The organism is Acinetobacter sp. YH01010, assembly GCF_013420775.1.
GTDB classification, from domain to species: Bacteria; Pseudomonadota; Gammaproteobacteria; order Pseudomonadales; family Moraxellaceae; genus Acinetobacter; species Acinetobacter amyesii.
The window spans coordinates 1-57,509 of sequence record NZ_VOYF01000002.1; the positions used below are offsets into that span (position 1 = coordinate 1).

The 57,509-nt window shown below is 42.5% G+C and carries 58 protein-coding genes and 1 pseudogene; 32 read left to right on the forward strand and 27 right to left on the reverse strand.

What is annotated here, in order from left to right; translation table 11 throughout:
- The 8 genes and pseudogenes from FTT77_RS01720 to ubiG form a co-directional block, all read right to left on the reverse strand.
- A pseudogene (locus tag FTT77_RS01720) lies at positions 1-164 on the reverse strand (RNA-guided endonuclease TnpB family protein); the annotation flags it as partial.
- 178 nt (positions 165-342) lie between these two features.
- A complete protein-coding gene (locus tag FTT77_RS01725) occupies positions 343-753 on the reverse strand; it encodes an RcnB family protein (protein ID WP_168379728.1) in 411 nt (136 codons plus the stop codon).
- 241 nt (positions 754-994) lie between these two features.
- Positions 995-1,405: an RcnB family protein gene (locus FTT77_RS01730; protein WP_180108887.1), complete on the reverse strand. Its 411-nt coding sequence runs from the start codon at positions 1,403-1,405 to the stop codon at positions 995-997.
- A gap of 310 nt (positions 1,406-1,715) precedes the next feature.
- On the reverse strand, positions 1,716-1,871 hold the full coding sequence (locus FTT77_RS01735) for a hypothetical protein (protein WP_168379727.1): 156 nt from the start codon (positions 1,869-1,871) through the stop codon (positions 1,716-1,718).
- Between the two features lie 232 nt (positions 1,872-2,103).
- Positions 2,104-2,523, reverse strand: a complete 420-nt coding sequence (locus FTT77_RS01740) for a hypothetical protein (RefSeq protein ID WP_180063057.1) — start codon at positions 2,521-2,523, stop codon at positions 2,104-2,106.
- Positions 2,524-2,692: 169 nt separating this feature from the next.
- Entirely contained in the window at positions 2,693-3,442 is a 750-nt protein-coding gene (locus tag FTT77_RS01745; RefSeq protein ID WP_078190639.1) for a YciK family oxidoreductase, read from the reverse strand.
- A 36-nt stretch (positions 3,443-3,478) separates the two neighbouring features.
- Positions 3,479-4,177 (reverse strand): HAD family hydrolase, encoded by a 699-nt coding sequence (locus FTT77_RS01750; protein WP_180108886.1) that lies wholly within the window; start codon positions 4,175-4,177, stop codon positions 3,479-3,481.
- A complete protein-coding gene (gene ubiG, locus FTT77_RS01755; RefSeq protein ID WP_078190637.1) occupies positions 4,177-4,887 on the reverse strand; it encodes a bifunctional 2-polyprenyl-6-hydroxyphenol methylase/3-demethylubiquinol 3-O-methyltransferase UbiG in 711 nt (236 codons plus the stop codon). The genes FTT77_RS01750 and ubiG overlap by 1 nt, the downstream gene beginning before the upstream one ends.
- Positions 4,888-5,069: 182 nt before the next feature.
- Here ubiG and FTT77_RS01760 point away from each other — a divergent pair, with 182 nt between their 5' ends.
- Complete coding sequence (locus FTT77_RS01760; RefSeq protein ID WP_111885097.1) at positions 5,070-5,687, forward strand: thiol:disulfide interchange protein DsbA/DsbL; 618 nt, start codon at positions 5,070-5,072, stop codon at positions 5,685-5,687.
- A 59-nt stretch (positions 5,688-5,746) separates the two neighbouring features.
- On the opposite strand, the gene FTT77_RS01765 is transcribed toward FTT77_RS01760, so the two are convergent.
- A complete protein-coding gene (locus tag FTT77_RS01765; protein WP_180106778.1) occupies positions 5,747-6,424 on the reverse strand; it encodes a TetR family transcriptional regulator in 678 nt (225 codons plus the stop codon).
- 176 nt (positions 6,425-6,600) lie between these two features.
- Here FTT77_RS01765 and rph point away from each other — a divergent pair, with 176 nt between their 5' ends.
- Complete coding sequence (gene rph, locus FTT77_RS01770; RefSeq protein ID WP_078190634.1) at positions 6,601-7,317, forward strand: ribonuclease PH; 717 nt, start codon at positions 6,601-6,603, stop codon at positions 7,315-7,317.
- 150 nt (positions 7,318-7,467) lie between these two features.
- Complete coding sequence (locus tag FTT77_RS01775) at positions 7,468-7,713, forward strand: hypothetical protein (protein WP_180108885.1); 246 nt, start codon at positions 7,468-7,470, stop codon at positions 7,711-7,713.
- Between the two features lie 73 nt (positions 7,714-7,786).
- On the opposite strand, the gene nadC is transcribed toward FTT77_RS01775, so the two are convergent.
- On the reverse strand, positions 7,787-8,632 hold the full coding sequence (gene nadC / locus FTT77_RS01780; RefSeq protein ID WP_180108884.1) for a carboxylating nicotinate-nucleotide diphosphorylase: 846 nt from the start codon (positions 8,630-8,632) through the stop codon (positions 7,787-7,789).
- Positions 8,633-8,831: 199 nt separating this feature from the next.
- On the opposite strand from nadC, the gene ampD reads away from it, so the two are divergent.
- A complete protein-coding gene (gene ampD / locus FTT77_RS01785; protein ID WP_078190631.1) occupies positions 8,832-9,404 on the forward strand; it encodes a 1,6-anhydro-N-acetylmuramyl-L-alanine amidase AmpD in 573 nt (190 codons plus the stop codon).
- Positions 9,405-9,490: 86 nt separating this feature from the next.
- The gene (gene murJ / locus FTT77_RS01790; protein WP_180092649.1) at positions 9,491-11,032 is read left to right on the forward strand and encodes a murein biosynthesis integral membrane protein MurJ; all 1,542 of its coding nucleotides are present in this window, start codon (positions 9,491-9,493) and stop codon (positions 11,030-11,032) included.
- A 163-nt stretch (positions 11,033-11,195) separates the two neighbouring features.
- Here murJ and FTT77_RS01795 read toward each other — a convergent pair whose 3' ends face one another.
- A complete protein-coding gene (locus FTT77_RS01795; RefSeq protein ID WP_005006601.1) occupies positions 11,196-11,354 on the reverse strand; it encodes a DUF1328 domain-containing protein in 159 nt (52 codons plus the stop codon).
- 167 nt (positions 11,355-11,521) lie between these two features.
- Between FTT77_RS01795 and FTT77_RS01800 the strand changes: the two genes are divergently transcribed.
- On the forward strand, positions 11,522-11,974 hold the full coding sequence (locus FTT77_RS01800) for a YcgN family cysteine cluster protein (protein ID WP_168379729.1): 453 nt from the start codon (positions 11,522-11,524) through the stop codon (positions 11,972-11,974).
- A gap of 27 nt (positions 11,975-12,001) precedes the next feature.
- Here FTT77_RS01800 and FTT77_RS01805 read toward each other — a convergent pair whose 3' ends face one another.
- Positions 12,002-12,478 (reverse strand): DUF523 domain-containing protein, encoded by a 477-nt coding sequence (locus FTT77_RS01805; protein ID WP_180108883.1) that lies wholly within the window; start codon positions 12,476-12,478, stop codon positions 12,002-12,004.
- Positions 12,479-12,498: 20 nt separating this feature from the next.
- Positions 12,499-14,295 carry an EAL domain-containing protein gene (locus FTT77_RS01810; RefSeq protein WP_180108882.1) on the reverse strand — a complete coding sequence of 599 codons (1,797 nt, stop codon included), beginning with the start codon at positions 14,293-14,295 and terminating at the stop codon, positions 12,499-12,501.
- A gap of 252 nt (positions 14,296-14,547) precedes the next feature.
- Between FTT77_RS01810 and FTT77_RS01815 the strand changes: the two genes are divergently transcribed.
- Positions 14,548-15,822 (forward strand): replication-associated recombination protein A, encoded by a 1,275-nt coding sequence (locus FTT77_RS01815; RefSeq protein ID WP_078190627.1) that lies wholly within the window; start codon positions 14,548-14,550, stop codon positions 15,820-15,822.
- Positions 15,823-16,157: 335 nt separating this feature from the next.
- Here FTT77_RS01815 and purC read toward each other — a convergent pair whose 3' ends face one another.
- Genes purC through dapA form a run of 3 tightly spaced genes read right to left on the reverse strand, consistent with a single transcriptional unit; the run spans position 16,158 to position 18,434 of the window.
- On the reverse strand, positions 16,158-16,877 hold the full coding sequence (gene purC / locus FTT77_RS01820) for a phosphoribosylaminoimidazolesuccinocarboxamide synthase (RefSeq protein ID WP_078190626.1): 720 nt from the start codon (positions 16,875-16,877) through the stop codon (positions 16,158-16,160).
- Between the two features lie 36 nt (positions 16,878-16,913).
- A complete protein-coding gene (locus FTT77_RS01825) occupies positions 16,914-17,519 on the reverse strand; it encodes a lipoprotein-34 precursor (NlpB) (RefSeq protein ID WP_078193263.1) in 606 nt (201 codons plus the stop codon).
- Positions 17,520-17,534: 15 nt separating this feature from the next.
- Entirely contained in the window at positions 17,535-18,434 is a 900-nt protein-coding gene (dapA, locus tag FTT77_RS01830; protein ID WP_078193262.1) for a 4-hydroxy-tetrahydrodipicolinate synthase, read from the reverse strand.
- A gap of 723 nt (positions 18,435-19,157) precedes the next feature.
- Here dapA and mhpT point away from each other — a divergent pair.
- From mhpT to ppk1, 5 genes are all read left to right on the forward strand, one after another.
- Entirely contained in the window at positions 19,158-20,369 is a 1,212-nt protein-coding gene (mhpT, locus tag FTT77_RS01835; protein WP_180108881.1) for a 3-(3-hydroxy-phenyl)propionate transporter MhpT, read from the forward strand.
- A 151-nt stretch (positions 20,370-20,520) separates the two neighbouring features.
- Positions 20,521-20,910: a hypothetical protein gene (locus FTT77_RS01840; protein ID WP_180108880.1), complete on the forward strand. Its 390-nt coding sequence runs from the start codon at positions 20,521-20,523 to the stop codon at positions 20,908-20,910.
- 70 nt (positions 20,911-20,980) lie between these two features.
- Positions 20,981-21,631: a bifunctional nicotinamidase/pyrazinamidase gene (pncA, locus tag FTT77_RS01845; RefSeq protein WP_078193259.1), complete on the forward strand. Its 651-nt coding sequence runs from the start codon at positions 20,981-20,983 to the stop codon at positions 21,629-21,631.
- 73 nt (positions 21,632-21,704) lie between these two features.
- Positions 21,705-22,673 (forward strand): bile acid:sodium symporter family protein, encoded by a 969-nt coding sequence (locus tag FTT77_RS01850; protein WP_180008617.1) that lies wholly within the window; start codon positions 21,705-21,707, stop codon positions 22,671-22,673.
- A gap of 206 nt (positions 22,674-22,879) precedes the next feature.
- Positions 22,880-24,943 (forward strand): polyphosphate kinase 1, encoded by a 2,064-nt coding sequence (gene ppk1, locus FTT77_RS01855; protein WP_180108879.1) that lies wholly within the window; start codon positions 22,880-22,882, stop codon positions 24,941-24,943.
- A 49-nt stretch (positions 24,944-24,992) separates the two neighbouring features.
- Here ppk1 and FTT77_RS01860 read toward each other — a convergent pair whose 3' ends face one another.
- Complete coding sequence (locus FTT77_RS01860; protein WP_180088685.1) at positions 24,993-26,249, reverse strand: hypothetical protein; 1,257 nt, start codon at positions 26,247-26,249, stop codon at positions 24,993-24,995.
- Positions 26,250-26,326: 77 nt separating this feature from the next.
- Here FTT77_RS01860 and serB point away from each other — a divergent pair, with 77 nt between their 5' ends.
- The 4 genes from serB (at position 26,327) to FTT77_RS01880 (ending at position 29,507) form a co-directional block, all read left to right on the forward strand.
- A complete protein-coding gene (serB, locus tag FTT77_RS01865) occupies positions 26,327-27,547 on the forward strand; it encodes a phosphoserine phosphatase SerB (protein WP_078193257.1) in 1,221 nt (406 codons plus the stop codon).
- Positions 27,548-27,961: 414 nt separating this feature from the next.
- Entirely contained in the window at positions 27,962-28,294 is a 333-nt protein-coding gene (aciT, locus tag FTT77_RS01870; RefSeq protein ID WP_078190616.1) for an AciT family ciprofloxacin tolerance protein, read from the forward strand.
- Positions 28,295-28,450: 156 nt separating this feature from the next.
- Positions 28,451-28,930, forward strand: coding sequence for an SCP2 sterol-binding domain-containing protein (locus FTT77_RS01875; protein ID WP_078190615.1), 480 nt, complete (start codon positions 28,451-28,453; stop codon positions 28,928-28,930).
- A gap of 67 nt (positions 28,931-28,997) precedes the next feature.
- Positions 28,998-29,507, forward strand: coding sequence for a hypothetical protein (locus tag FTT77_RS01880; RefSeq protein WP_180108878.1), 510 nt, complete (start codon positions 28,998-29,000; stop codon positions 29,505-29,507).
- A 61-nt stretch (positions 29,508-29,568) separates the two neighbouring features.
- Here FTT77_RS01880 and dtd read toward each other — a convergent pair whose 3' ends face one another.
- Complete coding sequence (dtd, locus tag FTT77_RS01885; protein WP_180108877.1) at positions 29,569-30,009, reverse strand: D-aminoacyl-tRNA deacylase; 441 nt, start codon at positions 30,007-30,009, stop codon at positions 29,569-29,571.
- Between the two features lie 229 nt (positions 30,010-30,238).
- Between dtd and FTT77_RS01890 the strand changes: the two genes are divergently transcribed.
- From FTT77_RS01890 to asd, 5 genes are all read left to right on the forward strand, one after another.
- Positions 30,239-31,756, forward strand: coding sequence for a catalase (locus FTT77_RS01890; protein ID WP_180108876.1), 1,518 nt, complete (start codon positions 30,239-30,241; stop codon positions 31,754-31,756).
- 181 nt (positions 31,757-31,937) lie between these two features.
- Positions 31,938-32,438, forward strand: coding sequence for an ankyrin repeat domain-containing protein (locus FTT77_RS01895; protein ID WP_078193253.1), 501 nt, complete (start codon positions 31,938-31,940; stop codon positions 32,436-32,438).
- 146 nt (positions 32,439-32,584) lie between these two features.
- Positions 32,585-33,793: a nicotinate phosphoribosyltransferase gene (gene pncB / locus FTT77_RS01900; RefSeq protein WP_180011649.1), complete on the forward strand. Its 1,209-nt coding sequence runs from the start codon at positions 32,585-32,587 to the stop codon at positions 33,791-33,793.
- Positions 33,794-33,946: 153 nt separating this feature from the next.
- Positions 33,947-34,795 (forward strand): sulfurtransferase, encoded by an 849-nt coding sequence (locus tag FTT77_RS01905; RefSeq protein ID WP_180008663.1) that lies wholly within the window; start codon positions 33,947-33,949, stop codon positions 34,793-34,795.
- Positions 34,792-35,643 carry an archaetidylserine decarboxylase gene (asd, locus tag FTT77_RS01910; protein WP_180004355.1) on the forward strand — a complete coding sequence of 284 codons (852 nt, stop codon included), beginning with the start codon at positions 34,792-34,794 and terminating at the stop codon, positions 35,641-35,643. Before FTT77_RS01905 ends, asd begins: the two co-directional genes overlap by 4 nt.
- 146 nt (positions 35,644-35,789) lie before the next feature.
- On the opposite strand, the gene FTT77_RS01915 is transcribed toward asd, so the two are convergent.
- Entirely contained in the window at positions 35,790-36,389 is a 600-nt protein-coding gene (locus FTT77_RS01915; protein WP_180004357.1) for an SPOR domain-containing protein, read from the reverse strand.
- Between the two features lie 302 nt (positions 36,390-36,691).
- Positions 36,692-38,482 carry an arginine--tRNA ligase gene (argS, locus tag FTT77_RS01920; RefSeq protein WP_180108875.1) on the reverse strand — a complete coding sequence of 597 codons (1,791 nt, stop codon included), beginning with the start codon at positions 38,480-38,482 and terminating at the stop codon, positions 36,692-36,694.
- Positions 38,483-38,659: 177 nt separating this feature from the next.
- Between argS and FTT77_RS01925 the strand changes: the two genes are divergently transcribed.
- The gene (locus FTT77_RS01925) at positions 38,660-38,947 is read left to right on the forward strand and encodes a DUF2798 domain-containing protein (RefSeq protein ID WP_372491143.1); all 288 of its coding nucleotides are present in this window, start codon (positions 38,660-38,662) and stop codon (positions 38,945-38,947) included.
- Positions 38,948-39,006: 59 nt separating this feature from the next.
- On the opposite strand, the gene FTT77_RS01930 is transcribed toward FTT77_RS01925, so the two are convergent.
- The 4 genes from FTT77_RS01930 to FTT77_RS01945 form a co-directional block, all read right to left on the reverse strand.
- Positions 39,007-39,600 (reverse strand): hypothetical protein, encoded by a 594-nt coding sequence (locus tag FTT77_RS01930; protein WP_180073348.1) that lies wholly within the window; start codon positions 39,598-39,600, stop codon positions 39,007-39,009.
- A gap of 106 nt (positions 39,601-39,706) precedes the next feature.
- Entirely contained in the window at positions 39,707-41,017 is a 1,311-nt protein-coding gene (locus FTT77_RS01935; RefSeq protein WP_180108897.1) for a DUF445 domain-containing protein, read from the reverse strand.
- Positions 41,018-41,043: 26 nt separating this feature from the next.
- On the reverse strand, positions 41,044-41,601 hold the full coding sequence (locus FTT77_RS01940) for a hypothetical protein (protein WP_180108874.1): 558 nt from the start codon (positions 41,599-41,601) through the stop codon (positions 41,044-41,046).
- Positions 41,602-41,660: 59 nt separating this feature from the next.
- Positions 41,661-42,200 carry a DUF924 family protein gene (locus tag FTT77_RS01945; protein WP_078190604.1) on the reverse strand — a complete coding sequence of 180 codons (540 nt, stop codon included), beginning with the start codon at positions 42,198-42,200 and terminating at the stop codon, positions 41,661-41,663.
- A 210-nt stretch (positions 42,201-42,410) separates the two neighbouring features.
- On the opposite strand from FTT77_RS01945, the gene gshA reads away from it, so the two are divergent.
- Together gshA and FTT77_RS01955 are read left to right on the forward strand one after the other, a co-directional pair.
- Positions 42,411-43,988, forward strand: a complete 1,578-nt coding sequence (gene gshA / locus FTT77_RS01950; RefSeq protein WP_180108873.1) for a glutamate--cysteine ligase — start codon at positions 42,411-42,413, stop codon at positions 43,986-43,988.
- 21 nt (positions 43,989-44,009) lie between these two features.
- Entirely contained in the window at positions 44,010-44,537 is a 528-nt protein-coding gene (locus tag FTT77_RS01955) for a disulfide bond formation protein B (protein WP_078190602.1), read from the forward strand.
- 69 nt (positions 44,538-44,606) lie between these two features.
- Here the strand turns inward: FTT77_RS01955 and FTT77_RS01960 are convergent, their stop codons facing one another.
- The gene (locus tag FTT77_RS01960) at positions 44,607-45,938 is read right to left on the reverse strand and encodes an alpha/beta hydrolase (protein WP_180025879.1); all 1,332 of its coding nucleotides are present in this window, start codon (positions 45,936-45,938) and stop codon (positions 44,607-44,609) included.
- Between the two features lie 243 nt (positions 45,939-46,181).
- Between FTT77_RS01960 and FTT77_RS01965 the strand changes: the two genes are divergently transcribed.
- From FTT77_RS01965 to FTT77_RS02000, 8 genes are all read left to right on the forward strand, one after another.
- A complete protein-coding gene (locus FTT77_RS01965) occupies positions 46,182-46,781 on the forward strand; it encodes a YqiA/YcfP family alpha/beta fold hydrolase (protein ID WP_180108896.1) in 600 nt (199 codons plus the stop codon).
- A 188-nt stretch (positions 46,782-46,969) separates the two neighbouring features.
- Positions 46,970-48,850, forward strand: coding sequence for a DNA topoisomerase IV subunit B (parE, locus tag FTT77_RS01970; RefSeq protein ID WP_180108872.1), 1,881 nt, complete (start codon positions 46,970-46,972; stop codon positions 48,848-48,850).
- Positions 48,851-49,224: 374 nt separating this feature from the next.
- Positions 49,225-50,511, forward strand: a complete 1,287-nt coding sequence (urtA, locus tag FTT77_RS01975) for an urea ABC transporter substrate-binding protein (RefSeq protein ID WP_180049711.1) — start codon at positions 49,225-49,227, stop codon at positions 50,509-50,511.
- Positions 50,512-50,606: 95 nt separating this feature from the next.
- Positions 50,607-52,241, forward strand: coding sequence for an urea ABC transporter permease subunit UrtB (gene urtB / locus FTT77_RS01980; protein ID WP_180108871.1), 1,635 nt, complete (start codon positions 50,607-50,609; stop codon positions 52,239-52,241).
- 4 nt (positions 52,242-52,245) lie between these two features.
- Positions 52,246-53,319 (forward strand): urea ABC transporter permease subunit UrtC, encoded by a 1,074-nt coding sequence (urtC, locus tag FTT77_RS01985; RefSeq protein ID WP_168379684.1) that lies wholly within the window; start codon positions 52,246-52,248, stop codon positions 53,317-53,319.
- Entirely contained in the window at positions 53,316-54,137 is an 822-nt protein-coding gene (gene urtD, locus FTT77_RS01990; protein ID WP_068532837.1) for an urea ABC transporter ATP-binding protein UrtD, read from the forward strand. Before urtC ends, urtD begins: the two co-directional genes overlap by 4 nt.
- A gap of 10 nt (positions 54,138-54,147) precedes the next feature.
- Positions 54,148-54,846, forward strand: coding sequence for an urea ABC transporter ATP-binding subunit UrtE (gene urtE / locus FTT77_RS01995; protein ID WP_068532840.1), 699 nt, complete (start codon positions 54,148-54,150; stop codon positions 54,844-54,846).
- A gap of 353 nt (positions 54,847-55,199) precedes the next feature.
- Positions 55,200-55,682: a DUF1877 family protein gene (locus FTT77_RS02000; protein ID WP_180108870.1), complete on the forward strand. Its 483-nt coding sequence runs from the start codon at positions 55,200-55,202 to the stop codon at positions 55,680-55,682.
- Between the two features lie 17 nt (positions 55,683-55,699).
- Here FTT77_RS02000 and FTT77_RS02005 read toward each other — a convergent pair whose 3' ends face one another.
- Together FTT77_RS02005 and FTT77_RS02010 are read right to left on the reverse strand one after the other, a co-directional pair.
- Positions 55,700-56,200, reverse strand: coding sequence for a GNAT family N-acetyltransferase (locus tag FTT77_RS02005; RefSeq protein ID WP_180059748.1), 501 nt, complete (start codon positions 56,198-56,200; stop codon positions 55,700-55,702).
- 101 nt (positions 56,201-56,301) lie between these two features.
- The gene (locus tag FTT77_RS02010) at positions 56,302-57,063 is read right to left on the reverse strand and encodes an outer membrane protein OmpK (protein ID WP_168379688.1); all 762 of its coding nucleotides are present in this window, start codon (positions 57,061-57,063) and stop codon (positions 56,302-56,304) included.
- Positions 57,064-57,509 lie beyond the last annotated feature (446 nt).

Consider the following 57,509-nt stretch of genomic DNA (forward strand, 5'->3'; position numbering starts at 1 on the left):
TTCGTATATTTGGCAATATCAAAAGCAGAGAGAAATTCACCTTTCCGCTTCAAATGCCTAAACCCTAAATCATTGACATAATTCCAGACGAAGTTCACTTCTGATGCTAGTTGGTCTAACACCTTGCAATGTTTGTCTTTTATACGTAATTTAAGGGTTTTCATGTACTTATATTAACAATCAAAACTCAAGGAAAATAGTCCTTAGTTAAATCAAACGACACTTCAGGTCGTGTCGCTTATATCTCTGACCTGAAGGACAGAGTTTTACGCTCCATTTGATAAAAAAACACCTGAACAGTGTTCAGGTGTTGGGAAAGGGACTTAAGAGATCGTCGAATGATTAGCCATTCTTAATGCGAATGATGCGATCGGTACGATCATTGACTAGCACGTAGTCACCATTGATTTTGTACCATTGTTGATAACGACCGGTGTTCGGTAAGCGGCGCGCTTCACGGTCACTCACTTTGTAGCGGCTTGAATCGAAATAACGAGGAAAGCTTTGACCAACACGCCAATCGCGGCTTGGATTTACACGACGAAAGTCATTACGGTCGTAGCGATTATTGTCATAACGGTTGTTGTTATTCCAATTACTCGGACGGTGATCTTTGTCCCAACGGTTGTCTTGATGTTGGTATGACGGATGGTAACGGCGGTCATCTTGACGATGGTCTGGCGCAGCAATGGCTGCTGTTGTTGCCATCAAAGCCGATACGGAAAGAACTAAACTCGATACGATTTTGTTCATGGGACACCTCTATACATTTCTAATCTGTTTTTCGATGATTCAAAATTAGCGAGAAAGTTCAGAGAAAGCGTGGGGGTAATATAGTTGAATTGTGAAATGTATGGAGGAAATTTGAAGGTGTGCAAATGACCTGAAAGCTAGGCAGCATCAGGCTTTTCGGTTAAATGTTGAAAAACCTCATAAAAAAACCCAGAGTTAATCAGGGCTTTAAAAAATATGGCGAAATTTAATTCAAAATGGCTTACATACCTAAAATTTTCAGAATACTGTTACTATCTGAGTTGACCAATATGTAGTCATTATTGATTTTATACCATTGCTGATTACGCGATGGTTTAGGTAAGTTATGGTCTTTATAATCGACTTTATAACCATTACCACGATAATGCTGTGGCATCACATAGCCCGTTTGCCATTTATGTTGTTGCAAACGTTTGACTCCACGTTGTTCACGCATACGGCGTCGATCTTCAAGATCGTCATCGTCCTGATAACCACGGTAATCACGATCTTTTTTCATTTGACCATATGCATTGCCGCGTGGGCCATCAAAGCCACGTTCATCGTTCTTGAAGTGAGGCGCTGCAGACGTGATGCTGCTTGCTATTAAAGCACTGAAAGAAAGAGCCAAAATTGGCAAAATCTTTTTCATGTTCAACCCTCATGAGTAATTTATCTTCAATATCACTACTGTACGCATTAAATGCAGAGAAACTGTGAAGAAAGATGAATATTTCTTTAAATAAAACGAAGAGATTGCGGATATTATGCGATAAATTTCGCGCTGAGAACAATCTTTCCATATTGAAAGCGATGGTCCGATAATGCGTGCTTTTTATCCTTGCAATGCAGTCTTGATCAAATTTGAGGTCTATTGTAAGCACGATCAAAAACGCCCATCAAGTCTTGATGGGCAAATGGGGTAGAGATACTGGACTGGAAAAGGTGAGTAAATCCGGGTTTTAGTACCACTGCTCATTGAGGCATTGGAGTGAATAAATCGCTTGAGCCACAGATTCAGCTTGCTCGGCATCGTCCATTGCAGAGATCAAATTTTCAGTCAGTTGTAAGTTTTCAATTGAACGAATGGTTTCAATTTTGCGTGTTTGATCAGCCATTTGGGTCTCCTTGCCGTCGGTCTATGTCATGGCAAGCAGTCTATGCTTTTATACTTAATTTGAAAAACCGAATATTATTATAAAAATAATTTAAAAATACGATCAATGGAAAGTTGGGTAATGAAGCTGTCTATTGATCAAAGCTTGTTGAATTTCAAATGCTAATCTAAGGGTTTAAAAAAAGGGCATCAAATGGCCCTTTTTAAACATGAATTTTTCACTTGGAACACACTTAGTATGCGTATTTCAGGTCAGTATAATCCGTTAATGATTTTTGAATATGAGCTTGAATAAATTCATTAATATCTTCAGGTGTCATTGCTGCACCTTGTTTGGTAATCACATGCTCAAACGGTGCTTGATCTTGCGCAATGATGCGATAAACAAAGTTAGTGATCACTTGAAAGCCTGCTTCTTGCTTTTGAATGCAAGTGATATAGAAATAGGCATGCTCAAAGTTTAAGTCAGTATGCGAAAAAATAAATTGTTCAAATAATTTTGCATTTTGACCGACATCTAATCCTTTTAAATCGTCCACGATACTCGGGTCGAATTTCATCCCATATTTTGCTGAAATCGGTTGACCATCGACCAGTAGGTTAACCATGCCATCCTCAGTTGGAGTCACTGTAATATTGCTAAAGTCAGACATGTATCAATCCAATGTTTTTAAAGAATGCCCCAAGTATCGGCAAATTTGCTAAAAACTCAAGTCGACTTTCGCGTGGTCACTGCAAAATCAGTCGGTTAATGATGCGTTGTAAAGATTCAAGACATAAAAAAAGGAAGCGCGATCTTCCTTTTTAAATTGGGTTTTCACCCTATTCATCTTGGGCATCTATGCTGGCACCGGTTAAATGCAAGCTGTCGTCACCCATTAAATATAAATATGCAGGCATGATGCTTTCAGGCGTAGGCAAAGTTTTTGGATCTTCGTCTGGATACGCCTTTGCACGCATGGCAGTACGTGTCGCACCGGGATTAATGCAGTTAAAACGAATATTGGGGTGTTCATTTTCTTTGGCGAACAATGTACTCACGGCTTCAATGGCAATTTTTGAGACCGAGTACGCGCCCCAACGTTCACGGGCTTCACGTCCCACACCCGAACTGGCAAAGACCACTGAGGCATGCTCAGATTTTTGCAGTAATGGCATCAGCTCTTGAGTCAGTACAAAAGGCGCACGAAGGTTCACCGCCATAACATCATCCCAAACATCCACAGGATAATGTTCTAGTTCAGTTCGCTCACCCAAGATCCCTGCATTATGCAAAATGCCGTCTAGGCGACCAAATTGCTTTTCTAAGGTGTCGACCAATAGCTCATAGTCACGAGGAGAGGCACTAGACAGTTGTAGCGGTAAAATCGCCGGTTGGGGGGCACCCAATCCTTCAATTTCATCGTAAATCACTTCTAGTTTATTCAGTGTGCGTCCATGTAAAACCACGGTTGCGCCATGTAAGGCATAACTGAGGGCAGCCGCACGGCCAATACCATCGCCCGCACCTGTAATCAGGATAATGCGATCTTTGAGCAGATCGGGGCGAGGTTGATATTCTGAATATTTCATCCGTACCTCCTCGTTTTATTGTGTTGTGTTCTATCGTTATAAAGTCGCTGTGTTGAGCGTTTTCGGTTTGATGACCAAATCATGAATGACTTCATGCAATTCAGCAACAGTCTTCACTATACAATCTGCATGCCAAGCTGTTAAGTCATCTTTGTGTTGTAAAGGTAAATAGCCATAAGCCGCAAGAATTGTGTACATCTGCGCATTACGACCGGCATCGATATCACGTGGATGATCACCGACATAGATACAGTCTTGAGCATCTAGATGAATGTGCTTGGCGGCTAAATACATCGGCTCTGGGTCTGGCTTGGTTTTACTGACATCATCTGGGCAAACCAATACCGAGCAGCGCTCAATCAAATTCAGCGCTTTGAGCAACGCTTCACTGAGTGAGCGCGGTTTATTGGTGACGATACCCCACGGAATTTGATGCTGTTCCAGTTCATCGAGTAGCGGATACATGCCTTCAAAAAGGTCTGTATCGACGGCAATATCCGCACCATAAAGCGCTAAAAAACGTTGACGATGTGCCAGAAAAATAGGGTCTTCCACATCTAACTCAGGATAGACCAGTTTGACCATGGCACGCGCGCCTTCAGATACCTGTACACGAATGTCGTCAGCACTGACCACCGCAATGCCTTTGTCACGGCACATGTCTTGAATAATACGAATAAAATCAGCCGCGGTATCAATCAGTGTACCGTCAAGATCAAAGAGTACAGCTTTCATTAGGCTTCTTTCACCGTATGAACCATGTAGTTCACATCCACATTCGGTGCGAGCCAATAGCGTTTGGTAATCGGGTTATAATGTAAACCTGTCATATCTTTGAGTTTTAACTCGGCTTGACGAATATCATGAGCTAATTCTGAAGGTTTAATAAACTTCGAATAATCATGAGTGCCTTTCGCCAACATGCGTAAAACATATTCCGCACCAATAATCGCAAACAAATAGGCTTTAGGATTACGGTTAATGGTCGAGAAGAACACATGACCACCCGGTTTTACCAGCTTTTGACAGGCTAAAATGATCGAAGCTGGATCGGGTACGTGTTCGAGCATTTCCATACAGGTGACGACGTCATATTGACCTGCTTGCTCTTCTGCCAATTGCTCTACAGGTACTTGGCGATATTCAATATTTTGTACATTTTCTTGTTCGGCATGTAAGCGTGCAACATTCAACGGCGCTTCGCCCATGTCGATACCCAATACTTGCGCACCGCGACGTGCCATGCTTTCAGCTAAAATACCGCCGCCACAGCCCACATCTAATACTTTCTTGCCAGTGATACCATTTGAATGCTCATCAATCCAGTTCAAACGCAGGGGATTAATCATGTGCAAAGGGCGGAACTCAGAATGCTGATCCCACCATATGGCTGCGAAAGCTTCAAATTTGGCAATTTCTTGTGGATCAACATTCAATTGCGACATCGGTTGCACCTCAATCAAGTCTTTATATTTTAGAAAAAAGTTTATGGGAGTTAGTGTAGCGCGTCCTGAAAAAAAAGCGATAAAAGCCTTAAAAAAGTTCACAGAATGAAAACGAAATCGACAGATTTGATTTATAGTGTTGCCATAAACTAATCATAATGATTTTGAGGACGATAAGTTCAATGAAAAAATTCCTTTTAGGCACGATTACAACAGCTATTTTGGCTTTTTCTGGCAGTGCGATGGCAGCGCAATTTGTCGCGGGGACTGATTACACAGTTATTCCAAAACCGATTAAAGTCGAACGTCCGGGTAAAATCGAAGTCCGTGAGTTCTTTTGGTATGGCTGCCCACATTGTTTTACATTAGAACCGCATATGCAAACGTGGTTAAAGCAATTGCCTAAAGATGTACGTTTTGTCCGTACACCTGCAGCAATGAATCCACTTTGGGAACAAGGCGCGCGTGCTTACTATGCATCGGAAGCACTGGGTGTTCGTCAAAAAGCACATTTACAATTGTTCCATGACATTCATGTGGGTCAAAAAAATATCTTAGAACAAGGCGCATTTGCTAAGTTCTACACCCGTTATGGTGTTCCTGAAGCGAAATTTAACAGCACATTTAAATCATTTGCTGTGTCTTCAAAAATTGCTCAAGCGAAAAGCTTAGCGGCTCAATATCAATTGAGCGGCGTGCCTGCGATTACCGTCAATGGTAAATACATCGTACAAGGTGAAGATGCACGTACCGTTGAAATCGTGAAATTCCTTGTTGATAAAGAACGTAAAGCGAAATAACAGTGTTTTGAAAAAGCCGCACTCGATGCGGCTTTTTTTATGCAGGCATATTTTGCGTTTTAGGTCGATAAATTTTGTGGATCAGCGATTTGAGCCAAAGATCGATCCCAATGCAAAATGCCACGAAATAAGAGCTGAACTTGGGTCTGAGCTTGGCGGCGAAATTGTTGCAGCGCATCAGTACGTTGTGGAAGTTCAACATGTCGATGTATGTCAATCCACTGCATTGCCCAACTTAAGGCCAATTCAAACAAAATTTGTCCCAATACTTTGAGGTCTTGTTCGGATTGAATATGTTGAGTCGCTTCAACTTGAGCCAGTGCATGGGCCAAATCGGTACTGAGAAAATTAAACTCACGAGTAATGGCTTGTCTTAAGAATGCTGAACCACCCCAACGTTCAGCAATAAGAAACATCCATGCCTCAGGAAATTGCTCAACGGCATGAAATAAATAATCCAGACTTTGGCGTGTGCGTGCATCTGGCGCTTGAAAGCATTGCTGACTCAGTTGATTGAGGACATTCCGAAGGTGCAGGGCCATTTGGTCGACTAGTTCCAAACCGAGCTCATCCATGTCCTGAAAATGGCGATAAAACGCAGCAGGAACCAAGCCGACATGACGGGAAATTTCGCGTAAGCTCAGACTGCTAAAAGAACGGCCTGTGGTACTTAATGCAAGAGCTGCATCAAGGATAGCTTTACGACTTTGTTGCTTACGTTCTTCCCGTATCGACATGCAATTCGTCCTGAATATTGCGTGGCTTCAGTCTAACAAATTTCCTGATGACGTACGACGGGCCTATCAAAACTTGGATGAATGGATTTTGTAAATGCACACGAATGCGTCCCGAATCTGGCTGTACCTTCTGTTATAATGTGCCGCAATCAATTTTGTCAGATTAAGGACTCATTATGCGTATCGACCAACGAGCATTAGATCAATTACGTGAAGTAAAAATTACCCGTAACTACACACGTTATGCGGAAGGTTCTGTATTGGTTGAATTTGGTCATACAAAAGTTCTTTGTACTGCAAGTGTTGACAACTCAGTACCGCGTTTCCTTAAAGGAAAAGGTCAGGGTTGGGTGACTGCTGAATATGGCATGTTACCTCGTTCAACACATACACGTACTGACCGTGAAGCGGCGCGTGGTAAACAAAGCGGTCGTACTCAAGAAATTCAACGTCTGATTGGTCGTAGCTTACGCGCGATGGTGGATTTGAAAAAATTGGGTGAAAATACCATCAGTATCGACTGTGATGTGATTCAGGCAGATGGCGGTACACGTACAGCATCAATTACAGGTGCAGCAGTTGCCTTGGTCGATGCAATGAATGTCTTGCTTGAAAATAAAAAAATTAAACAAGATCCATTAAAAGGTTTAGTTGCTGCGATTTCTGTAGGGATGTATCAAGACGAAGCATTACTTGATCTTTGCTATGAAGAAGATTCAAGCTGCCAAACAGACATGAACGTAGTGATGACACAAGCTGGTGAGTTCATTGAACTTCAAGGTACAGCAGAAGACAAACCATTTACACGTACACAGTGTAATGAAATGCTTGAATTGGCTGAAAAAGGCATTCAAGAATTGATCAAAAAACAACAAGAAGCTTTAGGCTGGTAAGTTGTTTGATTCAGTTCAAACTGAATAAAGAACGCATCTTCGGATGCGTTTTTTTATGCGTTGAATATAGAAAATCCAACACGAATCGGCTATTCAGTAGCGTGTCTTTGACTCAAATTAATAGGATCAGGATGCTTTGAAGGACTAAATATGAAAAATTGGATGATGTATTTTTCTTTGTTCATCGTATTGTTGATCAGTGGTTGTGATTTTTTTGGAAATCAGGATCAAGAGCGTGAAGGTGGTCGTTTTTCTGAACAAAGTGAAAACTCAAAAGATCAGGACGATGATCAAGATGAGCGCGAGCAGCATGAAGACGATGCGGCGCATGAAAAGGACTCCGAGCATGAAGATGAAGCTCGACGAAGTTCAAAACAACAGCAAGATGATGATTAAGTCATGCTAGATCTTAAGCATCAAAAAGGGTGCTACAGCACCCTTTATTTATGTTTAGAGTAAGTCTAGAGTGTTAGGCATTAAAGCGCATCGATAAATCAATCGCTGTGACATCTTTGGTGAGTACACCCATCGAAATATAATCGACCCCTGTCGTTGCCACTTCACGTAAGTTTGCAATGGTGATATTGCCTGAGGCTTCAAGTTTGCAGCGACCATTCACGTGTTTGACAGCATCAATCATTTGTTGCTGACTAAAGTTATCCAACATCACAATATCCGCACCTGCTTCCAATGCTTGGTTGAGTTCATCCCAAGTTTCGACTTCAACTTCCACAGGTTTGCCCGGTGCAATCTGGTGTGCTTTGGCAATCGCTTGTTGGATGCTACCTGCTGCCATGATGTGATTTTCTTTAATTAAAAACGCATCAAATAAACCTAAGCGATGGTTTTGACCACCTCCGACAGCAACTGCATATTTTTGTGCAATACGTAGGCCTGGTAAGGTTTTACGGGTATCGAGTAAACGAGTATTCAAACCTTCAAGCTGCTGGACATAGGCAGCAGTTTTAGTCGCTACTGCAGATAATGTTTGTATAAAATTTAAGGCTGGACGCTCAACCGTGAGTAAACTACGCGCAGAACCTGCGAGTTTTAAAAAGGCTTCGCCTGCGGCAACACGGTCACCATCATGTTTCAACCAAGTGACTTGGACAGCGGCATCGTAAGCCTGAATGAGTGCATTGACCCAAGGCTGACCCGCCAAGATCATATCTTCACGGCTGATAATTGTTGCAGTGGCTTGTTCATCTTCTGGAGTTAACAGGGCTGTAATATCGCCTTCGCCAATATCTTCTTGTAGTGCGTGTTGAATATTGATTTGGATTGATTGTTCAAGCAAAGATTGCGATATGCTCATAAGAAGTTCCGTATCTTTTTTAACCCAGGAAAATGTGCGCGTTATATTAGCATTGTTCCTGAAAAATGAGCGATTTTTAACTACTTTCACAGACTTGAATTGAGATTTCAATGTGAAAGTTTTAGCATTAAAACTTTCAAGTAGGGCTCGGCGTTTTGATCTGCAGCATTGCAGGCCGGCTTAGACACAGGATTCTTTTATGTCACAAGCAACAACATTTCAGGTGCAGGATGGGCAATTGCTAGGTGCGCGTCAAATTCCATCACCGAATTTTAACCAGCGTCCTGAAGATACCGAAATTCAGCTTGTCGTCATTCATAATATTAGTTTGCCACCTTCTCAGTTCGGCGGTGGTTATATCGAACAATTTTTCCAAAATCAGTTGGATTGGTCGAAACATCCTTATTTTCAAACTATTGAAGGGATGCAAGTATCGACACATTTATTGATCCTGCGTACAGGCGAAGTCCTACAGTTCGTCAATTTTAATGATCGGGCTTGGCATGCAGGTCGCTCAACCTATTTAGCACAAAAAGAATGTAATGATTATTCGATTGGCATTGAACTCGAAGGAAGTGATGATTTACCTTTTGAGGCTGCACAATATGCCGTGCTGACCGAGGTCGTGGCGTGTTTACAACAGGCTTATCCTAAAATTCAACAACATATTGCAGGGCATTCAGATATTGCACCGGGACGTAAAACTGATCCAGGTCCATTTTTTGAGTGGAACGCTTTTCGTCAGCAGCTGCATCATTTTAAAAACAAATAAACAATACATACTGCGTTTAATAAACCAATGAAATTCCTTGACGAGTTTCATTACAATAGGCGCACTTTCAAAAGTGAGAAATACCGATGGCGCTTTGGCGTTCGACAGTCATTGTCAGTGCAATGACTATGTTGTCCCGTGTATTGGGACTGGTACGGGATATTGTCCTGTTAAATGTATTTGGTGCAGGTAAAGACTTCGATACCTTCGTGGTTGCCTTTCGTATTCCTAACTTTTTTAGGCGCTTATTCGCAGAAGGGGCATTTTCACAAGCCTTTATTCCTGTATTGACTGAATATAAAACCAGTCGAACCCATGCCGAAGTCCAGATTCTGATTAGCCGTGTTTTTGGCTGTTTAGGTCTGGTGATGACCAGCTTGACGTTCATCGCGATGGTGGCGGCACCCGCGATTATTTATATCTATGCACCGGGTTTCCATGGTGATGCAGACAAGTTTGCGTTAGCTACCGATATGTTCCGCCTAACGATTCCTTACTTATTGTTTATGTCCTTAACGGCATTTGCCAGCAGTATTTTGAATAGTTATGGCTCATTCAGTACACCTGCGTTCGCTCCAGTGTTACTCAATGTCGCGATGATTGCCGGTGCGCTGTGGTTAACCCCTTATATGGCTGAGCCAATTATGGCTTTGGGTTGGTCTGTTGTCGCGGCAGGATTCTTGCAATTGGCGATTCAGATTCCAGAGCTGTGGCGTAAAAAATTACTGATTCCACCGAAAGTTGACTTCAAACACGAAGGTGTCGATCGCATCATGAAGTTGATGCTGCCAGCACTGTTTGGTGTCTCAGTGACGCAGATCAACTTACTGTTGAACACCATTTGGGCGTCTTTTATGCAAGACGGTTCAGTATCATGGCTATATAGTGCTGAACGTATGACCGAGCTACCTTTAGGTTTGATTGGGGTAGCTATTGGTACCGTGATTTTACCGTCATTGTCTGCACGCCACGCTGAACAAGATCAGGACAAATTCCGCCGTATGATTGATTGGGCAGCTAAGGTCATTATCTTGGTGGGTGTGCCTGCCAGTATTGCGCTTTTCATGCTCTCTACACCTATTATTCAGGCCTTATTTGAACGTGGTCAATTTAGCTTTGAAGATACACAGATGACCGCATTGGCATTGCAATGTATGAGTGCCGGTGTGATTTCATTCATGCTTATTAAAGTGTTTGCACCAGGGTTTTATGCGCAACAAGATACCAAAACTCCAGTACGTGTAGGTTTAATGGCGGTCGCAGCCAATGCCATTCTTAACGTGGTGTTTATTGGATTCTTTAAACTGATTGATTGGCATGCTGAGCATATGGCCTTGGCATTGGCATCCTCTGGTTCCGCATTAGTGAATGCAGGGATGCTGTATTTTTATTTACATAAGCGCAATATTTTCCGTTTTGGGGCGCATTGGAAAAAATTGGTGATTCAGTTTGCGATTGCCAATGCTGTGATGATTGCTGCACTGTGGTATGGCTTAACATGGTACAACGGTGATGTATCTGCGTGGATGCGTGTCGCGGAAGTGATCATCTTATGTGTGATTGGTGTTGCTGCTTATGGTATCGCCTTAATTGCAACAGGCTTTAGACCACGTCACTTAAAACCTTAAAGCTAAAACCTACAGCGTAATGCGTTTGACGTTGATGTAAAAAAATAAGAGCCCATAGGCTCTTATTTTTTTGATTAAGACTCAAGATGATAAAAACATACGTTTCTGAATCATGAGTCTGAGGGGAGTAATTTGTAGTTTAAAACGACATTCAATCAGTCGCCTAAACTTTTCCTCGAGAGAGGAAACCAACAATTGCGAGAATGACTGCAATAACCAAAAGAATAACAGCAAAGTCTTTGGATAAGCCTGCAACACCACCAAAACCTAGCAGACTCGCAATCAATGCAATTACAGCGAAAATAATAGCCCAGCGGAACATAGTTTTATCTCCATGTGATTTTTTATTCTGTCTCATCAGTATAGGAGTCACAGAAAGCATGCTATGTATTCTTTTGTTTATTTAATGTTCAATATTCGGTAACTTAAACAAGGAATTTATGTGCGGGTTCAGTTAATATGCCTGCCACCTTCGTTGCGAGCGAGAAGATGACCGATACTCTACGCCCACATTTTTGGAAAAAGCATGCTTTGACTGAACTCACTCATTTGGAGTGGGAGTCCCTCTGTGATGGTTGCGGGCTGTGTTGTTTAATCAAGCTTGAAGATGAAGATACGCAAGAGGTGGCATACACCAAAGTGGCATGCAAACTTTTAGATTGTGAAACTGCCAGTTGTTCCGATTATCCAAATCGCAAATCACACGTTGCAGACTGCATACAGCTGACACCTGAACAAATTCACCAATTTCATTGGCTACCGCCGAGCTGTGCTTATCGTAGAATTTCTGAAGGTAAAGATTTACCGCGTTGGCATCATCTAGTGACGGGAAGTCGTGACAGTATTTTGAAGGCACGAAAGTCTGCCGCAGGGCGTTGCATCAGTGAAGAAGACGTCAACCCTGATGATATTGAAGATTATATTGTGCGTTGGGTACGCTAAAGGACATAGATACGCTCTATCTTGGGGCTAGAGTTGATCTTGTATCATGGCCAGAAAGTCTTGTTCTGACAGAACCTGAAAACCATGCTGTTTGAGGAGTGCTGTGGTTACTCCATAGCCTTCAATTTTTGTACGCGTAAAGGTGCCATCATAAATATAATGACTGCCGCACGACGGGCTACGATCCTTCAAGACCACCACATCAACCTTATGCAATTGGGCCAATTCCAACATGCGGTGGGCACCCGCGATAAATTCAGCACTGACATCTGTCCCCAAAACATCTTTGACTTGGGCTGTGCCATTGAGCACATCACTGGCTTGACCATTTTGAATTTCTGCAGGAAAACGTGGACAGCTAAGGCCACCCATCATTTCAGGGCAGGCGGTAATGACTTGGTGGGTCTGCATGAGTTGGCAAATCGCAGCTTGTGTATTTGATTTGGCATCATAGCGAACCGGTTGGCCTGCCAGACAGGCACTGACTAAATACTTCAGTGTCATCGTGTCTTGCTCCACAAGTTTTAGTGACTCAAAAGTTCCATCGCATGGTCATAACTGAGCGGACGATAAAAGTAAAAACCTTGTCCAGTATGACAATTACATTCTTTTAAGGTATCGACCTGTTCCGGTTTCTCTATACCTTCGACTAATATATTCAGGGAAACACTCGCACCAATTTGTGTAATCGCTTTGACAATGGCAAGTGCTGAACAGTCGGTATGCATGCGTTCCACAAAATTACGGTCGATTTTAATACAGTCGACAGGGTAGTTACTTAGACGTGTTAATGATGAATGACCTGTACCAAAATCATCTAAAGAAATGTGGATGCCATGGTCTTTCAATAAATTGAGGGCGCGAATCACATAATTTGAGCCACGTTCTGACAGGCTTTGCTCGGTAATTTCGACCTCAATAATATCTGGTGATATACCAAACTGCTTTAAGCGATTCAGTAGTTTTTCCGCATAATCATCACGTAAAAATTCGACAGGTGCAGCATTTATTGAAATCGGTAGCGGTTGCAGTCCAAGTTCAATCCATTTTTGAATATCTTGAAAGATTTTAATTTGCATTGTTTCACTAATGCGTGAAGCCAATTCATAATCTTGAAATGCAGCAAAAATTTGAGAAGGTAATTGTAATTGTTGGTCTTTATCGTACCAACGCAGCAAAGCTTCAAAGCCGACCACTTGACTGTCAGAAAGGCGAACTTTGGGTTGATAAAACGGAATAATTTGATTGGACTTAATCAGGCTGCGGGCTAGCGTTAATTGGCGAGTGGTGTTTTCAAGAATTTTAAACATGGTGTGGTTGAACATTCGCACCCCACCACGACCACTGCCTTTTAAATCATTCAGTGCAATATCTGCGCATTTAAGTAAATTCGAGGAATTTTGTGCATCGCGTGGGTAGATCGCACAGCCAATACTCATACCTATATTGATGCTTTGTCCATTATAGAAAATCGGCATATCCATTTGCTGACAGGCGATGCTGGCAATATCTGTTAATTGTTGTTGCGATTTTAAGTTCGGAATAGAAATGGCAAATTCATCGCCACCTAAGCGTGAAACCACGATATTTGCATCAAAACAGTGCTGAAAACGCTGTCCAAGGGTATGCAGTAAATGGTCTCCAGCACTATGCCCTAAGGTGTCATTAATATGCTTAAAATAATCCAGATCGATCAATAACAAACCCAGTTGTTGCTGATGTTCTCGTGCCACTCTTAAGTGACTTTTAAAGACTCGACTAAACGCACGGCGGTTTAATAAACCTGTTAAATCATCTCGTTCAATGATGCGTTGAAGTTTATTTTCTGCCAGTCGCTGTATCGTAATATCACGTGATACACAGAGGATTTCTTTGACTTGGCCATATTCGTTGAATACTGGGCTGAGCATATTATCCCAATAAGCCAAGGGTTCATCTGCTACTTGGCTCATGCCAACAAAGCGAGATATTTTACCTTCTTTGGCTTCGGCAAAAGCATTCAAACACGCGTCACGGACTTCTTCAGGCAGTAATTTATGCCAAGACATACCAAACTCAGTTTCAGTTAGAGGTACGCCCAGAGCTAAACATCCCGCGCGGTTCATATGCAGAACATGACCGTCTAGACTTAATAATTTTATACAGTCGACACTAGCATCTAACATTTGATTACGACTATTCAGTTTTTCTCGTAATTCAGCGCATTGATTATGTTGTAATTGTATATTCTTGGCTTGGGGCATTTTTTGAAATAAATTTATAGGTAGATCAATGCCTTGTTGAACTTGAACGATTCGCTTTTGCTTTGTTGATTGCTTCATACAATCTGTCCAATTGGGTCAGGCAAGTCTAAAATGGGATATCTTGCCGATGATACTTTAATTTGATCGATAAGGGATAAGATCTCTTGTTACATTATAGTTAACATTCGCCTAAGGATTTTTACATGCAAGATACTTAAATAATGACATCAAACCAGCCTCTTAAATTGAATATCGAATAAAGCAAAGATTCTGCCAAGGCAGTGTTAGAATAGAAAAAACGTCCCCAATTGCCGGAAACGAAATAATAAGATGTCAGACAGCCAAATTCCTCTTCCTGAACGCATGCGTCCTCATGATTTATCGCAAATTATTGGACAAGATCACCTTTTGGGTGAAGATGCACCGTTACGCCAGATGATTGACCAAGGGCATTTGCCATCGATTATTTTTTGGGGACCTCCGGGTGTAGGTAAAACCACAATTGCATTGTTGTTAGCGCAGGCCGTTGACCGACCATTTATTAGTTTATCTGCGCTCAATACTGGGGTGAAAGAGTTACGTGAAATCATCGCCGATGGTGGAGATTTATTGACACCTGTGGTGTTTATTGATGAAATTCATCGTTTTAATAAGTCACAACAAGATGCCTTACTGAATGCGGTTGAAAAGGGCAAAATTACTCTGATTGGTGCAACCACAGAAAACCCTTCATTTGAAGTTAATAATGCCTTATTGTCCCGTTGTCAGGTCTATACCTTAAATGCTCTGGATAATGACGCAATTCAGCGCTTATTGGATCAAGCCATTCAGCAAGATTCGTTTTTAAAAGAGCGTTATATTCAAATCGAAGAATATGAAGCTTTATTTCAATTTGCCGCAGGTGATGCTCGTAAAGCATTAAATCTTTTAGATTTAATCGCCAGTACGTTTGAGCCAGACTTAGAAAATATCATTAGCAATGCGGTGGTGGTCAAAGTGGCGCAGCAAAATATTGCACGCTATGACAAATCGGGCGAACAGCATTACGATTTAGTTTCGGCTTTTATTAAGTCGATTCGAGGCAGTGATCCAGATGCAGCTTTGTATTGGATGGCTCGAATGCTCAAAGGTGGTGAAGATCCTGTCTTTATTGCTCGTCGTATGTTGATTGCGGCATCAGAAGATATTGGCAACTCAAATCCAAATGCCTTGCTGTTGGCAGGAGAATGCTTCCGATCTGTGCAGGCAATTGGTATGCCTGAATGTCGAATCATTTTGGGGCAATGTGCGGTGTACTTGGCAACCAGTGCAAAAAGTAACAGCACTTATTTGGCCATAAACAAAGCTTTAGATTTGGCAGAAAAAACCTCGAATCTACCCGTGCCATTGCATTTGAGAAATGCACCAACCAAATTGATGAAAGAGCAAGGCTATGGCGTGGACTATTTATATCCACATAATTATCCTGAACATTTTGTCATGCAAGACTATATGCCGCCTGAACTGAAAGGCACTAAGCTGTATGAGTCTGCACGCAATAAACGTGAAGTCGAAGGTGAGCGTTTGCAGCAACGCCGTTGGATGCAACAACAACAGCAACAATGATTTGAATGATCATAATGAAAAGGCGCTTCGGTGCCTTTTTTTATGTCTAATTCACGCAAAAAAAAGCCCAACTCAAGGCGAGCTGGGCTGAAAAAATAGGATGCCTTTGGGGAGATACATCCTAGAGGGTAGATGGAAAATCTGGTCGGCATACACACTGGAAACTTATAGATCCTAATGCTGCCTGATATGTGGCTATCTTAGTGTGAACTTGGCTAAATGTGAAACAGAGGATTTTTATGGTTAACATTTGTTTTTTCGATCATGGATTAATCGAGTAATATTTTATTAAAAAACCGAGCTAAAGAGCTCGGTTTTTTAAATCGATGAACGAATTAGATATCAGAAAGGTCGATACCTAAACGTGCAGCAACTTCTTCATAAGCTTCAACTACACCGCCTAAACCTTGACGGAAACGGTCTTTGTCGAGTTTTTTCTTAGTGTCTTTGTCCCATAGACGGCAGCCGTCTGGAGAGAATTCGTCACCTAGTACGATACGGTCGTGGAACACGCCAAATTCAAGTTTAAAGTCAACAAGCAGCATGTTGCCTGCATCGAATAGACCTTTAAGTACTTCGTTTACTTTATAAGTCAACTCTTTCATTTGAGCGAGTTGTTCTGCAGTCGCCCAACCTAATGCAATCGCTTGTGATTCATTCACCATTGGGTCGCCTAACGCATCGTCTTTGAAGAACAATTCGAAAGTTGGCGGAGTAAGTTCTTTACCTTCTTCAACGCCTAAACGACGGCAAAGTGAACCTGCTGCATAGTTACGAATTACGCACTCTACAGGAACCATGGTTAATTTTTTCACTAAAACTTCAGTTGGAGAAAGAAGTTTTTCGAAATGAGTTTCGATACCAGCCGCAGCCAATTTTTCCATGATAAAGGCGTTAAAACGGTTGTTCACCTTACCTTTGCGATCCAGTTGTTCAATTTTTTCACCGTTGAATGCAGAAGCATCGTCACGGAAAACTAGGATGAGGTGGTCAGAACTATCTGTTTCATAAACAGATTTCGCTTTACCAGTATAGAGCAAGGTTTGTTTTAACATGAGGGAACCTTTTTCGAGAAAAAATGCCTAGTACGACTAGGCTGGCCAATTTTGGTAAATCTGAGCTAACAGATCTGCAGCTTTTTCTTTGTCTGCAAAACTGTTATCGGCATTGAACACAGCGATGTTATTGCTTGAACCTACAGAAGAAAGTCTTAAGACATAGGTCTGCTGATCGACCTTGACGGTTACTTCGTAACGGTTTTTGCTCTGACCAACAATGGTATGGTTAAGGCTGCTGAGGGTAGCAAGTGTGTATTGCCAAATTGTAGCAGAATTTCCTTCAACTTTGATCAGTGGATTTTGATTTCCATCCACCAATAGTTGAGGGCGGCTAATATTTGTACTGTCTGTTGAGGAATCTGCAACGACATTATTTTTTTCCGCGGCTGGACGCGGAAGGGCATAGCGATTGCCGCGCTTATTTTCAAGCTTTGGTGCATGCTCAATTGCTAGCGGGTCAACTGATGGAGCAGGATACAAAGGCGTTGCAGGACGAACCATTGACCCTTCAGGGTATTTCAGCGGTTCAACATCTGTGGTTTGTTTATAGTCCAGTGTGCCATTATTAAAGGCAAGTGAACTACAACCGGCTAATGTAAATACTGAAAGTGCCAGGCTAAGTCCTAAACGTAATTGCATGATGTTTGCTCTTCTTTATTTGATAACGCCCGCAGTGATGAGTGCTTCACGAAGCGGAGTACGATATTGTTCTGCAAGGGGTGTTAATGGTAAGCGAATGCCTGTTTCAATCAGGTTCATCTCATGAAGTGCCCATTTCACAGGAATTGGGTTCGATTCGCAAAATAAAATTTGATGTAAATTTGCAACAGTATTGTTTTGTTGCTCGGCTTGAACTGCGTCACCCGCCAAAGCGCTTGCACACACTTCGCTCATCTCTTTTGGCGCCACGTTCGCAGTAACCGAAATGTTGCCTTTAGCACCTAAACCCATTAACTGATAAGCCGTTGCATCATCACCTGAGTACACCACCATATCTTTGCCTTTAAGGCCTTCAATGAGTTCTTGACCACGAGGAACATCGCCAGTGGCGTCTTTAATGCCCACGATTTGTGGAATATCAGCAAGACGGATCACGGTGTCGTTGTGCATGTCTACACCGGTGCGGCCAGGTACATTGTATAAAATTTGAGGTAAATCAACAGCTTCAGCAATCGCTTTGTAGTGTTGATACAGGCCTTCTTGGGTAGGTTTGTTATAGTATGGTGTAACTAATAATGCCGCATCTGCACCTAATTCTTTGGCTTCTTTGGTGAGTTCAATTGCTTCGTGGGTTGAGTTTGCACCTGTGCCGGCAATAATTGGAATGCGTTTGTTCGCCACACGGATGATTTCTTTGATCACCTGAGTGTGTTCGGCCATGCTCAAGGTAGAAGCTTCACCTGTAGTCCCTACAGCAACAATACTATTAGTGCCTTGCTTTATATGCCACTCAACCAGCTTCTCGAGGCTCTTCCAATCTACGCTGCCATCTTCAAACATTGGGGTGACGATTGCGACAATTGAACCTTGAATGGTCTGAGCTTGCTGAGTCATTTTGAAAAGCTATCCTATTTGTCCATCCGACAAGATGAAATATTGATTTCTGGATGGTTTCGAATTTTGATTTGTAGCATGTTCATTGGGCTATACCCAAATTGAATAATGCTTACGCAAATTATGACTGATCAAACGCATAAGAACAATATGCTTTGGTCAAAGCCATAAAATTCTTTATACAAATCAAACTTAAAACAATCAAGTGTAAAATAGCGGTTTTTTTGCAGCCTGAAAATTGTTCAGCAAGGGCTGAATCTTGAAAATGTGTTATTCAATCGAGAGGGTTGGCATGGTTGATGGGATTGATTAAATCATCAGCAAAAGGTTGATCTATCTGTATTCCGTGCTTTTTAATCAGAATTTAAGATTAAATAACAATGACTAAAGATTTAAAAACTATATCAATTCGCTCGGGTTTTATTACAAATGATTGTTAAAAACTTGGGTAATAATCTTTTTTATATCTAATAGAAATAGACATGTTTTTATGAGTGTTTAAAAAGATCGCTTGATTTGACTGTTCATTGCACGATTCATATTTTTTTATTTTAAATTTTTAATTGTTTTTACGACTTTGTGACTTAAAGCACAAAAACTATTACACCATGCACGTAATCCAATTTTGGACGAAAGGCTTCAACTTATTGGTAGTTATATCCTTTATAAGGCTCAGCGATGATGCGACTTAATTTGAACGCTGATGACAACAAGGATTCTCCAATGGAAAAGTCAGATAATAAGCATGCTATTGTCACGGTAGCAATCTGCTTCCTTATTGCCGTAATCGAAGGTCTGGATATTCAGGCTGCAGGTATTGCAGCAGCAGGGATTCGTGAATATTTCGGGCTGGATAGCTCGCAGCTAGGGGTGTTTTTTAGTGCCGGTATTTTAGGATTATTACCTGGTGCTTTGGTGGGTGGTCGGATTGCAGACCGAATGGGCCGTAAAAAAGTATTAATTTGGTCTACAGGGATGTTCGCCATCTTTACCTTATGTACGGTATGGGTAAATAGCTTCCATAGCTTACTCGCTGTACGTTTTCTTGCAGGTGCAGGTTTAGGGGCAGCAATGCCAATTTTGATTACCTTGGCATCTGAAGCGGTAACACCACAAAATCGTGGTCGTGCAGTCGGTTTGATGTACTGTGGTATGCCTGTGGGTGCGGCAATTTTGTCATTGGTTGCAATGACAGACTTCGGTGCAAACTGGAAAAATATTTTCTATTTAGGCGGTTTATTACCGATTGTTGTGATTCCATTGATGATTTTGTTCTTGCCTGAATCGCGTGAATTCTTGAAAGCCAAAGATCAAGCGGTTCAAGCGACTGCCAATGGCGAAGTGCAACAAGGTGCTTTCAAAAACCTATTCAACACAGAAAACCGTTTACGTACCTTCTCAATTTGGGTGAGCTACTTCTTCACCTTGATGGTGGTGTACATCATGTTGAGCTGGTTACCATCGTTGTTCACCGAACTCGGTTTCACTCGTAAAGATGGTGCAACTGCGCAGTTCTACTTCATGGTGAGTGCAACCATTGGTACGATCATTTTAGGTATGTTGACTGATCGTTGGAAGAAAGCTTATGTGATCATTTTGATGTACGGCGGTATTTTGGCAGGTCTATTTGCGCTGAATGGTGCAGGTTCATTGACTCAAATGTACATGGCGTCAGCTTTAGTCGGTGCATTCGTGATTGGTTGCCAAGGTGTATTGTATGCCTTCGGTGGTATCGTGTATCCGACACAGTTACGTGGTACGGGTGTTGGTGTAGCTTCAGCCGTTGGTCGTGTCGGTGCAATGTTAGGCCCTGCAATTGCGGGTCAGTTATTGGCAGCAGGTTTTGGTGCGGCAGGGGTGATTACCGCGGCAATTCCATGTATCGCAATCTCTGCAATATTTATGTTGTTATTGGTACGTCGTATTCCATCATAAGGAACATGCCATATCAAAAAAAGCCCGCATATTGCGGGCTTTTTTATGGCGACAATAGAAGTCGCACTAATGCTTTAAGCCAAGATAAATAAACGTATTTGATGTAAAAATACAGCAGAATGAAAAAATAAAAAATCAACGTAGAGGGGCTATGTCAGCAAGAAAACTGGTCGCAATTTTTAAAGTTGATCAACGTGAATTCAGTTTGTATCTACATCAATACGAATTTATCTTGGAACTCAAACCTGTATTTCAAAGAAATCGCCATCAGCCGAGACAAAATGCGTGGTTGGCCTTTGCCGATGAACCTACCCTAGAAGATGTTGCTGAAAATATTAATGCATTTGAGGTCATGCAACAGACACGCAGCCATTTATTAAAATATATCTTTAAACATCAACCGCGATATTTTTATTTTCATGCTTCGACTCGGCGAAAAGCCCGTATTTACCCACGATTTGCACAGCGGCTGGTTGAGCATTTGCCCAAGTATCGGTATTGTCAGGAAGGACAGTCATTTTATTTTTATGCACAGGACTGAATACTAAGGCTTTTAAAATATGAGCGAATCAGTAGAGTCGCCGAAAATGCATGACAACGGATGGAGAGATATGCAAAAAAATACAGCGCTGATTGTGGTCGATGTACAAAATGGTTTTACCCCAGGAGGTCAGTTGGCTGTTGCCAATGCCGATCAAATTATTCCAGGGATTAATCAACTGGGGCAATACTTTACGAATATTGTGCTGACTCAAGATTGGCATCCAGCCGACCATATCTCTTTTGCTGAAAATCATCCTGAGCATGTACCTTATGACAGCATAGAGCTGAATTATGGAACGCAAGTATTGTGGCCGACGCATTGTGTACAAGGCACACAGGATGCCGAATTGCATCCTGATTTAAATTTACCAACGGCGCAGCTAATTATCCGTAAAGGTTTTCATCAGCATATCGACAGCTACTCTGCTTTTATGGAAGCAGATCAGAAAACCTCAACAGGTTTGGCGGGCTATTTGCGCGAACGCGGTATTGATACAGTCTTTGTGGTGGGCATTGCCACGGATTTTTGTGTTGCATGGACGGCAATGGATGCACGTAAGCTTGGTTTTGAAACTTTTGTGATTGCTGATTTGACCAAAGGGATCGATTTACAGGGTTCTTTACAGCATGCATGGCAAGACATGTTGGCGAATGGGGTGAAGCGTATTTACCTGAAAGATATTGTGCAGCAGCATGCACAGGCATTATCTTTGGCATGACCCAGTGGGCTCAGTTGAGAAAAGGCACAAGGGTGTGCCTTTTTTTGTCCCTGTTTTTAAATGGAAGATGCCTATGTCGGCTTTCTTAAAATTCACTCAATTTGTGCAGAAAACATTTGCGATTTGGGTGGTGCTGTTTGCAGCGCTCGCCATGTTTTTTCCCGATGTATTTGTTTGGTTAAAAGCATATATCCCATGGATGCTAGGCATCATTATGTTGGGTATGGGCATGACCATGACACTGCAAGATTTTAAAAGTGTATTGCAAAGTCCTAAAGCTGTGATGATCGGGGTTTTGGCACAGTTTATTGTGATGCCGGGATTGGCTTTTTTCTTGTGTAAATTATTACAACTGCCGACAGAAATCGCGATCGGGGTCATTCTTGTTGGTTGCTGCCCGGGTGGAACGGCCTCTAATGTCATCACCTATATGGCAAAAGGCAATACCGCATTATCTGTTGCCTGTACCTCTGTTTCGACATTACTCGCACCGGTTTTAACCCCTGCGATTTTCTATTTGTTAGCAAGCCAATGGATTGAAATTAATGCGGCATCGATGTTGGTTTCAATTTTACAAGTGGTTTTATTTCCGATCATTGTGGGGTTAATGATTCGAACTGTCTTTAAGCATCGAGTGGATGCTTATATACAGGTCATGCCATTGGTTTCTGTTGTGGCAATTGTGGCGATTGTGGCGGCCATCATTGCGGGTAGCCGAACACAGATTTTGCAATCAGGTTTACTGATTCTTGGGGTAGTGGCCTTACATAATGGCTTGGGCTATCTATTGGGTTTTTGGGCCAGCCGACTATTTAAATTGCCCTATGCAGACTGTAAAGCAGTGTCAATTGAAGTCGGGATGCAAAACTCAGGTCTGGGTGTGGCATTGGCGGCGACCCATTTTGCCGCTTCACCTCTGACCGCTGTGCCGAGTGCGATTTTTAGTTTGTGGCACAATATTTCGGGTCCCGCACTGGCAACCTATTGGGCAGCACGGACGAGTGAGCCCAAAGCATTGGAACAAGACAAGCCTGTGCAATAAACAAAAAAACAATTCAGTAAAATAGAGGGCAATGTCCCTCTTTTTTGATGTCGAAAATAAATTTTACGATTTGATGAACAGGGCTTTAGGGAATTGCATGCTTTTTTAATTGATTAATGCTATTTGTAACATAAGTGTCATATCCGCTGCCTAACATGCCGGCAAACACTTTAGATATAGACTGTTTCAAACAGCATTGAGAGGGTATGCAACATTTTCAGCATTCATCAGAGACCTATTATAATCGTGAATTGTCACTTTTAGATTTTAATCGGCGGGTCTTGGCTCAGGCACTCGATTCAAGTTTACCTTTACTTGAACGCTTGAATTTTCTCATCATTTTTTCACGCAATTTAGATGAATTCTTTGAAATTCGTATTGCGGGGCTGATGAAACAACGAGATTTGAATGCGATTGCACGGACGCCAGATGCCATTCCGACTGAAGTGGTCTTAGATGAACTTTCCCAAGTGATTCATGACACGGTTGCAGAGCAATACCAGACCCTCAATCAGGCTGTATTGCCTGCGTTACAAAGTGAAGGTATTCGCTTTATTCAATTTAAAGATATTTTAGAAAAACATCGGGCGTGGATTAGCCATTATTTTAGTAAAGAAGTTCAACCAGTTTTAACACCGATTAGCTTAGATCCATCGCATCCGTTTCCACGCTTGGTTAATAAAAGCCTCAACTTTATTGTGAGCCTAGAAGGCAAAGATGCCTTTGGTCGTGCCATTGAAATGGCGATCGTGCCTGCGCCACGTTCTTTGCCGCGTTTAATCAAAATGCCCGCTGAGGTTGAAGGCAGTTCAGAGACACAAATTTTCCTGACCGCCATTATTCAGCAACATATCAATGATTTATTTCCGGGGATGAAAGCGACAGGCTGTTATGCCTTTCGAGTGACACGCAATGCAGATTTGGTTCTGGCTGAAGATGTAGATGACTTGGCGGTGGCATTAAAAGATGAATTGTCTTCACGCCGTTTTGGTCGGGCAGTTCGCTTAGAAATTGAAGATGATTGTCCACAAAGCATTATTGATTACTTGTTAGATGAATTTGATTTGAGTGAGCAGGAGCTCTATCGCATTGAAGGCCCGATCAATTTATCACGTCTCAGTACTAGTTTTAATCGACCTGAACTGAAATATCCGGTCTATACACCGATTATTCCTAAAGTTTTTCGTAAACAAACCGCGATTTTTGATGTATTAAAAACACAAGATGTGTTGTTACATCATCCGTTTGACTCCTTTCAACCGGTCATCAACTTATTACGTGAAGCTGCAAAAGACCCTCAGGTATTAGCCATTAAGCAAACGCTCTATCGTAGTGGGCCAGATTCGGACATCGTACAAGTTTTGGCGGAGGCGGCACGCAACGGCAAGGAAGTAACCGCCGTCATCGAACTTCGGGCGCGGTTTGATGAAGAATCCAATATTACCGTGGCCAATATATTGCAAGAAGCGGGCGCTGTCGTGGTGTATGGCATTGTGGGCTATAAAACCCATGCCAAGATGATTTTGATTGTACGCCGTGAAAATAATCAGTTGTTACGCTACGCCCATTTGGGAACAGGTAATTACCACGCAGGCAATGCGCGGATGTATACCGATTATGGCCTGATGACGACGCATTCCGATATTTGCGAAGATGTGCATCGTATGTTTCAGGAACTGACCGGCATGGGCAAGATGGCGAAGCTGAAAGCCTTACTGCATGCACCATTTACCCTGCATACTGAATTACTGAAACTGATTGAACAGGAAATTGTTGCCGCACAAGCGGGAAAATACGCAAGAATTATTGTGAAGGTCAATGCACTCACGGAACCGCAACTGATTGCTGCTTTGTATCGTGCATCGCAAGCAGGGGTACGTGTAGATTTAATTATCCGTTCGATTTGTTGTTTGATTCCTCAGGTTAAAGGGATGTCTGAGAATATTCATGTGAGATCCATCGTTGGGCGCTTCTTAGAGCATACCCGAGTGTATTATTTTGAGCATGCAGGCGAAAAACGATTGTACTGTGCCAGTGCCGATTGGATGGGACGTAACTTATTTTCACGGGTCGAAACCTGTTTTCCAATTTTAGAAAGCCGTCTGAAAAAACGCATTATGAAAGATGGTTTACTTAACTATTTGGACGATAATCAAAATGCATGGGAAATGCAGTCGAATGGGCAATGGGAGAAAGTCGCGGTTGTAGCAGGTACCGAACCGCATAACGCGCAAAAATATTTGATTGCACAGAAAATTTCGACCGTTTAAGACAAAAAAATCCCGACTCAAGTCGGGATTTTTGATTGCGCTAAAACCTTTACGAGGCTTTTGACTGTTTGGATTTTAAAATTTCAGTTCTGAAGTTTTGAGCCAATTCAGCGGCATCACTGTCCATTCCATTGAGCATAAATGCATGACGAGTGAGCACATTGGTCGGATTTGGCAAACTGAACAATTGGAAATGATCTGAAATCTCTTTGAGCAAAGTTGTCGGCACATGAATGGCACTTTCTTTAGCAACCAATTGTTGGACTAAACGTTCAGCCGCTTGTACAGAAGACAATTGCATGGCTTCGACAGAGCTTGAAATCGCGCTACGGGTTTGTAAAACGAAACGTTTTTCTTCACGGTAGCGTTTATATAAAACATCTGAAAGCAATTGGAATACTGAGCTGATCATGGTGAGGCAACGCAGCGCATCTGGAGTGTCAGCGGTCATGCTGATGGTTGCGCCATGTTCATCAAACTTATGTACCGTACTGATGTCAGAACTGTTCAATTTATAATGTTGAACACAGAGTTCTGTGGTTTTATTTAAGAAAATTTGGCAGAGATTAAAATACGGCACAGACACGGTTTTGTTGACGCTATCGAGCAGCTGTTTCGGATCATAAAATTGAATATTTAATGCCAAGCTGTTGCTGTCGAGAACCACTGGTTTCATGTCTTTATGCTGTTTTGCTTTTGCTTGCGTATTTTGCTGCGCTTGAGCAATCGCCACAGCGGCATTATGTTTTTCTTGTTCTAAAGCCTGCGCTAGCGTTTGAATTTCATGTTTTAGACGTGATTCATTGTTGATTCGCGCTAAATATTCAGTACGACTTGGACGCGCAATAGCGCGATACGCCAACCATAACAAGCCATGTAAGAATAATGAAAATAGAATCGCAGCCCATTGGGTACGTAAGATTTCACCAATACTTGGTTTAATTAAGGTGATTTCAACCGTTCCAACTTTCTTTTCGTTTTGCAGCGCATCTCGAACAAAGATTTCACCGTCACGGGTTTTGGTCAAACCGCCTGTGGCCAAAACTTGATTATTGGCATTTAAAATGCGGATGGAAGCCACGCTCGGGTTGGTTGCATAGCGGTCAGCAAGTAAGGCTAATGATACGGTATTGGCCGGCTCAAGCTCAGATAGGCTGTCTGTAACCAATTGACTGGTCATCAGTTGTCCCTGACTGGCACGGTTTTCGTTCAGTTGGTGGGTTGTTGCCAATACCAATAAAAAGGTATGCAAAGCAAAACAAACTACTAATAGGCTAGCAAATAGCCCTTGTCTAGGCGCATTCAACGTAAACTTCCAAGGCAATTCTATTCAATTTAGATTATGATTCTTACATTAGTTGTAGCTCAGACCCGAGTCAATTCATGCGAGAAATCATTCTTATATCACTTTTAGGACCTGACCAACCTAATCAATTTACACGATTAATGCAGGTTTTGTCCGCACATTCCTTACAGATTTTAGATGTCGGACAAGCAGTCATCCACAATCAGCTGACTTTAGGTATTGTTGTTTCGTCGGAAGACCAGACTGCGACAGCATTAGCCATGAAGGAGATGTTGATTTTAGCACATGATATTGGCTTAACTGTGCGCTTTAAACCAATCTCTACAACAGAATATCAACAATGGGTAAATGAGGGAGGCCGCACACGCTATATCGTTACGGCACTTGCGCCAGAATTACAGGCATCTCATTTACAGGCAGTTACAAATATTGTGTCGAGCCAAGGCTTCAATATTGAAACTGTGACTCGTTTATCTGGCCGTCCAGAGTTAGATGGATCGAGCGAAGGTCCGCGCCGTGCCTGCGTTCAATTTGGTTTAAAAGGCCAAATGTTGGATGCCACTGCGATGCGTGCAGCATGTTTACGTCTATCTACCGAACTAGGGGTAGATGTTGCCGTTCAAGAGGACAATGCTTACCGTCGTAATCGTCGTTTGGTCTGCTTTGATATGGACTCGACGCTGATTGAGCAAGAAGTGATTGACGAATTGGCGATTGAAGCGGGTGTCGGGGCTCAAGTGGCTGAAATCACTGAACGTGCTATGCAAGGCGAGCTCGATTTCCAACAAAGTTTCCGTGCACGTGTGGCACTGCTCAAAGGTATGGATGCTTCGGTATTGCCTAAAATTGCAGAACGTCTGACTGTTACAGAAGGTGCGGAACGTCTGATTTCAACGCTTAAATCATTGGGTTATCGCACGGCTATTTTGTCAGGTGGTTTTCAGTATTTTGCCGAATATCTACAAGCAAAACTGGGTATCGATGAAGTCCATGCCAATGTACTGGACGTACAAGATGGCGCGGTAACAGGTGAAGTGAAAGGCCATATTGTGGATGGTGCTCGCAAAGCCTTCTTGTTGACTCAAATCGCTGAAGAAATGGGGATTTCATTAGAACAAGCCATTGCTGTGGGTGATGGTGCGAATGACTTGCCAATGTTGTCTTTAGCCGGCTTAGGCGTTGCTTTCCGTGCGAAACCTTTGGTTCGTCAAAATGCCAATCAAGCCATTTCAAGCGTGGGTCTAGATGGTGTTCTTTACCTGCTTGGTGTGCATGATAAAGATTTAAATCGTGCTTAAAACCATTTAAGGCACAGTCAAAAACGTAGCCAAAAGGCTGCGTTTTTTTATGCCAAGAATTCAGCTCATCCGATGAACGGTAGAAGAAAATTGTCGATAAAAACAACGATTAACAGCATTCGAAAAATTAATTTTTTTAGCCTAAAACCAGCTGTTTTTTTTGTAATGACACTCGAAACGAGATGCCATCATTGTTCTAGAAATTCTTTAAAAAGAAAAAATGTAATGACAAAATAATGTTGCGACAAGGTGTGTCGCATGGACAAAAAACGAGACTTTTTTTATGCAAAAAACTCAGCATAATGCTTGCAAGAGATTGAGATCGACCAAATCTATTTACTGAAGATACAGTAGTGAGACGGCTCAGCATCCTGTAAGACAAGAGATGTCAGCTGTCAAATGACGGAGGTTTTTATGTTAACAGCGAATTTAGCAACAATCGTTGGCCTGAGCTTGGTATCGGCGGCTGTGATTGCTGTTTTCTTCTCGCCTTATCGTCGCTGGTTAAGTTTTATGCTGGCGGGGATGCTGGTGTGGGGACTCATTGAAGTGATTCGATTTGGCACACAAACCATGTTTGAATTATCAGTGACCTATAGTTATTTAACGGCATTAATGGCCGCAATGGTGGTATTCACTTTAGTATTGTTACGTGAAGACCGCCGTGCAGAGCGTGCGATGGCAAAGCGCCAATGTATAGAGCACACGCCTGTATATGATGAAGAACAGCAATGTTCGAGCCGATAAGTGTCAGAACAAAATTTCAATGAAAATGCGCCTGAGGGCGCATTTTTTTATGAACGCATTAGTCCGATTTGAGATACAAAGCCTTACTTCTCAAAAGCCAAGTTATGGTAGGATGAAGCCAGTCAATTTTCCAACAATTACAATAGGCTTTAAGTCATGAAACTATCATCAATTCCTGTCGTAAAACTACCTTTAGTTGATGTCAGTACGGATCCACTTGATTTACTCGTGGCAGGTTTAGCGCTTCGTATGAAACAGCTTGCACGTACTAGCCCTAAATTCATTGAATTGGTTCATGAACGTCAATTCCGCATTCAAATCGGTACAGATTTGGGTGTTGCACGTCAAATTATTGTAAATAATGGACAGATTGATACTGTTTCAGGCGATGCGGAAAAAGCAGACTTTATTTTGCAATTTGCGGACAGCGAACAGGGCGTGAAAACCCTAATGAAAGGTGACCCAACAGCATTTATGACGGGTATGCAAAATGGCAGTATTAAAATGGAAGGTGATTTTGGTCTACTGGTCTGGTTTAACCAAGTGGCGAAGTTAATTCCACCTAAACTTCCAAAACCGGTTAAAGAAAAAATCAAAATCGCACGTGCGTTTATTAAAGAAAAAACCGGTAAATAATTTTAATTTTCGTTGAAAATTAACGTTTTTTTGGTAAAAATACCCCCACTTTTTAGGGGGTATTTTTATGAAAAAATTAATTACGTCGGGTTTAATTGCTGCATCATTAACAATGACAGGTTGTGCAAGTATCATTTCGGGGTCAACTCAAACTTTAACGTTTAAGTCAGTGCCAGATGAAGCATCGATTTCGATTACAAATAAAGCTGGAGAAAAAGTACATACTGGCATCACACCTGCAACTGTAACTTTAAAACGCGGTACAGGATATTTTAAACCAGCAGCTTATGAAGTAACGTTCAAAAAAGATGGTTTTCAAACAAAAACTGTGCAGGTAACAGGGACAGTAAATGGTTGGTATGTAGCCAATATTATTTTTGGTGGATTAATTGGTTTATTAATTGTTGATCCAGCTACTGGTGCAATGTATACATTGAATCCCGCTGATGTAAATGCTGTTTTAGACGCAAATCAAACAACAACGTCAAAGAAAAATGATCAGTCATTAACAGTCATGCTTGTGAAAAATATCCCTGTGGAAGTAATGCAACGTGCAAAACTGATTACAACCATTTAAGACCGTATTATTCTAGCTTGTGAAAAGCCCTCAAAAGAGGGCTTTTTTAATGCTTCAGTGGTTATTCAACTTCTAAATTAAAGGTCACTGGACCGTCATTAACCAAATGCACTTTCATGTCGGCAGCAAAGATGCCTGTTTGTACATGGTCATATTGGCGCTTGGCGTAATCGACCAGCTGTTCATACAGCGCTTTGGCATCGCTTGGCGGCATGGCAGGGCCAAAATCAGGGCGCAGGCCTTTTTGCGTTTGTGCCATCAGAGTAAATTGAGACACCAAGAGGATACCGCCGCCAGCTTGACTGACATTCCAGCCCATCTTGCCTTGTTCATCATCAAAAAAACGGTATTTCAAGATCTTATCGATCAGTTTTTTGCCCTTTTCTAAATCGTCAGCTTTACCAAGTCCTAAAAACACTAAAATACCGTGATTGATTTCACCCGTGATCTCACCATCGACCACCACTTTGGCTTCCAAAACACGTTGTAACAAGGCCCGCATAAATTCTTCCGAGTAGAAAATTGAACATAGGGCAGGGATTGTAGCAAAGACAGCATTCTTTCGAAGCGATGTTTAGAAAATTTTGGGCTCAAACATTTGAAAATTAACTGTATATTTTTTATAAATCTAACAATACGATTGAATTTATAAAAATAATCTGTTTTATCTATTTATTGAATGCCAGTATCTTTGCGTGGCAGGAAAGGTATTTAACAGAGAGATTAAGACGATGTTTAAGCGTTCTTTATTGGTTGCAATGTTAGCAACAGCAACAGCGGCGACTCAAGCAGCGCCATTAACTAAAGACAATGGTGCACCAGTAGGCGATAACCAAAACTCGATTACTGCGGGTCCAAATGGTTCAGTTCTACTTCAAGACGTACAATTGGTTCAAAAATTACAACGTTTTGGTCGTGAGCGTATTCCTGAGCGTGTGGTACATGCCCGTGGTACAGGTGCGTATGGTGAATTCGTTGCAACTAAAGATTTATCTGATCTCACCATTGCTTCATTGTTCAAAGCAGGTACTAAGACTCCAGTTTTCTTACGTTTCTCGACTGTAATTCACGGTAAACATTCTCCAGAAACTCTACGTGACCCGCACGGTTTCGCGATCAAGTTCTATACGCAAGAAGGCAACTGGGATTTAGTGGGTAACCAAACTCCAGTCTTCTTCATTCGTGATGCAATTAAATTCCCTGACTTCATTCACGCAATGAAGCCAAGCCCAATTGACAACGTTCAAGACGCAAACCGCGTATTTGACTTCTTGTCTAGCCAACCATGGGCAACCAATATGTTGACTTATGTGTATGGTAACCAAGGCGTGCCTACCAGCTACCGCGAACAAGACGGCTTTGGTGTACATGCGTACAAGCTTTATAACGACAAAGGCGAATACAAATACGTTAAATTCAACTTCCGCTCTAAACAAGGCGTGAAAGGTCTGAACGTTAAAGAAGCTGCTGAGCAACAAGGTAAAGATTTTAATCACTTGACTAACGATCTTTATAACAACATCAACGCTGGTAAATTCCCGAAATGGGATCTTTACATCCAAGTGTTAGATCCTAAAGATCTCAACAGCTTCGATTTCGATCCATTAGATCCAACTAAAATCTGGCCAACGAACTTAGTTCCAGAAACTAAAGTGGGTACGTTGACACTGAACCGTATGCCGAAAAACTTCTTCCAGGAAACGGAACAAGTGGCATTGGCTCCGGGCAACTTAGTACCAGGTATCGAGCCATCAGAAGACCGTCTGCTGCAAGGCCGTATCTTCTCTTACTCAGATACTCAAATGTACCGTTTGGGTGCGAATCACCAGCAAATTCCAGTCAACCGTCCATTGGTTAACGTGAACAACAACAACCAGGATGGTTCTATGAATGTTGGCGGCACTTCATCGAACGTGAACTACGAGCCAAGCCGTATTGAGCCAAAACCAGCGACTGCGAAAGCGCGTGCGGTTGAAACGCCGCTTTCTGGCACAGTTCAGCAAAAAGGCGTGAAAGAGCAAAACTTCAAGCAGGCGGGTGAGCTTTACCGTTCATACTCTGCGAAAGAGAAAGAAAACTTGATCATGAACTTGGCGGCTGACCTTGGCAACGTGAAAGATTCAGAAACCAAGCACATCATGCTGTCTTACTTCTACAAAGCAGACGCTGACTACGGTACGCGTATGACTAAAGCAGTAAACGGTAACCTTGCAACTGTAAAAGCTAAAGCAGCACAACTGAAAGACTAATTTCGATCAGTCTGAAGGATTGGTAACTAGGGTCTAGAACGTTACCTCAAAAAAGTCCTATGAAGCTCCATACCTTTCCTGCACCCTATGGGGAGTTTCATAGGCACTCCTTAAATATTCATTTTTATGAAATGAATCATTTCTAATTCAATTCTACATTCGTTTTCTGTTGGAGTTCATCATGAAAGTTATGCAGCATTTGACTTTAGCCAGTCTTCTTGCGTTTGGTTCCGCATTCGCAAACGTGGCAATCGCGGAAGATATCTCCCCCGCTAAAGCAACTGCAAGCGATCAGATGACCTCACAACAGGAATTGATCGCAATCTTCTTTGCAGCAGCCAAAACTGGCAATGAAGAAGTCATCAATGAATTTCTTAAGCACGGTTTTCCGGTCGATGTGCGCAATGCTTCGGGTTTTACACCACTGATGATGGCGACCTATTATGGTCATCAAAATATTGTGACTCGTTTGCTAGAACAAGGTGCAGACCGCTGCGCACGTGACAATAAAGGCAACACCGCATTGATGGGTGCCATGTTTAAATTAGAATGGGCGATTGCAAAGCAATTACGCCAAGTGGATTGCGATGCAAATGCCAAAAAAATGGGGCAAAAGACTGCAGAACAGTTTGCGCGTGAATTTGGTCAAGAAGAAAAATATCGACAGTTACTCAAAAAATAGTGAGCTTGATCGCGCTCAGCTTCAGCAAAAAAATTGAAAAAAGTCGATGAATCGCGGTGATTTATAAGTTATTCCACTAAATCAATCGGCTTTTTATCAATAAAGTATGCTTTAATGCAAAGAGTTGATAAAAACTGAAAGTCTTTATGTCTCCAATCATCCAATCCTTATTAGACACAGATCTGTATAAATTCACCATGCTTCAGGTGGTGTTACACAAATTTCCGCAAACCCATAGTGTGTATCACTTTCGTTGCCGTAACTTGGATGATACAGCCTATCCACTGGTTGAAATTTTGGATGATTTAAACATGCAGCTCGACATGCTTTGTCAGTTGAAGTTTAAAGAAGATGAATTGCAGTATTTACGCAGTTTACGTTTTATTAAAAGCGATTTTGTTGATTATCTTGAATTATTTCAGCTTAAACGCCGTTTTATTAAAGCGGGTATTGATGATGAAGGTCGACTGGACATTTGGGTAGAAGGCCCAATGGTTCAAGCGATGATGTTTGAAATCTTTGTTTTAGCCATCGTCAATGAATTATATTTCCAACGTATTCGTACACCAGAAGTTTTAGCCGAAGGTGAGCGCCGTTTGCAACATAAGATTGCCTTGCTGAAGCAGTATGAAGCACGGCAAAATCCAAATGATCCACCATTCTTGGTCTCTGATTTTGGCACGCGTCGTCGTTATAGTTATGCATGGCAAAAGCATGTAATTGAAGAATTAAATCAGGCTTCACCGTATATTTTCCGCGGTACAAGTAATGTTCTGATTGCCAAAGACTTGAACATTACTCCAATTGGTACAATGGCGCATGAGTTCCTACAAGCATTCCAAGCGCTTGATGTTCGTCTACGTAACTTCCAGAAGTCTGCGCTAGAAACATGGGTACAGGAATACCGCGGTGACTTAGGAATAGCCTTAACGGACGTTGTCGGTATGGATGCGTTCCTACGTGACTTCGATTTGTACTTTGCCAAACTATTCGACGGTTTACGTCATGACAGTGGCGACCCGTATGAATGGGGCGATAAAGCCTATGCACATTACAAAAAGCTTAAAATTGACAGTAAAACCAAAATGCTGACTTTCAGTGATGGCTTGAACATTGAAAAAGCTTGGGATTTACACAATTACTTTAAAGACCGTTTCCAAGTGAGTTTTGGTATTGGCACCAACTTGACCAATGATATGGGACAAACTGCACTGAATATCGTGCTGAAGTTGGTTGAATGTAATGGTCAATCTGTGGCAAAAATTTCAGATAGTCCGGGTAAAACCATGACGGATAATGATACTTTCTTAGCGTATCTACGTCAGGTGTTTGACATCTCTGAAGTTAGCGCTTAAACACAGCATTAGATAAAAATAAAAAAGCCGAATCAATGATTCGGCTTTTTTATATCTAAAATATTGCTAAAGGAATGCAAAAATTCAGAATAATAGTGAAAATGACTTATGCTAAGATCGAATTTAATCGCACAAAATACAACACGAACAACGATGACAGCATCTACACTGAATTTTGGTCTGCTGATTGAAGCGGAAGAATTGGTTCCACATCTTGGTAATGAAAAACTACGGATCGTCGATTTGAGTCGTCGTTCGGTTTATGACCAATTGCATATTCCACATGCACTGCATGTGCAGCCGAAACTGTTAGTGCGCCAAGAAGAACAAGCGATGGGGCTTTTACCTGACCAAGCCGGTTTAGAACAGCTCATCAGCTATCTGAATATCAGTCCAGAACATCATGTAGTAGTGTATGACGATGAAGGTGGGGCATGGGCTGGTCGACTGATTTGGAACTTACATTGCCTCGGTTTTGAAAATACCAGTCTCCTCAATGGTGGCATCCATGCTTGGCTTGGGGCAGGCTTACCGACCTCGTCTGAAATTGAGCAATTTGAACCCGTGAGCCCATTGGTTGAAGTAAGTGCAGAGGCGCGTGCTCAGTATCAAACAGATTATGATGAGCTATTGGCTCGTGTGCAGCAGGAGCAAATCCAAGTATGGGACTGCCGTACCGAAGATGAATATACAGGCCTACGTTTGGCTGCGCGACGCGGCGGTCACATTCCGGGGGCACGACATTTCGAATGGAGTACTGCCCTTAACCGGGAAAATCATTTAAAATTGCATCCTTTAGAACGCACACAACAACGCTTAGAACAATTGGGATTCAATTTAAACGAACCTGTGGTGGTATATTGTCAGTCCCATCATCGGTCGGGCCTAGCTTATATACTGGGACGTTTACTCGGTTGGAATATTCGAGCTTATGATGGTGCGTGGAGCGAGTGGGGCAACCGACTCGATAGTCCTGTGATCACCGGAGAGTTGCCGTCTTGAGCCTTACATCTCAGTTAAAAAAACAAATTTTTATTCAAGCTCAGCGTGTTGTTCCGCAGCACAAATTATCGCGTATCGTCGGTAAATTGGCTGCAAGTGAAAACCCTGTGGTGAAAAATGCCGTGATTACCGCATTTAAAGCGCAGTATGGCATCGACATGTCGATTGCTGAGCAAAGCAATGCCTTAAAATTTAAATCATTCAATGAATTTTTCACTCGCTCTTTAAAAGAGGGTGTGCGTGAAATTGATAGCAATGCCAATAGTGTTGTTTCACCCGCAGATGGTGCAATTTCTCAACTGGGTAAAATTGAAAATGGTGACGTATTTCAGGCCAAAGGGCAGAAGTTCACCGTTGAAAACCTGATTGCCGATCCACAATTGGCAGAGCCGTTTAAAAATGGGCAGTTTGCTACGGTTTATTTGTCACCAAAAGATTACCACCGTGTACATATGCCATTTGCAGGGACATTGACAGAAACTTTGTATGTACCGGGTGAATTATTCTCTGTAAACCAAACCACTGCTGAAAATATTCCGGGTTTATTCGCTCGTAATGAACGCATGGTCTGCTTATTTGATACAGAAGTTGGTCGTATGGCGGTCGTACTGGTAGGCGCAATGATCGTGGCAGGTATTGAAACCGTGGCTACAGGTAAAGTTAAACCGACAGGGCGTTTGGAACTGAATCAACACGATTTATTCTTAGAAAAAGGTGCAGAATTGGGCCGTTTCTATTTAGGTTCAACAGCGGTTGTGTTGTTTGAAGAAAACAAAATGCAATGGGATGCGACCTTTAAAGCCAACTCGACTGTGGTGATGGGCGAAGCTTTAGGGCATACCATTTAATGAATTCCCTGTCCCTTTAGGAGAGGGTTAGGGAGAGGTTTTTGAGCTAAGCTGATGTATTCAAAAAAGAATCCCTTCTAATCTCCCTTTATTAAAGGAATGAATAAAAAAAAGCGCCATCAGGCGCTTTTTTTTAATTTCAAAATTTAGCGTTTTACGACAATCGAGTCGATACTGCTATGACGTAAAGTTTGCTGTGCAATCACAGCAGCTTCTTGTGAATCATAGGGGCCAGACACAACGCGATACCAAACTTTGCCGTTTTCATTACTTTGAATCACATCGGCAGATAAACCGTTCAAAATAATTTCAGCACGTCGTGCATCGGCTTGATCAGGATCATCATAACTGCGCACTTGCAGAATATAACTTGCAGCAACAGGCGCAGTTTCTGTGGTTTCTAGTCCAAGCTCTGTGGTTTCAACTGGCTTTTGTTCTGGTGCATCAACAATCACCACCGTTTCTTTATTTTCGGTTTCTGGAACAGCTTGTTCAGGAATTGGCGTCACTTGTTGCTGAGGCAATAGGTCGTAGAAACGATAGTCTTTATTGGTTTCTTCTTGGTAGTGTTCAGAGGTAATTTGACCTTTTGGCTTCACAGGCTCCCAAGGTTTCCAAAGCATGAGCGCAACTAAGAAACTCAACACGATTAAAATGATGACAAGTGTACCTAGCCATGCTGGAATCAATGGTTTTTTAGGCTTATTTGGCCGATCAGATACACCGCGCTGCGTTTTTCCAAACACGTGGAAACCTCATTTAATTTTAATTGTCACGAACCACTTTGGGGCAGCCCAAAGTAGCAAGTCTTGATTGTTATATATTACATGAGTGTCATCAGGAATTTGTTTAATTTTCACAATTTCAGCACAGCCAAGATGACACGGACATATTGCTGAATATAAACGAAATACAGGCTCATTTCGAGCCTGTATTGAAAAGGATTCTTTTTAGCACAATGCAATTGATGACGCTTAAACCCATGCGCTGTGTTTGTGCATGGGCGATGCCGATGAATTTCTATTGTGCTCGCAACATAAAGGGTTGCTTACATGCTTTCAGGCGCACTCACACCCAATAATTCAAGACCATTGCGTAAAACTTGCTGTACGTTTACAGACAGTAATAAGCGAGCTTGAGTCAGTTCTGCATCATCACCCAAGACTTTATTTTCGTTGTACCAACCATGGAACAACGCCGCCAACTCTTTCAAGTAGTTACCCACTTGGTGTGGTTCATAGCTGTTTGCTGCACGAACCACAATTTCAGGGTAAGCCGCAAGTTTAGCAAGAACTTCAGTTTCAGCTTCTAACTCAAGTTTAGCTGCAAATTGACGTGCAGCTTCAGCAGAGAATTGAACGTCTGTCGCAGCAGCTTTTTCGAGCATACGGCAGATACGTGCGTGTGCGTATTGGATGTAGTACACCGCATTGTCTTTACTTTGAGACACAGCAAGGTCTAAGTCGAAGTCAATGTGTTGTTCTGATTTACGCATGACATAGTAGAAACGAGCAGCATCGTTGCCCACTTCTTTACGTAAGTCGCGTAAAGTCACGAATTGACCTGAACGAGATGACATTTGAACCATCTCGCCGCCACGCCATAGGCTCACAAATTGAACCAAAAGCACCGTCAATTTTTTAGAATCATAGCCAAGCGCATCAATCGCTGCTTTCACACGTGCAATATAACCGTGGTGGTCTGAACCCCAAATATCAATGATATCGGTATAGCCGCGTTGTTGTTTATTTAAGTGATAAGCAATGTCGGATGCGAAGTATGTAGTTTGACCATTACGACGTTTCACAACACGGTCTTTTTCATCACCAAAATCAGTTGATTTGAACCAGATGTTGCCATCTTTTTCGTATAAGAAACCACGTTGATCGAGCATTTGTAATGCTTCATCAATTTTTTCAGTCAAGGTTGCTTCGCTGAACCATTGATTGAAAGTCACGCCAAATTCACCGAGGTCATCTTTAATGTCATCAAGAATGGCTTTCAGCGCAGCTTGATGGAACACACGGTAACCCGCAGCCAAATGGTTTTGTGAATTATGAATTAGGCCATCAATGTGTTTTTCTTTATCGCCTGAAACAACGACTTTATTGCCTTCGCTATCGAGTTCAGCGGCATATTGCACATCTTCTGGAACATCTTTGTAGATGTCGGCAACAGGGCGTACATAAGCATCGCCATCTTTGTCGATAATGCTTTGTGCGATTTCTTTAACGTAGTCGCCTTGATATGCATTTTTAGGGAAGACCAGTTGTTGACCGGTCAATTCTAAATAACGCAAGTAAGTCGATGTCGCCAAGATATCCATTTGACGGCCAGCATCGTTGACATAGTATTCACGGTCAACTTTAGCACCTGTTGCTTCAAGAAGATTGGCAACGGTCATACCGTAAGCTGCGCCACGACCATGACCAACGTGTAGGCTAGACGTTGGGTTGGCTGAAACGAATTCCACTTGAACACGTTTTTCAGCATTGGCCTGTGTGCGACCGAACTGATCTTTCTGAGCTTGAATTTGGTCTAAGACAGCAAAACGTTGGTCAGCATTTAAAAAGAAGTTAATAAAGCCAGGACCTGCAATTTCTGCTTTGCTGATATCTGCGACTTCTGGAAGATTTGCCAGAATTTTTTCGGCTAAATCACGCGGCTTCATACCTGCAGCTTTAGAGGCAATCATGGCAATGTTTGACGCAAAGTCACCGTGGCTTCGGTCTTTGGTTCGGGTCAAATTGCTAGTATTGTTCCAGTCATTTGGGAGTACACCTTCAGCTTGAAGGGATTGCACTGCATGATCGAGCGCTGCTTGTATTGCCGTATTCATAATCAGTCGAAAAATAAATGTCGCAGAAAAACGGTAAATATAGCAAATTTCAGGCTCTTTAGGTGAACCCATTTGTTGCGAATAAAAAATATTCGATAAAAGTGAAGCATTGCTTATATCGAAGTAAAACGATATAAGTGGTTTAGCGATTCAGGATCACTGCTTGAGTATATGGACATGTCACAACCCACCCCTAAAATTTTTGGCAATGTGCCGAAGTTAGCTGCACGCTGGGCGCTGATTATCGTGCCGTTTATTTTGTCTTGTCTCATGAGCGGCATTATTTCGTTTATTAATATGCTCAGAAATTTAGGTTGGTTTGAGGGTTTTCTTACCCTATGGCTGCATAATTGGATGATTTCTTGGGCAATTGCTTTTCCCATTGTGCTGATTTTATTGCCGTTTGTTCGAAAATTTACAGGCCTGTTGGTCGATATGTCAGGGCCACAGCCACCTGCAAAATAAGCCTGCATGTAAGTCACAGCTGAGTCAAAAGGTGACTTACTGCATTTTGCCTTGAATATTTATAAGCTATCGCGACAACTTACGGCTTTAGAGAGTAACTCGGCTTTGTTGTTTTGGAAGGTATAGAGTTTTGAGGAATTAAACACTTTAATGACTTTGGCCTGAGCGACAGCGGTTTTAAAGCTTTGGAACTTTTGCTGATGGGCTGTCTCAAACGGATTTCCAAAGTTTTTATTGTCGAGCAGAATTTGAATTTGCCCCACATTTGTATCATGTGCTTTTAGGATCTCTTGGCCATCCGCGTTGCTTATACTGAAAGTTGGGCGCTGAGTGCTGATTTTGCAATTTAATTTGAAGCTCAAAGTGAAATTATCTGCCGATTTATTTTTGAGGGTAGATGTGCCTTGTTGATCATTTTCAATATAGATCCACTGATTTTTCGGCATATTGGTCAGTAGGGTTTCTAACTGTTGTTGGGTACTTTTGCTGATATCGACTGTGCCTTTTTTATCGATTTCAGGGGCTTTTTCTTTACCGAGCATGCCCATCACTTTGTCGCTGACTGTGCTACTGGTTTTGGAAATGGTCTGGCAAGCGCTTAAGCTACTAATAATCAGAATGAAAGGTAGGGTATAGATGGCAGGTAAGTGCATAGATTTTATTGTTCTATTAAATTTTCGGATCGGCAAAGTTTAACGGTTCTACGCATAAAGCTCAAACCTGCGGCCAATCTCCTTTGAGGAGGACTGCTGCAGGCGGCTAAAGCAGCCATTCTACACAGGCACGAATAATCCCTAGTGCGAGGCCAATAAAGCCACCGACCACGACACCATTGACTCGAATCATATGCAAGTCGCCACCGACTTCGTTTTCGATCTTATCGATCATTTCACGTGAGTCCCATTCATGTATACGTTCACTGATAAACCGAATAACTTTTTCGCTATATTGATCGGAGAGATTGATGGCAATATCACTCATTTTTTCATTCAGCAATTGGCGTACAGCGACATTAGAGACAATATTTTCGCCCACTTGTTGAATGGCGACACGTAGGTTTTGTGCAATCCCAGAGTCGGGTTTTTCTAAATCAGAACGAATCGCGTCGCATAAAATCACCACTGCGCCACTGATAAAATTCAACATTTGTGGACTATCGAGCATGGCGTCTTTGGTGCTATTCAGGCGTTGGCTGGCAACACTCTGATTGTCCGCCAGTTGCTGCATAAGCTGCTGTGCCATGTCTTCGATTTTACGGCGCCACGGATGTTCATGGTCGGCAAGCATGGACTCGACACGACTGACCAGTGAATCAATGGTGCGCTGTTGTACATCAATACCAATCCAACTCGCACCTTTGGCGAGCTTCCAAACTCCAAGTTCTTTAAACAATTGACGTGATAAATCACGGGTTTGTTCAGGGTGTTGTAGCATCCAATCATGGGCTAAATCCAGTCCACGTTGCAGGACATCTTGATGGAAGTCATTTTCTAAAACTGCCCGTAGCATTTCACTGGCAAGATGGTTGACTTGCGTATTGCGTACCCATTGCACGCTGTTATTTTGGATAAATCGTCCAATTTGTTCCTGACCGACAAATTCGAAAATTTTCGGTACCGTTTGCTGAATGACTTGGGTCACTTGAGCATTATTGTGCGGATTGGCCAACCATTTCCCGACGGCAAGAGAGAGATCCGTCTCCGCTAAGCTTTTTTCAACCACTTGTGGTGAAAGAAAATTCTCCTGAACAAAGCGGCCCATTGACTCGGCAATGCGTGCTTTATTACGAGGAATAATTTCTGTGTGGTCACGTAAAAATTTAGGAATCGGAATCCGACCAAAGGGATTGCGAAATAAAACGGTTATCGCATACCAGTCTGCCAAACCACCAACCACTCCAGCTTCTGCTGAAAGCATCAAAATATGAATGAGCCAGACGTATTCGGGCAGCAATTTAGCTGCGATCATCAATGCAATCCACGCCAGCACAGCCACCACCAAAGCAATGGTGGCAAAGCGTTTACTGCGTTGCAGACTGGGTGAAACAGCGGGCTGTTCAATTGGGTTCATCAATGATCGGGTCTCTATGGGTTGACTTATTTGGTGGCAGGCTCAGCAGCTACAGGCAAAGGATTTCCTTGGCTGTCTAAACCATATTTAGCCCCGAGTGACTGCAAAATCAAGCGAGCATCAAAGGCATCCTGAGGGGCTTTGGCACGATCTTTATAGCAAGTAATACTGTAGGAAACTTGAGTTGGATCGAGTGTGACCACCTGTGGAACGTCATAAAACGGGCCTGGCCAAAAGCCGGGATGGCGACGGTAATAGCCATATGGATAAGGCATAGGGTCTGGGTAAATCACTGCTTGGCGCGGCGGTTTTTGACTCCGGTTACTCGGGTCATCCATGACTTTAAAATATTGAAAGCCATTGTGTAGGGTGGTTTGAGCAGCTTTAACCAAGGTGATTTCTTCGGCAGTGCCATAGCTCATATTGGGTCTAGCTTGGAAGCTAATCCGATAGCTTTGAGCATTTAATGGCGTTGCAGTATAACGACCCAATTGTTCGAAGGTTAAAGGCTTCGATGGGGTGCTTGCACAGCCGGTGAAGCCCAGTGCTGCGGTCATGGCTGCTGCGATAATGAGTTTGTTCATGCGCATACTCCTGTTCAGTCGGTTCTTGGCAAGGGGAGATACTGGCCAAAAGCCGTCAATTAAAAGCTAGAATTGGGCTGGGTTAAAAATTCCAATTCCTCTGCTGTAGATGTTCTGCCCAATACCGCATTGCGATGCGGGTAACGTCCAAATCGATCGATAATCACTTTATGCTTTTTTTCAAATTCTAAGTTGATCGGATTGCCCAGTTGCTCAAATAATTTTAACGCGCTTTGATGGATTTTTGTCGATTCGCTATGCATAAAGGGCATATATAAAAATGAGCGCTGTTCAGGGCTTAATTGTAGATCTAAACCCTGCGCGATGGCTTCTTGTGCAAGCGCCAAAGCCAGTGCATCTTGGGCAAAAGCCAAGCCAGAGTCACGGAATAAATTTCGCGAAAACTGATCTAAAACAATAATTTCAGCCAAGCGACCTTCGGCTGTGGTGCGCCATTGCCACAGTTCTGCTTGACTGGCCGCTTGATGGATGTCTTTAAACTTTTTTTCGATTAAAACATCAAAATTATTGCTTTTAGCGAACCAATTAGGCTGATTTTCTGGGTTAAACCAAAATTCGAGAATATCTTGATAATTCATAAGTTTTAAGCATTATTAGCATATATTTGTTTATAAAATCACAAATTTCAAATGTCATATAGAGTAAGTTTGTGATAAAAAATTGCCAAAATAAAATCACGGTTTGTCTCAAAACTATACAGTGGGTCATTTGCCCACTTCAAATCGCGTTATACTGATATAAACTGATGATTTTATTTTAGTAGTTTCTTCCATTTAAGCGAGATAGCAATGAGTCAACCCGAATCGACCTCTCAAGACATTTTACCGACTTGGGTAGATTCTTCGCTGATTAAAGGAATGTTGCGCGGTATTGAGCGTGAAAGCTTGCGTATGCAAAGCAACGGTTTCTTGTCTCAGGCCGACCATCCCCAAGCTTTGGGTGCGGCTTTGACTCATCCGCATATCACGACAGACTATTCTGAAGCTTTAATGGAATTTATCACGCCGCCAAAAGAAACCATTACAGAGGCGTTGAACTATCTGGAAGATATACATGCTGTTGCGCATACGCATTTAGAACATGGTGAAAAACTTTGGCCGTTGTCGATGCCATGCATGTTGGATAAAGACGAAGACAGTATTCGTTTAGCGCAATATGGCAGCTCGAATATTGGGCGCTTTAAAACCTTGTACCGTCGTGGTTTAGGGGTGCGTTATGGTCGCCGGATGCAGACCATTTCAGGGGTGCATTATAATTTATCCTTCCCAGATCATTTCTTTGAAGCACTTCAACAGCATGAAACTGACGACGCCCTCAAGGCATTGAGCTTACAGGATTATCGCAGTCATCGTTATTTCGGCCTGATCCGTAATTTTATTCGTTTAACGCCATTGGTGATGTTTTTGGTTGGGGCGAGTCCGTCGGTGTGTAAATGTTTTATGACTGGACGTGAACATCAGCTGTTACCGCTCTTAAAAGGCACGCTATTTTTACCCTATGCAACGGCGCTGCGTATGGGAAATTTTGGCTATCAAAATTCAGCACAAAAACAGTTAGGGATTCACTACAACGACATTCAGGCGTATTTGGAAGGTTTGCAAAAAGCGGTGCATACCCCGTATGCCGCATTTAGTCATTTAGGTTTAAATGATGAACAGGGTGAACCGATTCAAATTAATGACCACGTGTTGCAAATTGAAAATGAATACTACAGTTTGGTTCGTCCGAAACAAGTGCCACAGGATGGTGAAACACCATCTGAAGCCCTGCAAAATCGTGGTGTGGGTTATGTGGAATTACGCGCAGTAGACGTCAATCCTTATAGCCCAATTGGGATCAATGAAGACACGGCAGGCTTGCTCGAAGTGGTGGCTTTATACTGTTTATTGCAAGACAGCCCAGCATTGTTAGATGCCGAACAAAATGAAATTGAGAAAAATCAGGCGGAAGTAGTAAACCGTGGTCGTGCGCCAAACGCAGTGATTTTACAGCAAGGTCAGGCGATTCCAATTGAAACATGGTGTCGTACACATGTTGCAGCGATGCAACCGTTGGCTGAATTGCTGGATGATTCTTACAACACAGATATTTACACTCAGGCAATGGCTGTGATGCAATCACGCATCGATGAAGTCGATGAAACATTGTCGGCACGTATGATTAGCGATACTTTAGAACAAGGTGGAACTTGGGGCTTTGGTAGCTTTATGGCCTTACAACATGCTGAAGTGTATGAGCAGCATGTCTTGAGCCCTGAAACTGCAGCATATTTTGCACAAGCTGCTGAGCAGTCTTTAGAAAAACAGGCTCAACTTGAGCAAGATTGCACCTTGAGTTTTGAAGAATATTTGAAAAACTTTAGATAAAAAATTTTAAGAGGATTTACCATGAAATGGAGTTTCCGCTTCGTGAGTGGTTTGTTGTTTTTAGCCAGCGTGATCGGTATGTCTTTTGCGCTGTTTTTAGAACATGTACAAGGCTTAGAACCTTGTCCGTTATGCGTATTCCAACGTATTGGTTTGATTGGACTCGGCATCATTTCATTGATTGCATTGATTCACAATCCAGCATCGAATTGGGGTAAACGCATTTACGCATTGTTGGGGACACTATCAATTCTATGGTCTGCTGGGGTGGCTGCGCGTCATATTTGGCTGCAAAACTTACCGCCAGACAAAGTACCTAGCTGTGGCCCAGGACTGGATTATTGGGTAGAAACGCTGCCTTTAAAATCGGTCTTTGAGCAAGTACTGACCGGCTCTGGTGAATGTGCCAAAGTGGATTGGACCTTCTTGGGACAATCCTTACCGGTTTGGTCATTGGTGTTTTTTGCAGTCTTAACTTTGCTTAGTCTTTGGCAGTTATTGCGTAAATACCCAAGCAAACCAGTGCCACGTTTACGTGATAAATTTTAATTCTATGATGTAAAAAAAAGCCCTCAGTTGAGGGCTTTTTTTACGCATACACATGGTAGAAATTTTACTTTAGGTTAGGGCAATGCCTTCCATACTTTCCAAGTCCATCATAAATTCATAGATATGATCACAAGCTTTATCGTCATTGTTTGGATAGAACCAATGCACGATTTGCTCGGCCACTTGAGGGTGATGCTGAATTTCAAAATGGTTCAGGCCATAAAAAATCGCTTTATGTGAATCTGGCACTTTAAGCTGATAACGTGCATTTGGGTGTTCCCCTAAGGCACTTTTCACGCTGACCAAGTAATCTCCAATCACATGTCGCGTTTTATTGCGACGATGTTCATATTCAATGGTCCCTGCCACGAGGTAGGTATTGATATGTGATGGAATCGGGGCAGGTTTACGGTTGTCGTCCATGAGTCCAATGCGGACATCATTATGTTCCCAATCGTCATCACGCACGCTGCCATAGCGCAAATCTAAAATGCCGTTACTGCGAATATTCACCACGTGACCTACGATTTTGACCAAGGGGAAACGCCCCAATTGATCTTGCAAATGAAATCCGACACGTTCAAGTACCGCACCATGATGTGGTGAGCCCAAGCAGACTAGATTTTCAACTTGATGAATCCATTGATACATATTTTGTTTGCCATAAAAAATGGCACTACGGGACACTAAGCCCCCCATACTATGACCAATTAAGTCGATACTGGTAATACCTGGGTTGCGACGAACCAAATCTTCTAATGTATTGGCAAGGCTGCGGCCATTGGTCGAAATACGACGACCCGTGTTGTAATTTAAATACAGCATGGTGTTGTGGTCACGTTGTGACAGTAATTTTTCACCAATGCCGCCATATTTGGCTGTCGACCATGACAGATGATTCATGCAGAGCCCATGAATCAACAGGGTAATACGACCGGTTAATTCGCCTTTTTGTACCGCACCATAATGGTCGTAAACCACCATTGGTAAGGCCATCGGGTTGTGATATTTCAGTAAATAGTCGCCCAAGACCCCATTCAGCGCGCCCACTAAAAAATGTAAAGACGGCGTGAGCGGTTTGTCGTGTAAGCGTGGGAATTTTTCAATAATGCTACGCAGCGTTGGTGCGAGTAAATAATTGCCATAATTGAAAAAGGTGTTGTAAGAAAATTCGTAAATCCGTGCAATGGTCGGCTGCTTATGAAAGGCTTTCGAGCCTTGTTCGCTCATTCCAAAAATACTGATTAAAATTTCACGTTGAATGTTTTTGATCAAGTCATGCACGACATCACTAAAACGCATTGTCACGAGTTGTGCCAAACCTTCCAGCACATCTGCTTGACTGGGTGGTGTGCGGTCCCATTTACAATAGGTTTCATGCAATGGTGTTAAGCTAGGCATAATGTTCCTATCCTTACATTCAATGCTATCCCTCGATTGTATTTATTACTGGAATAGCCTGAAGTTTCATTGTTTATTTTATAAAATTCTCACGAACAGCTTTTACAATACCGATAACAGACCTGTCGGTGAATGCCTTTTGTCTGACAATTTTACTAAAAATTCAAATTTAGAAAATGTGACGCAGTTAGCACTTATATGCCACTTTTAAAGCAATTTAAAGATCAATTTGGAATCAAAATGATGAATATTGTGTATTTGCATGGTTTTCAAAGTAACTCAAATTCAGTGAAAGGACAGATATTGCGGCGCTATTGTGCAAACTTAATTGGTGTGCACGTACATTTGCCAGATTTGAATATGCCACCGCTACAGGTAATGCAGCAGATGTCAGAGCTGATAGAAGGTTTGGATGATGTGGTTTTGGTGGGGAGTAGTTTAGGTGGTTTTTATGCGACGCAGTTGATGGCACGGCATCACATTCCTGCGGTGCTCATCAATCCTGCGGTCTATCCATGGCAATTATTTCGTGATTTATTTGGCGAGACGGCATTGCCTTATCAGGTGACTGAAACGTGGTGCTTGGATGATGCACAGCTCAATCAAATGCAGGCTTTGGCTGTATCTAAGATTGAAAATGCAGATCAACTGTTGGTCTTGCTCCAACAAGGTGATGAAACCTTGGATTATCGAGATGCTGCTGATTTTTATAGTGCGGCTCAAGCCGGTATGGCTATGCTGATCACTGAGGTGGGAGGAACACATGGCATGGATGATTTTGCAGAAAAAATACCGATGCTCTTGCAGTTTTTGTCCGATGCTGTCAAAAATATGCCTAAATAAAATGATCCAATCCAAATGCTGAAAAGCTAGATCCAACATACAAAAAATGGGCAGTTACGACATCATTTGACGTTTAAATTGTTTAAGAAAATGGCGGCTGATCGCAAGAGATATGCATTTTAATAAAAAAGCATATACTGTAGCGCTTGAAGAAATGTTTTAACCAAAAAAGCAGGGAATTTTGCAACGTGACGCAATATACGGCTCAATCACTTGAAGTTTTATCTGGCCTAGATCCGGTACGTCGTCGTCCGGGGATGTATACAGACACTACACGACCAAACCATTTGGCGCAGGAAGTGATAGATAACGCCGTCGATGAAGCGCTTGCAGGACATGCCAATAAAATTACCGTGACAGTGTATAAAGATGGCTCATTGTCAGTTGAAGATAATGGTCGTGGGATGCCAGTTGACATCCATCCTGAGTATGGTCAAAGCGGGATTGAAATCATTCTGACCAAACTACATGCCGGCGGTAAATTCAGCACAGACAATTATCAATTTTCAGGTGGTCTGCATGGTGTGGGGATTTCTGTCGTCAACGCATTGTCCAACCGTGTTGAGGTGGAAGTTCAACGTCATGGCAACCTGTATAAAATGGCCTTTGAACACGGTGAGCCAGTTGCGCCACTGGAAGTTTTAGAAGGTAAATGTGCCAAACGTGCGACTGGAACAACCGTGCATTTTTGGCCTGAAGCGAAATATTTTGACTCGCCTAAATTTGCGCTGAAAGCCTTAAAACACAACTTAAAAGCCAAGGCTGTTTTGGCGGCAGGCTTGCAGATTATTTATATCGATCAAATCAACAACGAAAAGATCGAATGGCAATTTGAAAATGGTCTGGTTGACTATTTGATGGATGAACTGCAAGACCGTGACATCGTTCCTGCCCCTGCATTTGTGGCGACCGGTGAGGCAGAGCGTGCCAGCGCTGAGTTTGCGATTTGTTGGAATGTGGAAGGTGGTGAGTCCATTCAAGAGTCGTATGTCAACCTCATCCCGACTGCGCAAGGCGGTACCCATGTCAATGGTTTACGTTCGGGTGTGACAGATGCGATTCGTGAATTCTGTGAATTACGGAATTTATTGCCACGGAATATGAAGCTATCTGCCGAAGATGTCTGGGATGGCGTCAACTTTATTCTGTCTTTGAAATTCCAAGAGCCACAATTCTCAGGTCAGACCAAAGAACGACTTTCAAGCCGTGAAGCCTCTGGTGTGGTGTTAAATATTGCCAAAGATGCTTTTGCACTGTGGCTGAATCAAAACTCCGATATTGCTATGCAACTGGCTGAAATGGTGATTGCTAAGGCTGGTCGCCGTTTAAAAGCTGCGAAAAAAGTTGAACGTAAAAGGATCGTTTCCGGCCCAGCTTTGCCGGGTAAACTGGCTGACTGTGTGGGCCATACCCTCGAAGAATCAGAACTGTTTATTGTGGAAGGGGATTCTGCAGGTGGTTCTGCCAAACAAGCACGTGATAAGAACTTCCAAGCGATCATGCCAATCCGTGGTAAGATTTTAAATACTTGGGAAGTGTCTTCAGACGAAGTTTTGGCATCGCAAGAAGTACATGATATTGCGATTGCGATTGGTGTAGATCCGGGCAGTGATGACTTGTCAGAACTACGTTATGGCAAGATTTGTATCTTGGCCGATGCCGACTCAGATGGTTTGCACATTGCAACGTTACTCTGTGCATTGTTCGTCAAACATTTCCATACTTTGGTTGAGGAAGGACATCTGTTTGTGGCGATGCCACCGCTGTTCCGTATAGATGACAATAAAGATGTGCACTATGCCTTGGATGAAGATGAACTAGAAAGCATCTTAAAGAAATGTAAAACCAAAAATCCTCAAATCACACGATTTAAAGGATTGGGCGAGATGAACGCGAGTCAGCTGCGTGAAACGACTATGGATCCCGATACACGTCGTTTAGTGCAACTGGACTTGGATGACGTACAGTTTACTTCATGTTTACTCGACAAATTATTGGCGAAGAAGCGCTCTTCAGACCGTAAATATTGGTTGGAACAGAAGGGTAATTTGGCCGATTTAGCGGTTTAAAATTGCAACAAGGAAAAAACCACGCAAGTGGTTTTTTTTTGCTTCAAATTTAGGAAAAGCTGCATGATTTGTGTGCCAAAACACCGTGTTTTTTGAAAAACGTCGCAAAATTGTTCAATTATAGGTCAAATGTTGGATACAAGTTTGTATGCATCTTTGCGGTGATTTTACGATTTTTGAATCGACCCATAAAAAATTAAAAGCAAATTTTATGATTGTAACTATGTGAAAAATAACATTTAAAAATAAATAAAAGCACTCAATCAAAATAAAAAATAAGGCTTGGCACAGTTATTGAATTGCTCTGTTGTGATGAAAGACAACAAATGCATTTTAAAAATGTGAATTACAAGCTTAGGTTGGGAGTGTGAATAATGTTTCAACGCAATGTATTTGCTAAAAGTATTTTAGCGGCAACGATGACTGGGGCGATTGCTTTAACGGGCTGTTCAAAACCTGCAGAAGAAAAAACAGAAAGCGCTACATCAGAACCAAAAGCCGCTGCAGCAAGTGGCGATACTATTAAAGTCGGGATCTTACATTCGCTGTCAGGCACGATGGCGATCTCAGAAACTTCTCTAAAAGATACGGCCTTGATGGCGATTAATGAAATTAATGCCAATGGCGGGGTATTGGGCAAAAAACTAGAACCTGTGGTGGTGGATCCGGCATCGGACTGGCCACTATTTGCGGAAAAAACCCGTCAGTTGATTACCCAAGACAAAGTAGCCGTGATTTTTGGTTGCTGGACGTCGGTATCTCGTAAGTCGGTTTTACCCGTGGTTGAAGAATTAAATGGCTTATTGTTCTACCCTGTTCAGTATGAAGGTCAGGAACAGTCTAAAAATATTTTCTACACAGGTGCAGCACCGAATCAGCAAGCGATTCCTGCTGTTGAATATCTGATGAGTGAAGAGGGTGGTAAGGCAGAACGCTTTGTACTATTGGGCACAGACTATGTTTACCCACGTACCACCAACAAAATCTTACGTGCATTTTTGAAGTCGAAAGGCATTGCCGATGCAGACATCATGGAAGAATACACGCCATTTGGTCATAGCAACTATCAAACCATTGTGGGCAATGTGAAGAAGTTTGCGGCAGGGAAAAAGACTGCTGTGATCTCGACCATTAACGGCGATTCAAATGTGCCGTTCTATCGTGAATTGGGCAACCAAGGCATCAAAGCTGCGGATATTCCAGTGATGGCGTTCTCTGTGGGTGAAGAGGAGTTACGCGGTATCGACACCAAACCGCTGGTAGGACACTTGGCGTCATGGAACTACTTCATGTCGGTGAAAAATCCAGTGAATACTGAATTCACCAATAAAATGAAGCAGTATGCCGTGGAATACAAACTGCCAAATGCCGATAAATTTGTGACCAATGACCCGATGGAGGCTACCTATGTCGGCATCAATATGTGGAAACAAGCGGTAGAAAAAGCTGGAAGCACAGATGTCAATAAAGTGCGTGAAGCTATGGCCGGCCAAGAATTTAAAGCGCCATCGGGCTATACCTTGCAAATGGATGCGTCGAACCATCATTTGCATAAACCAGTCATGATTGGTCAGATCCGTGCCGATGGTCAGTTTGATGTGGTACACAAAACCGCAAAAACCATTGCTGCAGAGCCATGGAGCCCGTACATCCCGAAATAATTCAATCCAAATGCCTACTGCCATTGTGTAGTGGGCATGTTTTGATGTGATCCCTAGATGGGGTTGTTCTATTACTCAATAGGGATGCTTATAAGATGAAAAAATTACGCAATTTCCCGATCCTTTTTCTATTCCTGAGCCAATTATTCTGTCTGCAAATCGTGCATGCAGAAACTGCAGCGAATGTCGTGCCTACGGTGCAATCTGTGCAGCAAGGTGACGCCATTCAGCAATTTGTTCGCGGTAGTTTTACCGAGCGCCGCAGTTTACTGAATCAATGGCCGGGCGATATTGAATCCTTAGATCAGTTGGCCGCATTGGTCGAAAAAGACCAGTTATATAGTGGTCAAAGCGGTCAAACCTATATTTTAGAAACTGACGAAAAATTATTGAGCTATCCTGATTTGCAAACCGTGACGGATTGGCCTGCCGATTTATCTCAAGTCACCTTGGTGAATACCCTTCGTAAAGCCTTAACGTTTGCGCAAGCGAAAGAAAAGCTGCAATCGGATGATTTAAACCAACGTTTGGATGCAATTGATATTTTAGAAAATAACTTGGCTGAGTTGGATGTTAAAAATATTAATCAATTGTATTTAAATGAAAAAAATAACAAAGTTAAAGCCCGTTTAGCGCAGCTCAAAGCACGCTTGGATTATCAAAACCCTGATGTTTTACAAAAAATACAGGCGGCCAAAGTGCTGCAAGATTCTAACCGTCCCGATGTGTTGGCGATGGTGGAACAGGAATTACAACAAGCCAACCTGCATCCTGAGTTAAAAGCCGCACTGACAGAAGCCAAGAGCAATATTAAAACTCGTATTCAGGCCAGTGAATGGACTGGACATGTCTTTTCAGGTCTCAGCACGGCCAGTATTTTACTACTGGCGGCGTTGGGCTTAGCCATTACGTATGGTCTGCTAGGCGTGATTAACATGGCGCATGGTGAACTGATCATGATCGGGGCCTATACCACTTATGTGGTGCAAAGCCTGTTTAAGAGTTATCTCAGTAGCTATGTCGATTGGTACTTGATTGCCGCGATTCCTGCTGCATTTATTGTAAGTGCTTTGATCGGCATGTTGATTGAACGTACTGTTATTCGTCCCTTGTATGGCCGTCAATTGGAAACACTATTAGCCACCTTTGGTATGAGCTTAATTTTAATGCAAGTGGTGCGCATGGTTTTTGGTGCGCAGAACGTTGAGGTGTCGAATATTTCATGGCTGTCAGGGGGCATTGCTGTGACACCGAGCCTGATGCTGCCTTATAACCGTATTGCCATTATTGGCTTTACCATTGCGGTACTCCTGTTGCTGGTTTACTTGCTGAATAAAACCCGCTTTGGTTTATTTGTTCGTGCCGTGACGCAAAACCGTCAAATGGCACAGGCCGTTGGTATACGTTCTAGCCGCATTGACATGATGGCTTTTGGTTTAGGTTCAGGGCTTGCAGGTCTTGCAGGCTGTGCCTTAGCACAAGTCGGCAATGTCGGTCCTGACCTAGGACAAAACTATATTGTCGATGCGTTCTTGGTGGTTGTGGTTGGCGGTGTTGGCCAAGTATGGGGCGCAGTACTGGCGGCCTTAGGTCTAGGTGTCAGTGGCACAGTGCTGGAAATCGGCATGGGTGCGGTCTTAGCGAAAATTATTCTACTGGTTCTTGTGATTTTGTTTATTCAAAAACGTCCACAAGGTTTGTTTGCCATCAAAGGCCGTTTTGTGGAGTAAGCGCATGAAAATCACTTCATTATTATCGGATAAACCCTATAGCGGTATGGCGATTGCCGTGTGCTTTGCCATTTTGCTGATTTTGCCTTGGCTACATGTATTGCCAGCCGATTCAGCACTGCATTTATCAGCGTATTGGGTCACGCTCATTGGCAAGATTATGTGTCTCGCCTTGGTGGCATTGGCCTTAGATTTGGTTTGGGGCTATGCCGGCATTTTAAGCTTGGGGCATGGTTTGTACTTTGCCTTGGGCGGCTATGCCTTCGGCATGTATCTCATGCGTGAAGCGGCAGGCGATGGCTTACCCGACTTTATGCGCTTTTTGAGTTGGACCGAGCTACCGTGGTACTGGATGGGTACTGAACATATCGTGTGGGCATTGGCTTTGGTGGTTTTGGTCCCAGGACTGATTGCCTTCATTTTTGGCTTCTTTGCCTTCCGCTCAAAAATTAAAGGCGTGTATTTTTCAATTATTACCCAAGCCATGACCTTTGCTGCGGCGCTACTGTTTTTCCGCAATGAAACCGGCTTTGGCGGTAACAACGGCTTTACCGGTTTTAAAACCATTTTGGGTATGGATATTACCTCTGCACCAATGCGTGCAACCTTGTGTTTCCTCACTGCACTGACTTTGCTTGTCTGTTTTGTCGGTTTACGCCACCTGATGAATAAACCCTATGGGCGCGTCCTTGGTGCAATTCGTGACAGTGAAAACCGTTTGCAATATTTAGGTTACCGTACCTTATGGTACAAGCTCTCTGCATGGGTTTTGTCCGCAGTGATTGCAGGGATTGCAGGCGCTCTGTATGTCCCCCAAGTCGGTATTATTAACCCGAGTGAGATGAACCCTGTCAATTCGATTGAAATGGCGGTGTGGGTGGCTGCAGGTGGTCGCGGTACGCTGATTGGCCCGATACTGGGTGCAGGTTTGATCAACGGGATGAAGACCTATTTCACGGTGGCTTATCCAGAGGTATGGCTATTGATTTTAGGTGCGCTGTTTATTGTGGTAACGATATTCCTGCCAAATGGCGTGATTGGGCTATTAGAGCGGTTTAAAAAGGAGCGCAGCGAATGAATGATCAATGGGTTCAACCGCATGGCGGTCATGCCGCAGAAGGTTATGGACGACCGAAAGAGCAGGGTGCGGACTTCAGTCACGGGATTGCCCTGTATTTAGAAAAAGTCAGCGTTTGGTTTGATTCTTTCCGCGCATTAAATGATTTGTCGTTATATATCAAAGAAGGTGAGCTGCGCTGCATCATTGGTCCCAATGGTGCAGGCAAAACCACGCTGATGGATGTGATTACGGGTAAAACTCGCCCAACAGAAGGTTCGGCTTTTTTTGGGCAAACCTATGATTTGGCAAAAATGAGCACGGAGCAAATAGCAGAAGCCGGAATCGGTCGTAAGTTTCAAAAGCCAACCGTATTTGAAAATTTTACCGTGATGGAAAATCTGTTATTGGCTGCACCTAAAGATAAACGGGTGAAAAAGAGTTTTTTCAGCAAACTCGATCCAGATGCGCAAAACGCCTTGGACGAATCTTTAGCACAAATCCGCTTAGAAGAATTGATCCATAAACCGGCAGGGCTGTTGTCACATGGTCAAAAGCAGTGGTTAGAAATAGGCATGCTACTAATGCAGCGTCCAAAATTGATTTTGCTGGATGAACCTGTAGCAGGAATGACCGATGCTGAAACAGAGCGTACCGCAGAGCTATGTTTAGAGTTGAAAAAGAACCATACCCTTATCGTGGTTGAACATGACATGAGCTTTATTGACACCATCAGTGAAAAAGTCACCGTGTTGGCGCAAGGTGCGATTTTGGCAGAGGGTACATTGGCCGAAGTCCAAGCCAATGAAGATGTCATTGAAAAATATCTCGGACGTTAAGGAGCAGACCATGTTAGAAGTCAAAGACGTCAATCAGTTTTATGGTGGCAGTCATATTTTAAGAGATGTGACATTTGCCGCTCCCGTGGGGGCATGTTCAGTGGTGCTCGGGCGAAATGGTGTGGGTAAAACCACCCTCTTAAAATGTTTAATGGGCATTTTACCGATCAAGTCTGGGCAGATCTTACTGGATGGCAAAGACATTTCTAAACTGAGTCCAGAGCAACGTGTACGTGAAGGCTTGGCTTATGTACCGCAAGGACGGGACATTTTTTCAACCTTGACCGTTGAAGAAAATATTTTGATTGGGATGGCAAAATTTAAAGGCGCTAAAACCCGAAAAGTGCCAGAACATCTCTATGAGATTTTCCCCGTATTGGATGAAATGAAACATCGTCGAGGTGGAGATTTATCTGGTGGTCAGCAGCAACAATTGGCGATTGCCCGTGCGCTCGCTTCCGAACCACGGGTATTGATTTTAGATGAACCGACCGAAGGCATTCAGCCGTCGATTATTAAAGACATTGGCCGTGTGATTCGTCAGTTAGCCGATGGCGGAGAAATGGCGATTGTTTTGGTTGAACAGTTTTATGATTTTGCAGAAGAACTGGCAGATGAATATACCGTGATGGCGCGGGGGCAAGTGATTGCACAAGGTGTCGGTAGTGAAATGCCTGAAAAAGGCATTCGGGAATTGGTGGCGATTTAATATTTAGTTGACTGCGATGTGTGGCGGGCTTGTATCAATCAAGCTCGTTACTCTTTTCATTCAATTTACTACGCTCAAAAAATCGTTGCTGGTCATGGAAATGGCATCAAAAAAACGAGTGGCATAAATTTTTTTTGTTTTAAACCATAAGCTTAAGTTGTTCTCAGTATCGTCATTTGAAGCTTCAGCATGTCGTGCTTCAGTGATGCTAAGTGCAGTACTGAAACTTTGGTAAAGGGCGAATGGGCATCCATCAGTATTCGATCAACTGCAGTCGAATATACAAAATATCTGCTTTATTTTTGTGTGGATTACATTAATCTAAATGTACGACATAACAAGAAGATAAGAATATGGACGCGATATTATATTTGATCCCACCGAATGATTTGGAAACACTGATTTTAGAAGCAGACACCCCTCAAGATGTCTTGGATTCACCCTTTGTACAACACTCCTTTTTTTTAGGGGAAGCGTGGCAAGAGTTGAATCCAATATTAAGCGTGAACAGTGATTCAGCTGATGCACTGAATTATGCCATTCAGGCAGAACATCCATTGTCAGAGCGACGCCCGGGACTGAGCCTTGCAGTGCATTACAATACTGTAGTTCGCGTTGCAGAAATCCATCAGGCATTACAACAGTTAAGTGTGGATGAAATCAAAAAACGTTATTTGGTCACGATTGCAGAAAACGCACCTGAGCAAGAACTTAAATTGGCCGAATTAAAACTGCTTTTTTTACAGTTACAAGATCTTTATCGTGATGCGGTGCGTCATAATTTATCGGTGCTGAGTGTGATACAAGATGGTATTCGTTTGGATAAATTACCATAAACACAGCTCAACACAGGCTATAACTGAAGTTGCATCAGGACCAGATCACGCCATTCACCAAACTTTTGTCCCACTTCGGGCATATAACCTGTTTGCTTAAAGCCTAATTTTTTGTGCAGGGCAATCGAGGCGCTATTGCCGTGATCAATGCCAGCGATCATGACATGCATACTTTGGCTTTTTGCATGCTGAATTAGGTGCTCTAATAATTGCTGACCAAGACCCTGTCGAGCATAGTTTGGGTCAATATAGACAGAATGCTCAACAGTATGTCGATAGCCAGCAAAATGGCGGAAAGAACCATAGTCAGCATAACCGGCGATTTGCTGTTGATCCTGATCTTCAATCACCACAAAAGGAAAATTTTGCTTTTGGAAATCCTGCAATTTCTGTTGAAAAGAGTCAAGAGTGTAAGCTTGATCATTCCATGTCGCAAAGCCGTTGAGAACTTCATGATTATAGATTGCGAGAATGGCCGCTAAGTCTTGTGGAGTTGCAGGTCGAATGAGAAAAGACATGCGCAAATTTCTGATAAAAATAAAGTCAATTTAAAAACTTAGGCATAAAAAAAGCAAGGTGATGAACCTTGCTTTTTTCTTCATCGCGTTCTGAGTCGAACTTAGAAGTGGTATTTCACCAAAGCGCTGACATCGTTTTGGTCCTGACCTTTCAGGCCATATTTGTTGTTCCAAACCGAGTGTTCAACACCTACGTAGAGCTTAGTCTTAGGAGAGATATGCTTACCTATATTCCATTTATATTGGCTTGTCCAGTTTAATTCACTAGCTTGCGCCCCTTTTTCAGCTGTTGACCAGTCAAGGAAAGCATCTACTAGAAAATCTTCAGAGCCAATTTTAAATGGCACAGCATAAGTGATCGTCATTTGATAATCATCTTTAGTACCGGCTGATTTAGAATCATTATCGGCTTTATAGAAGTTGATGTTTGCATACTGTGTATATGGAATGTCTAAAGCAAAGCCAATACCATACAAGAAGTTATTAAACTCAGAATTTTTGTCGTAGCCGGCATTATGTTCCCAAGTCGTTGCAATCAGAACGTCTTTGATCGGCCCCATAGAAAGGTCTTTACCAGAAACTTCGCCTAAGCTAAGGCGCGGTGCAAGCTCAAGGTAAGTCGATGCTTCATCATCTTTGTCCCAAGCTTGGTCAACGAAGAAGAATACATCTGAATATTTCAGTTTAGCGGCATATTCAGCTGTGATCGTTTTCTGTTCATTGTTGTCACCATCAAAAGGCACAACATAATTTTCACCATATAGGCCAGTTAAGCTGAAATCTTGCCATACGATAGGTGAAGCTTGAGTGAAAGCAGCAGCAGATGCTAATGCACATGATGCAACGATTTGTGTAAGTTTCATTAAAAAATATCTCCCCCGAGAAGCACTGAAAGCATACAGATTATTAAGCAAAAATAAAGCCAAATTTTACTCAACGGCAAAATTGTTTTGTAATTTGAAGGGGAAATACGCTGTGAATGATCGATGACGGTAAAAGCGAGATTTTGAGTTTGAATGGAATTGTGCAAATAGAAGGTGGGCGTCGAGGAAATGCACAAAAATATGACCCAAATCAATTAAAACAATGCAAATCTACAATAAAGTCTTACTTTTTTTATGGATATTAAAAAAATATCAAAATAGCACTTGCAAAATTCTAACTTAAGACCGATATTCGAAGTATAAGGACACGGATCTGCAGACTCTAAAGTGTTCATCATTCAATGTGGAGGACGACGTTCCATACAAAGTTGAAGATGGTCATTGCTGTAACATTTACAGCAAATGTAACGTGCCAAGATAATAAG

Excerpts from the sequence above, each read along its gene's own strand:
- FTT77_RS01725 (WP_168379728.1), bottom strand. The coding sequence starts at position 753 with ATGAACAAAATCGTATCGAGTTTAGTTCTTTCCGTATCGGCTTTGATG.
- FTT77_RS01730 (WP_180108887.1), bottom strand. The coding sequence starts at position 1,405 with ATGAAAAAGATTTTGCCAATTTTGGCTCTTTCTTTCAGTGCTTTAATA.
- FTT77_RS01735 (WP_168379727.1), bottom strand. The coding sequence starts at position 1,871 with ATGGCTGATCAAACACGCAAAATTGAAACCATTCGTTCAATTGAAAAC.
- FTT77_RS01740 (WP_180063057.1), bottom strand. The coding sequence starts at position 2,523 with ATGTCTGACTTTAGCAATATTACAGTGACTCCAACTGAGGATGGCATG.
- FTT77_RS01745 (WP_078190639.1), bottom strand. The coding sequence starts at position 3,442 with ATGAAATATTCAGAATATCAACCTCGCCCCGATCTGCTCAAAGATCGC.
- FTT77_RS01750 (WP_180108886.1), bottom strand. The coding sequence starts at position 4,177 with ATGAAAGCTGTACTCTTTGATCTTGACGGTACACTGATTGATACCGCG.
- ubiG (WP_078190637.1), bottom strand. The coding sequence starts at position 4,887 with ATGTCGCAATTGAATGTTGATCCACAAGAAATTGCCAAATTTGAAGCT.
- FTT77_RS01760 (WP_111885097.1), top strand. The coding sequence starts at position 5,070 with ATGAAAAAATTCCTTTTAGGCACGATTACAACAGCTATTTTGGCTTTT.
- FTT77_RS01765 (WP_180106778.1), bottom strand. The coding sequence starts at position 6,424 with ATGTCGATACGGGAAGAACGTAAGCAACAAAGTCGTAAAGCTATCCTT.
- rph (WP_078190634.1), top strand. The coding sequence starts at position 6,601 with ATGCGTATCGACCAACGAGCATTAGATCAATTACGTGAAGTAAAAATT.
- FTT77_RS01775 (WP_180108885.1), top strand. The coding sequence starts at position 7,468 with ATGAAAAATTGGATGATGTATTTTTCTTTGTTCATCGTATTGTTGATC.
- nadC (WP_180108884.1), bottom strand. The coding sequence starts at position 8,632 with ATGAGCATATCGCAATCTTTGCTTGAACAATCAATCCAAATCAATATT.
- ampD (WP_078190631.1), top strand. The coding sequence starts at position 8,832 with ATGTCACAAGCAACAACATTTCAGGTGCAGGATGGGCAATTGCTAGGT.
- murJ (WP_180092649.1), top strand. The coding sequence starts at position 9,491 with ATGGCGCTTTGGCGTTCGACAGTCATTGTCAGTGCAATGACTATGTTG.
- FTT77_RS01795 (WP_005006601.1), bottom strand. The coding sequence starts at position 11,354 with ATGTTCCGCTGGGCTATTATTTTCGCTGTAATTGCATTGATTGCGAGT.
- FTT77_RS01800 (WP_168379729.1), top strand. The coding sequence starts at position 11,522 with ATGACCGATACTCTACGCCCACATTTTTGGAAAAAGCATGCTTTGACT.
- FTT77_RS01805 (WP_180108883.1), bottom strand. The coding sequence starts at position 12,478 with ATGACACTGAAGTATTTAGTCAGTGCCTGTCTGGCAGGCCAACCGGTT.
- FTT77_RS01810 (WP_180108882.1), bottom strand. The coding sequence starts at position 14,295 with ATGAAGCAATCAACAAAGCAAAAGCGAATCGTTCAAGTTCAACAAGGC.
- FTT77_RS01815 (WP_078190627.1), top strand. The coding sequence starts at position 14,548 with ATGTCAGACAGCCAAATTCCTCTTCCTGAACGCATGCGTCCTCATGAT.
- purC (WP_078190626.1), bottom strand. The coding sequence starts at position 16,877 with ATGTTAAAACAAACCTTGCTCTATACTGGTAAAGCGAAATCTGTTTAT.
- FTT77_RS01825 (WP_078193263.1), bottom strand. The coding sequence starts at position 17,519 with ATGCAATTACGTTTAGGACTTAGCCTGGCACTTTCAGTATTTACATTA.
- dapA (WP_078193262.1), bottom strand. The coding sequence starts at position 18,434 with ATGACTCAGCAAGCTCAGACCATTCAAGGTTCAATTGTCGCAATCGTC.
- mhpT (WP_180108881.1), top strand. The coding sequence starts at position 19,158 with ATGGAAAAGTCAGATAATAAGCATGCTATTGTCACGGTAGCAATCTGC.
- FTT77_RS01840 (WP_180108880.1), top strand. The coding sequence starts at position 20,521 with ATGTCAGCAAGAAAACTGGTCGCAATTTTTAAAGTTGATCAACGTGAA.
- pncA (WP_078193259.1), top strand. The coding sequence starts at position 20,981 with ATGCAAAAAAATACAGCGCTGATTGTGGTCGATGTACAAAATGGTTTT.
- FTT77_RS01850 (WP_180008617.1), top strand. The coding sequence starts at position 21,705 with ATGTCGGCTTTCTTAAAATTCACTCAATTTGTGCAGAAAACATTTGCG.
- ppk1 (WP_180108879.1), top strand. The coding sequence starts at position 22,880 with ATGCAACATTTTCAGCATTCATCAGAGACCTATTATAATCGTGAATTG.
- serB (WP_078193257.1), top strand. The coding sequence starts at position 26,327 with ATGCGAGAAATCATTCTTATATCACTTTTAGGACCTGACCAACCTAAT.
- aciT (WP_078190616.1), top strand. The coding sequence starts at position 27,962 with ATGTTAACAGCGAATTTAGCAACAATCGTTGGCCTGAGCTTGGTATCG.
- FTT77_RS01875 (WP_078190615.1), top strand. The coding sequence starts at position 28,451 with ATGAAACTATCATCAATTCCTGTCGTAAAACTACCTTTAGTTGATGTC.
- FTT77_RS01880 (WP_180108878.1), top strand. The coding sequence starts at position 28,998 with ATGAAAAAATTAATTACGTCGGGTTTAATTGCTGCATCATTAACAATG.
- dtd (WP_180108877.1), bottom strand. The coding sequence starts at position 30,009 with ATGCGGGCCTTGTTACAACGTGTTTTGGAAGCCAAAGTGGTGGTCGAT.
- FTT77_RS01890 (WP_180108876.1), top strand. The coding sequence starts at position 30,239 with ATGTTTAAGCGTTCTTTATTGGTTGCAATGTTAGCAACAGCAACAGCG.
- FTT77_RS01895 (WP_078193253.1), top strand. The coding sequence starts at position 31,938 with ATGAAAGTTATGCAGCATTTGACTTTAGCCAGTCTTCTTGCGTTTGGT.
- pncB (WP_180011649.1), top strand. The coding sequence starts at position 32,585 with ATGTCTCCAATCATCCAATCCTTATTAGACACAGATCTGTATAAATTC.
- FTT77_RS01905 (WP_180008663.1), top strand. The coding sequence starts at position 33,947 with ATGACAGCATCTACACTGAATTTTGGTCTGCTGATTGAAGCGGAAGAA.
- argS (WP_180108875.1), bottom strand. The coding sequence starts at position 38,482 with ATGAATACGGCAATACAAGCAGCGCTCGATCATGCAGTGCAATCCCTT.
- FTT77_RS01925 (WP_372491143.1), top strand. The coding sequence starts at position 38,660 with ATGTCACAACCCACCCCTAAAATTTTTGGCAATGTGCCGAAGTTAGCT.
- FTT77_RS01930 (WP_180073348.1), bottom strand. The coding sequence starts at position 39,600 with ATGCACTTACCTGCCATCTATACCCTACCTTTCATTCTGATTATTAGT.
- FTT77_RS01935 (WP_180108897.1), bottom strand. The coding sequence starts at position 41,017 with ATGAACCCAATTGAACAGCCCGCTGTTTCACCCAGTCTGCAACGCAGT.
- FTT77_RS01940 (WP_180108874.1), bottom strand. The coding sequence starts at position 41,601 with ATGAACAAACTCATTATCGCAGCAGCCATGACCGCAGCACTGGGCTTC.
- FTT77_RS01945 (WP_078190604.1), bottom strand. The coding sequence starts at position 42,200 with ATGAATTATCAAGATATTCTCGAATTTTGGTTTAACCCAGAAAATCAG.
- gshA (WP_180108873.1), top strand. The coding sequence starts at position 42,411 with ATGAGTCAACCCGAATCGACCTCTCAAGACATTTTACCGACTTGGGTA.
- FTT77_RS01955 (WP_078190602.1), top strand. The coding sequence starts at position 44,010 with ATGAAATGGAGTTTCCGCTTCGTGAGTGGTTTGTTGTTTTTAGCCAGC.
- FTT77_RS01960 (WP_180025879.1), bottom strand. The coding sequence starts at position 45,938 with ATGCCTAGCTTAACACCATTGCATGAAACCTATTGTAAATGGGACCGC.
- FTT77_RS01965 (WP_180108896.1), top strand. The coding sequence starts at position 46,182 with ATGAATATTGTGTATTTGCATGGTTTTCAAAGTAACTCAAATTCAGTG.
- urtA (WP_180049711.1), top strand. The coding sequence starts at position 49,225 with ATGTTTCAACGCAATGTATTTGCTAAAAGTATTTTAGCGGCAACGATG.
- urtB (WP_180108871.1), top strand. The coding sequence starts at position 50,607 with ATGAAAAAATTACGCAATTTCCCGATCCTTTTTCTATTCCTGAGCCAA.
- urtC (WP_168379684.1), top strand. The coding sequence starts at position 52,246 with ATGAAAATCACTTCATTATTATCGGATAAACCCTATAGCGGTATGGCG.
- urtD (WP_068532837.1), top strand. The coding sequence starts at position 53,316 with ATGAATGATCAATGGGTTCAACCGCATGGCGGTCATGCCGCAGAAGGT.
- urtE (WP_068532840.1), top strand. The coding sequence starts at position 54,148 with ATGTTAGAAGTCAAAGACGTCAATCAGTTTTATGGTGGCAGTCATATT.
- FTT77_RS02000 (WP_180108870.1), top strand. The coding sequence starts at position 55,200 with ATGGACGCGATATTATATTTGATCCCACCGAATGATTTGGAAACACTG.
- FTT77_RS02005 (WP_180059748.1), bottom strand. The coding sequence starts at position 56,200 with ATGTCTTTTCTCATTCGACCTGCAACTCCACAAGACTTAGCGGCCATT.
- FTT77_RS02010 (WP_168379688.1), bottom strand. The coding sequence starts at position 57,063 with ATGAAACTTACACAAATCGTTGCATCATGTGCATTAGCATCTGCTGCT.